Annotated in this window: 48 protein-coding genes and 1 pseudogene; 32 read left to right on the forward strand and 17 right to left on the reverse strand. The window is 67.9% G+C overall.

Translation table 11 applies throughout. The annotated features are described in order from the left end of the window. Window positions 1–208: 208 nt before the first annotated feature. From alr to tsaD, 6 genes are all read left to right on the forward strand, one after another. Window positions 209–1,345: an alanine racemase gene (gene alr, locus ACFWPK_RS31280; protein ID WP_378921989.1), complete on the forward strand. Its 1,137-nt coding sequence runs from the start codon at window positions 209–211 to the stop codon at window positions 1,343–1,345. After that, window positions 1,342–2,415 carry an alpha/beta fold hydrolase gene (locus ACFWPK_RS31285; RefSeq protein WP_378921909.1) on the forward strand — a complete coding sequence of 358 codons (1,074 nt, stop codon included), beginning with the start codon at window positions 1,342–1,344 and terminating at the stop codon, window positions 2,413–2,415. The genes alr and ACFWPK_RS31285 overlap by 4 nt, the downstream gene beginning before the upstream one ends. Next, the gene (tsaE, locus tag ACFWPK_RS31290) at window positions 2,408–2,863 is read left to right on the forward strand and encodes a tRNA (adenosine(37)-N6)-threonylcarbamoyltransferase complex ATPase subunit type 1 TsaE (protein ID WP_378921911.1); all 456 of its coding nucleotides are present in this window, start codon (window positions 2,408–2,410) and stop codon (window positions 2,861–2,863) included. The genes ACFWPK_RS31285 and tsaE overlap by 8 nt, the downstream gene beginning before the upstream one ends. Before the next feature lie 65 nt (window positions 2,864–2,928). Next, the gene (gene tsaB, locus ACFWPK_RS31295) at window positions 2,929–3,621 is read left to right on the forward strand and encodes a tRNA (adenosine(37)-N6)-threonylcarbamoyltransferase complex dimerization subunit type 1 TsaB (protein WP_378921912.1); all 693 of its coding nucleotides are present in this window, start codon (window positions 2,929–2,931) and stop codon (window positions 3,619–3,621) included. 29 nt (window positions 3,622–3,650) lie between these two features. Further along, window positions 3,651–4,145 (forward strand): ribosomal protein S18-alanine N-acetyltransferase, encoded by a 495-nt coding sequence (rimI, locus tag ACFWPK_RS31300; RefSeq protein ID WP_056819219.1) that lies wholly within the window; start codon window positions 3,651–3,653, stop codon window positions 4,143–4,145. Window positions 4,146–4,197: 52 nt separating this feature from the next. Next, the gene (gene tsaD, locus ACFWPK_RS31305) at window positions 4,198–5,244 is read left to right on the forward strand and encodes a tRNA (adenosine(37)-N6)-threonylcarbamoyltransferase complex transferase subunit TsaD (RefSeq protein ID WP_378921914.1); all 1,047 of its coding nucleotides are present in this window, start codon (window positions 4,198–4,200) and stop codon (window positions 5,242–5,244) included. Between the two features lie 25 nt (window positions 5,245–5,269). Here tsaD and ACFWPK_RS31310 read toward each other — a convergent pair whose 3' ends face one another. Beyond that, window positions 5,270–6,697, reverse strand: a complete 1,428-nt coding sequence (locus ACFWPK_RS31310) for an Hsp70 family protein (RefSeq protein ID WP_378921916.1) — start codon at window positions 6,695–6,697, stop codon at window positions 5,270–5,272. A gap of 366 nt (window positions 6,698–7,063) precedes the next feature. Between ACFWPK_RS31310 and groES the strand changes: the two genes are divergently transcribed. After that, the gene (groES, locus tag ACFWPK_RS31315; protein WP_056818214.1) at window positions 7,064–7,363 is read left to right on the forward strand and encodes a co-chaperone GroES; all 300 of its coding nucleotides are present in this window, start codon (window positions 7,064–7,066) and stop codon (window positions 7,361–7,363) included. A gap of 83 nt (window positions 7,364–7,446) precedes the next feature. Then, complete coding sequence (gene groL, locus ACFWPK_RS31320) at window positions 7,447–9,057, forward strand: chaperonin GroEL (RefSeq protein ID WP_378921918.1); 1,611 nt, start codon at window positions 7,447–7,449, stop codon at window positions 9,055–9,057. Window positions 9,058–9,116: 59 nt separating this feature from the next. Here the strand turns inward: groL and ACFWPK_RS31325 are convergent, their stop codons facing one another. From ACFWPK_RS31325 to ACFWPK_RS31335, 3 genes are all read right to left on the reverse strand, one after another. After that, a complete protein-coding gene (locus tag ACFWPK_RS31325) occupies window positions 9,117–9,368 on the reverse strand; it encodes a hypothetical protein (RefSeq protein WP_378921919.1) in 252 nt (83 codons plus the stop codon). A gap of 1 nt (window position 9,369) precedes the next feature. Beyond that, on the reverse strand, window positions 9,370–9,987 hold the full coding sequence (locus tag ACFWPK_RS31330) for a sigma-70 family RNA polymerase sigma factor (RefSeq protein WP_378921921.1): 618 nt from the start codon (window positions 9,985–9,987) through the stop codon (window positions 9,370–9,372). Window positions 9,988–10,134: 147 nt separating this feature from the next. Beyond that, the gene (locus ACFWPK_RS31335; protein WP_022567299.1) at window positions 10,135–10,428 is read right to left on the reverse strand and encodes a WhiB family transcriptional regulator; all 294 of its coding nucleotides are present in this window, start codon (window positions 10,426–10,428) and stop codon (window positions 10,135–10,137) included. Window positions 10,429–11,049: 621 nt separating this feature from the next. Between ACFWPK_RS31335 and ACFWPK_RS31340 the strand changes: the two genes are divergently transcribed. The 3 genes from ACFWPK_RS31340 (at window position 11,050) to ACFWPK_RS31350 (ending at window position 13,729) form a co-directional block, all read left to right on the forward strand. Further along, entirely contained in the window at window positions 11,050–11,883 is an 834-nt protein-coding gene (locus ACFWPK_RS31340; protein WP_378921922.1) for a hypothetical protein, read from the forward strand. A 156-nt stretch (window positions 11,884–12,039) separates the two neighbouring features. Then, window positions 12,040–12,618 carry a sigma-70 family RNA polymerase sigma factor gene (locus tag ACFWPK_RS31345; RefSeq protein ID WP_378921924.1) on the forward strand — a complete coding sequence of 193 codons (579 nt, stop codon included), beginning with the start codon at window positions 12,040–12,042 and terminating at the stop codon, window positions 12,616–12,618. Further along, on the forward strand, window positions 12,611–13,729 hold the full coding sequence (locus tag ACFWPK_RS31350; protein ID WP_378921925.1) for an anti-sigma-D factor RsdA: 1,119 nt from the start codon (window positions 12,611–12,613) through the stop codon (window positions 13,727–13,729). The genes ACFWPK_RS31345 and ACFWPK_RS31350 overlap by 8 nt, the downstream gene beginning before the upstream one ends. Window positions 13,730–13,911: 182 nt before the next feature. Here the strand turns inward: ACFWPK_RS31350 and ACFWPK_RS31355 are convergent, their stop codons facing one another. After that, on the reverse strand, window positions 13,912–14,325 hold the full coding sequence (locus ACFWPK_RS31355) for a DUF5319 domain-containing protein (RefSeq protein WP_022567296.1): 414 nt from the start codon (window positions 14,323–14,325) through the stop codon (window positions 13,912–13,914). Window positions 14,326–14,548: 223 nt separating this feature from the next. Here ACFWPK_RS31355 and guaB point away from each other — a divergent pair, with 223 nt between their 5' ends. Then, window positions 14,549–16,093, forward strand: coding sequence for an IMP dehydrogenase (guaB, locus tag ACFWPK_RS31360; protein WP_378921926.1), 1,545 nt, complete (start codon window positions 14,549–14,551; stop codon window positions 16,091–16,093). Window positions 16,094–16,204: 111 nt separating this feature from the next. Then, window positions 16,205–17,359: a GuaB3 family IMP dehydrogenase-related protein gene (locus ACFWPK_RS31365; protein WP_378921927.1), complete on the forward strand. Its 1,155-nt coding sequence runs from the start codon at window positions 16,205–16,207 to the stop codon at window positions 17,357–17,359. Between the two features lie 11 nt (window positions 17,360–17,370). On the opposite strand, the gene ACFWPK_RS31370 is transcribed toward ACFWPK_RS31365, so the two are convergent. Continuing rightward, on the reverse strand, window positions 17,371–18,171 hold the full coding sequence (locus ACFWPK_RS31370) for an alpha/beta fold hydrolase (RefSeq protein ID WP_378921929.1): 801 nt from the start codon (window positions 18,169–18,171) through the stop codon (window positions 17,371–17,373). A gap of 131 nt (window positions 18,172–18,302) precedes the next feature. Here ACFWPK_RS31370 and guaA point away from each other — a divergent pair, with 131 nt between their 5' ends. Further along, a complete protein-coding gene (guaA, locus tag ACFWPK_RS31375; RefSeq protein ID WP_378921931.1) occupies window positions 18,303–19,877 on the forward strand; it encodes a glutamine-hydrolyzing GMP synthase in 1,575 nt (524 codons plus the stop codon). Window position 19,878: 1 nt separating this feature from the next. On the opposite strand, the gene ACFWPK_RS31380 is transcribed toward guaA, so the two are convergent. From ACFWPK_RS31380 to ACFWPK_RS31400, 5 genes are all read right to left on the reverse strand, one after another. After that, window positions 19,879–20,019: a hypothetical protein gene (locus ACFWPK_RS31380; protein WP_378921933.1), complete on the reverse strand. Its 141-nt coding sequence runs from the start codon at window positions 20,017–20,019 to the stop codon at window positions 19,879–19,881. Between the two features lie 86 nt (window positions 20,020–20,105). After that, complete coding sequence (locus ACFWPK_RS31385) at window positions 20,106–20,318, reverse strand: hypothetical protein (protein WP_378921935.1); 213 nt, start codon at window positions 20,316–20,318, stop codon at window positions 20,106–20,108. Further along, entirely contained in the window at window positions 20,311–22,011 is a 1,701-nt protein-coding gene (locus tag ACFWPK_RS31390; protein ID WP_378921937.1) for a PspC domain-containing protein, read from the reverse strand. The genes ACFWPK_RS31385 and ACFWPK_RS31390 overlap by 8 nt, the downstream gene beginning before the upstream one ends. A gap of 65 nt (window positions 22,012–22,076) precedes the next feature. After that, the gene (locus tag ACFWPK_RS31395) at window positions 22,077–25,958 is read right to left on the reverse strand and encodes a hypothetical protein (protein ID WP_378921939.1); all 3,882 of its coding nucleotides are present in this window, start codon (window positions 25,956–25,958) and stop codon (window positions 22,077–22,079) included. A gap of 85 nt (window positions 25,959–26,043) precedes the next feature. After that, a complete protein-coding gene (locus ACFWPK_RS31400) occupies window positions 26,044–26,673 on the reverse strand; it encodes an MspA family porin (protein ID WP_378921941.1) in 630 nt (209 codons plus the stop codon). Between the two features lie 730 nt (window positions 26,674–27,403). On the opposite strand from ACFWPK_RS31400, the gene ACFWPK_RS31405 reads away from it, so the two are divergent. Continuing rightward, entirely contained in the window at window positions 27,404–28,744 is a 1,341-nt protein-coding gene (locus tag ACFWPK_RS31405) for a PspC domain-containing protein (protein WP_378921991.1), read from the forward strand. 89 nt (window positions 28,745–28,833) lie between these two features. Next, window positions 28,834–29,490, forward strand: coding sequence for a response regulator (locus ACFWPK_RS31410; protein ID WP_378921943.1), 657 nt, complete (start codon window positions 28,834–28,836; stop codon window positions 29,488–29,490). Here the strand turns inward: ACFWPK_RS31410 and ACFWPK_RS31415 are convergent, their stop codons facing one another. Further along, entirely contained in the window at window positions 29,491–30,621 is a 1,131-nt protein-coding gene (locus ACFWPK_RS31415; RefSeq protein WP_378921945.1) for a serine/threonine-protein kinase, read from the reverse strand. A 175-nt stretch (window positions 30,622–30,796) separates the two neighbouring features. Here ACFWPK_RS31415 and ACFWPK_RS31420 point away from each other — a divergent pair, with 175 nt between their 5' ends. After that, complete coding sequence (locus ACFWPK_RS31420; protein ID WP_378921947.1) at window positions 30,797–32,194, forward strand: lipase family protein; 1,398 nt, start codon at window positions 30,797–30,799, stop codon at window positions 32,192–32,194. A 37-nt stretch (window positions 32,195–32,231) separates the two neighbouring features. Here ACFWPK_RS31420 and ACFWPK_RS31425 read toward each other — a convergent pair whose 3' ends face one another. After that, complete coding sequence (locus tag ACFWPK_RS31425; protein ID WP_378921949.1) at window positions 32,232–32,852, reverse strand: TetR/AcrR family transcriptional regulator; 621 nt, start codon at window positions 32,850–32,852, stop codon at window positions 32,232–32,234. Between the two features lie 203 nt (window positions 32,853–33,055). Here ACFWPK_RS31425 and ACFWPK_RS31430 point away from each other — a divergent pair. The 5 genes and pseudogenes from ACFWPK_RS31430 to ACFWPK_RS31450 form a co-directional block, all read left to right on the forward strand. After that, window positions 33,056–33,433: pseudogene (locus ACFWPK_RS31430) on the forward strand (hypothetical protein); the annotation flags it as partial. A gap of 221 nt (window positions 33,434–33,654) precedes the next feature. Beyond that, a complete protein-coding gene (locus ACFWPK_RS31435) occupies window positions 33,655–34,713 on the forward strand; it encodes a tyrosine-type recombinase/integrase (protein WP_378921950.1) in 1,059 nt (352 codons plus the stop codon). Next, window positions 34,710–37,211 (forward strand): tyrosine-type recombinase/integrase, encoded by a 2,502-nt coding sequence (locus tag ACFWPK_RS31440; RefSeq protein ID WP_378921952.1) that lies wholly within the window; start codon window positions 34,710–34,712, stop codon window positions 37,209–37,211. Before ACFWPK_RS31435 ends, ACFWPK_RS31440 begins: the two co-directional genes overlap by 4 nt. 4 nt (window positions 37,212–37,215) lie before the next feature. Further along, window positions 37,216–37,737 carry a DUF6262 family protein gene (locus ACFWPK_RS31445; protein WP_378921954.1) on the forward strand — a complete coding sequence of 174 codons (522 nt, stop codon included), beginning with the start codon at window positions 37,216–37,218 and terminating at the stop codon, window positions 37,735–37,737. Window positions 37,738–37,945: 208 nt separating this feature from the next. Further along, the gene (locus ACFWPK_RS31450; protein WP_378921956.1) at window positions 37,946–38,560 is read left to right on the forward strand and encodes a TetR/AcrR family transcriptional regulator; all 615 of its coding nucleotides are present in this window, start codon (window positions 37,946–37,948) and stop codon (window positions 38,558–38,560) included. A gap of 57 nt (window positions 38,561–38,617) precedes the next feature. Here the strand turns inward: ACFWPK_RS31450 and ACFWPK_RS31455 are convergent, their stop codons facing one another. Further along, the gene (locus ACFWPK_RS31455) at window positions 38,618–39,076 is read right to left on the reverse strand and encodes a hypothetical protein (protein ID WP_378921958.1); all 459 of its coding nucleotides are present in this window, start codon (window positions 39,074–39,076) and stop codon (window positions 38,618–38,620) included. A 241-nt stretch (window positions 39,077–39,317) separates the two neighbouring features. Between ACFWPK_RS31455 and aac(6') the strand changes: the two genes are divergently transcribed. Next, entirely contained in the window at window positions 39,318–39,761 is a 444-nt protein-coding gene (gene aac(6') / locus ACFWPK_RS31460; protein WP_378921960.1) for an aminoglycoside 6'-N-acetyltransferase, read from the forward strand. A gap of 88 nt (window positions 39,762–39,849) precedes the next feature. Here the strand turns inward: aac(6') and ACFWPK_RS31465 are convergent, their stop codons facing one another. Then, on the reverse strand, window positions 39,850–40,620 hold the full coding sequence (locus tag ACFWPK_RS31465; protein WP_378921962.1) for a hypothetical protein: 771 nt from the start codon (window positions 40,618–40,620) through the stop codon (window positions 39,850–39,852). 476 nt (window positions 40,621–41,096) lie between these two features. Here ACFWPK_RS31465 and ACFWPK_RS31470 point away from each other — a divergent pair, with 476 nt between their 5' ends. The 4 genes from ACFWPK_RS31470 (at window position 41,097) to ACFWPK_RS31485 (ending at window position 44,696) form a co-directional block, all read left to right on the forward strand. Beyond that, on the forward strand, window positions 41,097–41,465 hold the full coding sequence (locus tag ACFWPK_RS31470) for a hypothetical protein (protein ID WP_378921963.1): 369 nt from the start codon (window positions 41,097–41,099) through the stop codon (window positions 41,463–41,465). Further along, complete coding sequence (locus ACFWPK_RS31475) at window positions 41,462–43,075, forward strand: DNA polymerase Y family protein (protein WP_378921965.1); 1,614 nt, start codon at window positions 41,462–41,464, stop codon at window positions 43,073–43,075. The genes ACFWPK_RS31470 and ACFWPK_RS31475 overlap by 4 nt, the downstream gene beginning before the upstream one ends. A gap of 117 nt (window positions 43,076–43,192) precedes the next feature. Further along, window positions 43,193–44,119, forward strand: a complete 927-nt coding sequence (locus tag ACFWPK_RS31480; protein ID WP_378921992.1) for a sucrase ferredoxin — start codon at window positions 43,193–43,195, stop codon at window positions 44,117–44,119. A gap of 127 nt (window positions 44,120–44,246) precedes the next feature. Beyond that, window positions 44,247–44,696 (forward strand): GNAT family N-acetyltransferase, encoded by a 450-nt coding sequence (locus ACFWPK_RS31485; RefSeq protein ID WP_378921967.1) that lies wholly within the window; start codon window positions 44,247–44,249, stop codon window positions 44,694–44,696. Window positions 44,697–44,765: 69 nt separating this feature from the next. Here the strand turns inward: ACFWPK_RS31485 and ACFWPK_RS31490 are convergent, their stop codons facing one another. Continuing rightward, window positions 44,766–45,716, reverse strand: coding sequence for an SDR family NAD(P)-dependent oxidoreductase (locus ACFWPK_RS31490; RefSeq protein ID WP_378921969.1), 951 nt, complete (start codon window positions 45,714–45,716; stop codon window positions 44,766–44,768). Between the two features lie 133 nt (window positions 45,717–45,849). Here ACFWPK_RS31490 and ACFWPK_RS31495 point away from each other — a divergent pair, with 133 nt between their 5' ends. The 4 genes from ACFWPK_RS31495 (at window position 45,850) to ACFWPK_RS31510 (ending at window position 52,097) form a co-directional block, all read left to right on the forward strand. After that, window positions 45,850–46,305: a hypothetical protein gene (locus ACFWPK_RS31495; protein ID WP_378921971.1), complete on the forward strand. Its 456-nt coding sequence runs from the start codon at window positions 45,850–45,852 to the stop codon at window positions 46,303–46,305. Between the two features lie 58 nt (window positions 46,306–46,363). After that, entirely contained in the window at window positions 46,364–49,945 is a 3,582-nt protein-coding gene (locus tag ACFWPK_RS31500; protein WP_378921973.1) for an error-prone DNA polymerase, read from the forward strand. Window positions 49,946–50,037: 92 nt separating this feature from the next. Then, a complete protein-coding gene (locus tag ACFWPK_RS31505; RefSeq protein ID WP_378921974.1) occupies window positions 50,038–51,036 on the forward strand; it encodes a M48 family metallopeptidase in 999 nt (332 codons plus the stop codon). Between the two features lie 53 nt (window positions 51,037–51,089). Further along, entirely contained in the window at window positions 51,090–52,097 is a 1,008-nt protein-coding gene (locus ACFWPK_RS31510) for a DUF4349 domain-containing protein (RefSeq protein ID WP_378921976.1), read from the forward strand. A gap of 32 nt (window positions 52,098–52,129) precedes the next feature. Here ACFWPK_RS31510 and ACFWPK_RS31515 read toward each other — a convergent pair whose 3' ends face one another. After that, on the reverse strand, window positions 52,130–52,612 hold the full coding sequence (locus tag ACFWPK_RS31515) for a tRNA (cytidine(34)-2'-O)-methyltransferase (RefSeq protein ID WP_378921978.1): 483 nt from the start codon (window positions 52,610–52,612) through the stop codon (window positions 52,130–52,132). 46 nt (window positions 52,613–52,658) lie between these two features. On the opposite strand from ACFWPK_RS31515, the gene ACFWPK_RS31520 reads away from it, so the two are divergent. Continuing rightward, a complete protein-coding gene (locus ACFWPK_RS31520) occupies window positions 52,659–52,985 on the forward strand; it encodes a DUF3017 domain-containing protein (protein ID WP_235569656.1) in 327 nt (108 codons plus the stop codon). Window positions 52,986–53,109 lie beyond the last annotated feature (124 nt).

Consider the following 53,109-nt stretch of genomic DNA (forward strand, 5'->3'; position numbering starts at 1 on the left):
TCTTCTTGGCCGTCCCTCCCTTGGGGTGGGTTGTGGGGGGGTTGGGTGTGCGGTCATGGCGGATTTGGGGCGGGCGTTGTGGTTGGGGGTGCGGGGGTTGGGAGTGCGGTCATGGCGGATTTGGGGCGGGCGTTGTGGTTGGGGGTGCGGGTGGTGGCGGGGTTCGGGGGATAGCCCGCGTGATTTCTTTGGAGGTGGTCCTGCCAGGATTGGGGGTGTGAATGCGCAAGTGGAGACTGTTGTCGACTTGGATGCTATTGCTCACAATGTGCGGGTGTTGCGGGAGTACGCGCAGGGGGCCGCTGTGATGGTGGTGGTCAAGGCTGACGGGTACAACCATGGTGCGGTGGAGGTGGCTCGGGCGGCGTTGGGGGCGGGGGCTCGGGAGTTGGGGGTGACCACGGTTGCCGAGGGGCTGGCGTTGCGGGCGGCTGGGATTACCGCGCCTGTTCTTTGTTGGCTCAATACTGTTGATGCTGATTACGCGGCGGCTGTCGCGGGGGATATCGAGATCGGGGTGTCTTCGCTGGCGCAGTTGCGGGCCGTGGAGCGGGCCGCGCTGGTGGTGGGGCAGACGGCGACGGTGACGTTGAAGGTTGATACGGGGCTCAATCGCAACGGGGTGTCGGGGACGGAGTATCCGCAGGTCTTGCGGGCTTTGCGGGGGCTCGTCGACGGGCAGGTGGTGCGGTTTCGGGCGATCTTCTCCCACCTCGCGCATGCCGATGAGCCGGGGCACCCGATGCTGGACCGGCAGCGGGAACGGTTTGTCGAGGCGATCGCGCTGGCCAAGGAGCACGGGCTCGAACCCGAGCTGGTGCATCTGTCGAATTCGGCGGCCACGTTGACCAGGCCTGATCTGCATTTCGACATGGTTCGGCCCGGTATCTCGGTGTACGGGCTCTCGCCCATCCCCGAGCTCGGACAATTCGGGTTGAAGCCCGCGATGACGTTCCAAGCGGAGGTCGCGCTGGTGAAACAAGTGTCGGCGGGGGAGGGCGTGTCGTACGGGCATCGGTGGGTCGCACCGCGCGATACGACGATCGCCCTGGTGCCCGCGGGGTATGCCGACGGTGTATTCCGGTCGCTGAGTGGCCGTTTCGAGGTGTGGTTGGGCGGGGCACGACACCGTAATGTCGGGCGGGTGTGCATGGACCAGTTCATGGTTGACCTCGGCGACAACGCGGGCGGCGTACGGGAGGGCGACCGTGCGGTGCTGTTCGGCGGCGGCGCGGGACAGCCACACGCGCTCGACTGGGCGCGGGCGCTGGACACCATCGACTACGAGGTCGTCTGCGCACCGCGGGGTCGTACGGTCCGCCGCTACGTGGGGACCGGCCGATGACCCGGCGCTCGGTGATCCGCGGCGGCCTAGCGACCGCGGGGCTGCTCGCGGGGCTCGCCATCGCCCATACCTTGCGCCAGATCGGCGCGCGGGTGATCTGGCCTGCCGAACGCGACGAATATCGCGAGGAGAACTTCGCCCTGATCGACGAGGACGAACCGGGGGTGGTGCTCGCCGACGACGGTGTGTCGCTGGCCACCCGCACCTTCGGTGACGATTCCGCCGAGGTCACGATCGTTTTCGTGCACGGATTCTGCAACAGCATGGAGTCCTTCCACTTCCAGCGCCGCGATCTCGCGCAGCAGTGGGGGTCGCGGCTGCGGATGGTCTTCTTCGATCTGCGCGGACACGGACGCTCCGGCTCGCCGAGCACCGAGAGCTGCACGGTCGCCCAGCTCGGCCGCGACCTCGCAGGTGTCATCCGCGAGTGCGCGCCGACCGGGCCGGTGGTGCTGGTCGGGCATTCGCTCGGTGGGATGGCGGTGCTCGCGGCCGCCGCGCAGTTCCCCGAGCTGTTCGCGTCGCGGGTGCGCGCGGTCGGGCTGCTGAGCACCGCGGCCGCGGAGGTGACCTCGACCGGGATCTCGCAACTGATCCGGCATCCCGCGGTCGACGGGTTCCGGCTGGCGGCGCGAACGGCGCCGACGCTGGTGCAGTTCAGCCGCAGCGCGAGCAAGCAGGTGGTGACGCCGATCCTGCACGTCAGCTCGTTCCACGGCCCGGTGAGCCCGACCCTGTCGCGATTCACCACGATGATGATCGACCGCACACCGGTCGGCACCATCGAAAAGTTCCTGAAAGCGATTGAGCTGCACGATGAATCGGCCGCATTGCCGGTCTTGAGCGAACTGCCGGTACTGATTCTCGGCGGCGCGCACGATGTGGTGATCCCCTTCCGCAACTCCCGCGCACTGGCGGCGGAACTGCCGGGCAGCGAGCTGGTCCGGGTGCGTGAGGCGGCGCACATGCCGCACCTGCAGTTCCCGGAGGTGAGCCTGGCCGCACTCGACCGGCTGCTGGCGCGCGCGGGGATCATCGGCACACGCGGCGAGGAGGCCGTCGGTGGCTGACCCGCACCAGCGCGTCCTCGACACGGTCGAGGACACCGAAGCGTTCGGCCGCGAACTGGCGGCCACCCTGCGACCGGGTGATCTGGTCGTTCTCGACGGCCCGCTCGGCGCCGGGAAAACCGCGCTCACCAGGGGAATCGCCGCCGGACTCGGTGTCGCGGGGCGGGTCAGCTCGCCGACGTTCATCATCGCGCGAGCGCACAAGGCCGGGGTGCGCCCGGACGGCACGCCCGGGGTGGCGATGGTTCATGTCGACGCCTATCGCCTCGCGGGCGACCTCGACGAACTGGACTCGCTCGACCTCGACACCGACCTGCATCACGCGGTCGTCGTCGTGGAATGGGGCAGGGGGGTCGTCGAACACCTCGCCGACCGGCATCTGCGAGTGCAACTCGCCCGGGAGCCGGAATCCGATGTGCGCACGGCGATCTGGGAATGGATCGAATAACGCGCGATCACCCGCGCACCGGTGCGCGCCGAGCGCCGATACCACCCGGTATTGTTGAGACAATCATGCTCGTACTAGCAGTCGACACCGCGACACCCGCCGTTACAGCGGGATTGGTGCACCTGTCACCTGCCGGTGAACCCGGCACCCGGCCCGCCGTGGCGACGCTCGCTGCCCGCGTGAAGGTCGATGCCCGCGCGCACGCCGAGGTTCTCACCCCGCAGATCCTGGAGTGTCTGGCCGAGGCGGGGGTGCGCCGCGACGAGCTCGACGCGGTCGTCGTCGGGCTCGGACCGGGACCGTTCACCGGGCTACGCGTGGGAATGGCCACCGCGGCCGCTTTCGGTGACGCGCTCGGGTTACCCGTGCACGGGGTGTGCAGTCTCGACGCGATCGCCGCCGACACCCTCGGTGAGAAGCGCGATCCCGGCGAACTGCTGGTGGTCACCGACGCGCGCAGGCGTGAGGTGTACTGGGCCAAGTATCTGAACGGGGTGCGAGTCGCCGGTCCCGAGGTGAACAAGGCTGCCGACGTGCCGGTCGGTGAGGCCGCGGTGATCGCCGGGTCGGCCGCGCATGTCGACTATTTCGATCTACCGGTGCTGCCGAGCGAGACGCCGTCGCCTGCCGGGCTGGTCATCGTCGCCGCGCCCGCGCTACTGGCCGGAGACGTGCCGGCGGCGCTGGTGCCGTTGTATCTGCGTAGGCCCGATGCGGTGGAGAACAGCTTCCGCACCCTCGACCGGACCGGGGCGTGAGTGCCGTGACCGAGTACCTGATCGCTCCCATGACGCTGCCCGATATCGACCGCTGCGTCGAACTGGAGCACCTGCTGTTTCCCGAGGACGACCCGTGGCAGGCGGTGTCGTTCCGGTCCGAGCTGGCCGGTGGGCACAATCGCTACATCACCGCGCGCGATGCCGACGGGATGATGGTCGGCTACGCGGGCATCGCGCTGCTCGGTGACGACGCCCATCCCGAGGCCGAGGTGCACACGATCGGCGTCGACCCGCAATGTCATCGGGGCGGTATCGGCACGCTGCTGCTCGAAGCGTTGCTGGCCACCGCGGCCGAACGTGGTGGGCCGGTGTTTCTCGAGGTGCGCACCGACAACGCACCCGCCATCGCGATGTACGCCAAGCACGGTTTTCACATCATCGGGTTGCGCAAGAACTACTACCACCCCAGCGGTGCCGACGCTTATACGATGCGGCGCCCGGAACTGACCGCCGCGGCCGATGAATGGGCCGCTCGGGGTCGGCAGGACGAGGTGTTGTCGTGATCGTCGCCGGATTCGACCGGGCGGCGGGCGACCAGCGGAACGAGGCATTGTCGTGATCGTCATGGGGATCGAAAGCTCGTGCGACGAAACGGGAGTCGGCATCGTGCGCCGGCATTCCGATGGCTCCGTCGAGCTACTCGCCGATGAGGTCGCCTCGAGCGTCGACCAGCACGCGCGCTTCGGGGGCGTGGTGCCCGAGATCGCCTCGCGCGCCCATCTCGAGGCGATCGTGCCCGCGATGCGCCGGGCGCTGGCGACCGCGGGAATCAGCAAGCCCGACGCGCTCGCCGTCACCATCGGGCCGGGGCTGGCCGGTGCGCTGCTGGTGGGAGTGGCCGCGGCCAAGGCCTATGCGGCGGCGTGGGATGTGCCGTTCTACGCGCTCAACCACCTCGGCGGGCATGTGGCGGTCGATACGCTCGAGCACGGGCCGATGCCGCCCGCGGTGGCGCTGCTCGTTTCCGGTGGGCACACGCATCTGCTGCAGGTCACGGATCTGGGTGAGCCGATCACCGAACTCGGCAGCACCGTCGACGATGCCGCGGGGGAGGCGTTCGACAAGGTCGCGCGGCTGCTCGGTCTCGGCTATCCCGGCGGGCCCGCCCTCGACGCTGCCGCCACCTCGGGTGACGCGCGGGCGATCGCCTTTCCTCGTGGCATGACCGGGCCACGCGACGCGCGCTATGACTTCTCGTTCTCCGGCCTCAAGACCGCAGTAGCCCGCTATGTCGAGGCCGCGCAGCGTCAGGGCATCACGCCCGACCAGCTGCCGATTCCCGATATCGCCGCGTCCTTTCAGGAGGCGGTCGCCGATGTGCTCACGATGAAGGCCGTGCGCGCGGCCACCGATATCGGTGTCGACACGATTGTGCTCGGCGGCGGTGCCACCGCCAACTCGCGCATTCGATCGCTCGCCGAAGAGCGTTGCGCTGCCGCGGGTTTGACGCTTCGCGTGCCGAAGCCGCGGCTGTGCACGGACAACGGTGTGATGATCGCGGCGCTGGGTGCGCATGTGATCGCGGCGGGTGCGCAACCCGCCGCTCTGACTGTCGCGACGGATCCGGGGCTGCCGGTTTCTGTGAGCGCTCTGCGGGGATAGCGCCGCAACCCAGGCCGACAGCGAGCTACTCGCTGAATACCCGGAGCGCCGGAACGGAGTTGGGGGTGGAGGGGCGTTGTGGCCTGCCGCCGCCGGAGGAGCCGCTGTCCACGGTGCCGAGGGGGGACTCGGGGTAGGGGATCTGCGGGAGATTCGGGTCGGGACGCAGGGTGGGAGCCGTTGTCGCGTTCGGCGCCGACGGGTTGGGGGCGTTCGTGGTCGGCGCCCCGTTGGTGACCGCGGGGGTTGCTTCGATGGCGGGTGGGGCGTTGGTGGTGCCCGTGCGCTCGGTGCTCTGACGATTGGCGGGGGTGGGTGCCGGGGAGGGCACCAACGGTAAGGGGGATTGACGCACGGTGCTGCTAGTACCGGCCGGAGTGACATCGGGGGTATCGGGCGTGACGGCTTGCACGCCGTAGCCGATCACCAGACCGACCACCACCACCGCGCCCACGAGGGTGCCGACGACCTTGACGAAGGTGCCACTCGGTGCGTCGGTGGCCGCGCCGCCGGACAGTCCGGACGGTGCCGCGGCATCGGCGACCAGCGCGGCACCCTTGGCGATCACCGCCTCCGGGTCGGGCACGGTGAGCACGGGCACGTCGAGGCGCGAGTCGAGAATGTCGATGACGCAAGGGATATTGGCGCACCCGCCGATCACGGCGACCGCGTCGGGGTACTTCGGCGCACGGGTGAACACCGACGCCGAGAACAGCGCGATATTGCGCAGCAGGCCGCCGATGAGCTCCTCGAAATCGGGGCGGGTGAGCTCGAGCCCTTGCCCCGCGACGTGATCGACGGTGACCACGGGTGCCAGCGACAGGTGTTCCTTGGCGGCGCGGCCGCGATTGGTCAGCGTGGTGCGGTTGGGCCTGGTGCCGCGACGGGCGTAGTGCAGGTCCACCAGGTGGTGGTAGATCAGCTCGTCGATCGCGTTGCCGCTCAGCGTCGGCGTCCGTTCGCTGTGCAGGACCACGTTCTCGGTGTAATCGGCGACGGTGACGGTGAGTCCGGTTGCGCCCAGGTCGATCACGGCGACGGTGGCGTAGCGGTCGAGCAGTCCGGTGTGGCGCAGGTAGGCCAGGGCGGCCGCGCCCTCGGTGACCAACCGCAGATCACGGTGGCGGGCGCAGGCGGCCCGAATGGCCTGTGCCTGTTCCTTGTTGCGGTAGGCGACGGCGACGCTGGTCGGTGGCCGCGAACGGGCCGACTCGGCGCGACGGCCGCCGCCGGAATAGCGCCCGAGCGGTTCGCCTACCATCACGGCCTGGGAAACCGGTAACTGGATGGTCATCAATTCGATCGAGGACGCCACGAGATCGCCGAGGTCGGAATGTGCCTCATCGGCGGAAACTACGCGGTAGTCGAAAGTCTGCTCGCCCGCGGGCCCCGTAGCGACCAGTGCCGAGCACACCACCTCGTTCCCGGCCGAGATGCCGAGGGATGTTCGCATGTTCACCTCCCTTCAAGCTGATGGTGCTCTCCGAGCGGATGGCGCCTTCCTGTGCTATGTCACAGCCTGTTATGCGAACGTTACAGATTGTGGCAGGCGATGTGAAGATCACTGGCCAGTGTGGGCGTGTCGAGAATGCGACATCGGCAGAACCCGACCTTGAGTGCTGGCACTCTCGCGTATAGAGTGCTAGTCGGCACGTACTAGTTGGGCACTGTGTAGCTGTACTTGTGCCAAGTCGACTTCTGGGCTTCGGCTCCGGCACCCGCGACGACGGGGCTGTGCGCAGGGTCGCGAGCTGACCGAAACCGGTCCGGGACACCAGTTCCGGACAACCGAATTTCCCCTGAAAGTGGAGGGCTCAACGTGGCGAGCGTGAACATCAAGCCGCTCGAGGACAAGATCCTCGTCCAGGCCAACGAGGCCGAGACGACGACGGCCTCCGGCCTGGTCATCCCGGACACGGCCAAGGAGAAGCCGCAGGAGGGCACCGTCATTGCCGTCGGAGCGGGCCGCGTCACCGATAAGGGTGACCGCATCCCGGTCGACGTCAAGGAAGGCGACGTCGTCATCTACAGCAAGTACGGCGGCACCGAGATCAAGTACCAGGGTGGGGAATACCTCATCCTCTCGGCGCGCGACATCCTGGCCGTCGTCACCAAGTAAGGCCAACGCCGCATCAGCGTTCCGCCCCGGCGTCTTCACAGGCCCGGGGCGGATTGCGTTCACGAACAGGAGTTGAATCCTCTATGCCCAAGCAGATCGAGTTCGACGAAAAGGCTCGCCGGGCTCTGGAACGCGGTGTCGACAAGCTGGCCGACGCCGTCAAGGTGACCCTCGGCCCCCGCGGCCGGCATGTGGTGCTGGCCAAGGCTTTCGGTGGCCCGACCGTCACCAACGACGGTGTCACCATCGCGCGTGAGATCGACCTCGAGGACCCCTTCGAGAACCTCGGCGCACAGCTCGTCAAGAGCGTCGCCACCAAGACCAACGACGTCGCGGGCGACGGTACGACCACCGCCACCGTGCTGGCTCAGGCCTTCGTGCGCGGCGGCCTGAAGAACGTCGCCGCGGGCGCCAACCCGATCACCCTCGGCCAGGGCATCGCCGCTGCCGCCGAGAAGGTGTCGGAGGTGCTGCTCGCGCTGGCCACCCCCGTCTCCGGCGAGAAGGCCATCGCCCAGGTCGCCACCGTTTCCTCGCGTGACGAGGAAATCGGCGAGATGGTCGGCAAGGCCCTCACCACGGTCGGCAAGGACGGCGTCGTGACCGTCGAGGAGTCCTCGACCACGAACACCGAACTCGTCATCACCGAGGGTGTGCAGTTCGACAAGGGCTACCTCTCGCCCTACTTCCAGACCGATCCCGAGACCCAGCAGGCCGTGCTCGAGGATGCCTACATCCTGCTGCACCGCGACAAGATCAGCTCGCTGCCCGATCTGCTGCCGCTGCTCGAGAAGATCGCCGAGTCCGGCAAGGCCGTGCTGATCGTGGCCGAGGACGTCGACGGCGAAGCGCTGTCCACCCTGGTGGTCAACTCGATCCGCAAGACCATCAAGGCCGTCGCGGTCAAGGCACCGTTCTTCGGTGACCGTCGCAAGGCGTTCCTCGACGACCTGGCCGTCGTCACCGGTGGCACCGTGATCAACCCCGATCTCGGCGTCACCCTGCGCGAGGCCACCATCGAGCAGCTGGGTCAGGCGCGTCGCGTCGTCGTCACCAAGGACGAGACCGTGCTGATCGACGGCGGGGGCTCCGACGAGGACATCAAGGGCCGCAGCGCGCAGCTGCGTCGCGAGATCGAGGCCTCGGACTCCGACTGGGATCGCGAGAAGCTCGAAGAGCGTCTGGCGAAGCTGGCCGGTGGCGTCGCGGTGATCAAGGTCGGCGCTGCCACCGAGACCGCGCTCAAGGAGCGCAAGTACCGTGTCGACGACGCGGTCGCCGCCGCCAAGGCCGCGGTAGAGGAGGGCATCGTCCCCGGTGGTGGTTCGGCACTCGTTATCGCCGCTGCCGCGCTGGTCGAGCTGCGTGACTCGTTCTCCGGCGACAAGGCTGTGGGTGTCGAGGTGGTTCGCAAGGGCCTCGAGGCGCCGCTGTACTGGATCGCCAGCAACGCCGGTCTCGACGGTGCAGTTGTCGTCGCCAAGGTCTCCGAGGGCAAGGAAGGCTTCAACGCCGCCACCCTGACCTACGGCGACCTGCTCGCCGACGGTGTCGTCGACCCGGTCAAGGTGACCCGCTCCGCCGTGGTGAACGCCGCCTCGGTCGCGCGGATGATCCTGACCACCGAGAGCGCCATCGTGGAGAAGCCGGCCGAGGCCGACGACGACCACGGGCATCACGGTCACTCGCACTGAGCGATGAACAACGAAGGCCCCCGGATCGCGAGCGCGATCTGGGGGCCTTTCGTTGTCCGCTAGCTGGCTACCGGCGGATCTTCGGCATCGAGCGCGGCCAGTAAACGGTCACGCAGCGACGGAGGCGGTGGGGTGGGGGTTGCGGACGCGAGTTCGGCGAGCACTGCGCGGGTACAGCGAAGCTCTCGCAGGAACTCGGTACACAGGGTTGGGTCTTCGGTATCGATGATGGTCTGGATCGCGTGATGGTCTTCGTCGTCGATCAATCCGAGCGCGACGGTGTGCGCGAGATCGATCTGGGCTTCGTTCATCTCACGTCACCCCCAAACTTTTCTTCAGTCGTGTCAATCCGTCCCGAATTCGGGACTTAACGGTCGGTAACCCGATGCCGAGGTATTGAGCTACCTCCGCGTAGGTCCGCCCGCCGTAGTAGGCGAGCGAGATCGCCTCGCGCTGGGTCTCGGTGAGGGTCGAGAGTCCGCGCTGGACGGCCTGTTGTTCTAGTCTGCGTTCCACCTCCTCGGTGACCTCGTCGAATTCGTGGCCGAGCACCCGGATCCCGTACGCGACCTCGCGCTGGGTGTGGGCTTGCTCGGCGCGAACCCGGTCGACCGCGCGCCGGTGTGCCAGCGTCATCAGCCAGGTCACCGCCGACCCCTTGGCGGGGTCGAAACTCGTGGCGGTACGCCAGATCTGGAGATAGACCTCCTGAGTGGTCTCCTCCGCGTACCCGGGGTCGTGGAGCACCCGCAGGACCAGGCCGAAAACGCGCGCAGACGTTCGGTCGTACAGCTCGGCAAAGGCCTGCTGGTCGGACAGACCGCATCGTTCCAGCAGTGCAGCTAGCTCGACTCCTTCGGCCGCGCGTGCGGTAACCGCAGAATCCACGCTCGGTGGAAAGGCTTCGCTTCGGAACCCATTCTGTGTCATCGGTCACGAATCTAGCCCGCGGCTATGACCTCCCCGCGACCGGGGGTGTCTTTATTCGGGTGCCAGCTGTTTGCTAGGGATTCGGCGCGCCACGGTCAGCGGATTGGAACAGATTTGCCAACCCCGGCAGACGGGCTCGGTGGGGTCTCAGACGGCCATCCGGCGCCGGTTGCGACGGGCGTGCATCTCGCGTTCGGTCTCGGACATGCCACCCCAGATGCCGTAGGGCTCGCTGACTTTGAGGGCATGGGTCCGGCACTGCATGAGGACGGGGCAGGCCCGGCAGATCTCCTTGGCGCGCATCTCGCGTGCCGTGCGGGCACGGCCGCGTTCGCCGTCGGGGTGGAAGAAGACCGCGGAGTCCTGACCGCGGCACGAGCCACGCATCTGCCAGTCCCAGACATCGGCGTTCGGTCCGGGGAGGTGGGTGGGCATGGGCATGGGAACTCCTTGAGGCGCGAGCTCGTCGGCGTTGTCGAGCGAGTGGTGCGGCAGGTCTTCGCGCCACCCGATGATGGGTGGCCGGCTCGACGGTGCCTGACGGTGCCGCTCGGAGGTCGCTGCGATTTCGCGCGGCGCCAACCGTGGCGATGAGCTACGTTAGGTGCAGGCGGGAATTTCCGTCAATAGTTCGGCGCATGAGTTCAGTAAATCTGCAACGCTGAAATTTAACCTACTCACTATTTACATTTCACACCCGATCCCTCCATACTGTTTGGTTGGCTATGGATCGGGTGTCTTCCTGTCTCTCCTGCGCCCTCGATTTTCCCAGGTCGCGCCGGTCGGGGCCGGGTTCGCGCCGGCGGCGCTCCTCGTGCGCGAGTGTGTTGGATCACAGCGGTCCCCGCGGGTGGACTGCGTATAGATGGCGTAAACGGGGCGCGAAGGTTAATTGCGCGGAACGCATGTGAATTCGAGACTTTGCGGTAGCGGCATCGGGGAGCGGAGATTTACCTGATGGCAACATCGGCACTCGAGGGAAATGCTGTTTGTTTGCTGGATAGGCGTTCGGGCGTCATAACACGCGAACCTCCCCGGACCGGTGGCGGCTAGAGTCTCGTCGTGCAGACAAAGGCCTCACCCGCGGATATCGGTTCCGAAATACTCGTTTCGACTGCCTTCGGCCCCACTCCAGGCCTGGCCGCTGCGGAGTTGCCGGAGCCCGCGGACCCCTTGTCGCGGTGGTACCGCGCGGTCGCGCTCGGCGGGCAGGGCCGCTACGCCGCCGCCCGTGCTGACCTGCTGGTATTGGCTCGAACCGTGACGGATCCCGGCCTGAAATCCCTCGTCGAGAGCACCCGGGGATCGCTGCTGCGCCAGCTCGGCGACCACGCGGCGGCGGCAGCGTTCGACGGCCGCGCCGCGACGATCGCACTCGGCGCCACCGGGGCGGCCCGCGCCGAGGCACTCGCCGACGCGTATACGGGCCTGGCCGCCGACGCGCTGGGCACCGGCCGACTCCGCCTTGCCCACAAACTGCTCGGCCGCGTGCGGTCACTGCTCGCCGACGCGCCCCCGCGAGCGGAGGTGCGCTGGCATTGGGTGCGCGCCGAGACCGCGCTCGCCGGCGGCGAAGCGAGCGCAGCGCTGCGCGAGGCGGTCGCGGCCGCCGACCTCGCCGCGGCGCTGCACTCGGTACGCCACCAGGTGAAATCGGCACTGCTCGTCGCGGCCGCGACCGCAGCGACCGGTGCCATCGCCGAGTCCGCGGAACTGGCAGACCGGGTCGACGCGCGCTGCCGCGAAAACGGCCTTCTGCCACTGCGCTGGGCCACCGCGATGCTGCGCTCGGGAGTCGCCGCACCGCCACACGCGCGCGCCGCGGCGAACGAAGCCGCAGATCATGGCGCCCGTCTACGGGCCTTGGGTGGCGACATCGCCCCGCTGGGTGCGTGATTCGCTGCGGATGATCTTCCTGAGAGGTCCGTTAGAAGCGACCACGCCCGCTGGCGGCCGATCCGGGGGTCGCTATTGTTAGTCCGTTCCGCCTTTTCGGTGGAAGCTCGGTCACATTCGACCGCGCCACTCGTAACGCCAGGAAAATCTCTGACGATGACGCATATGGGCGAAGAGTTGGACCTCGCCGTCGCTGCGGCTGCGCAGGGCGACAGGACCGCTTTAGCTCGGGTATTGGAACTGGTCCGTCCCTTGGTGGTTCGCTACTGCAGGGCACGGATCGGAGCCGCGGAGCGCGGACAGCTCTCCGCGGACGATGTTGCGCAAGAGGTCTGTATGGCTGTGATGACCGCCCTGCCCCGCTATCAGGACCAGGGTCGGCCCTTCATGGCCTTCGTGTATGGAATCGCTTCGCACAAGGTCGCCGACGCCCATCGCAACGCCGCCCGTAACAAGGCGGAGGCGATGGCCGAAGTACCAGATGTCATATCCACCGACCAGGGACCGGAACAGCGGGCTCTCGACTCGGAGACGAGCAGGCAGATGAACACTCTGCTGGCAACGCTCCCCGAGAAGCATCGAGAAATCCTGATCCTGCGCTTGGTCATGGGTCTGTCAGCAGAGGAAACCGCAGTCGCCGTGGGCAGCACGGCGGGGGCGATACGGGTTGCCCAGCACAGGGCACTCGCGAAACTGAAGTCACAAGTGGCGAGGGCAGGTGAAATGTATGGCTAGGGATGGCGAGCGCGGTCTAGGCGACCGGAGAAGTTGGCAGCGCGGATCGCACGACAGCGGTCCCTACGCCGCCGAGGATGCCGGTGACTCCGGACCGGTCGACATTGCGGCGGTGCGCAGCGATGACGCGCTGATCGACGCGATCTCGAGCGATGGTCCGGTGCGTACCGACAGTCCCGAGGAGTTCCAGCTGGCGTCGCTACTCGCGGATTGGCGGGCCGACCTTCTGGCCGAGCCGATGCCCGCGGGCCCTGATCTGGACACCGTGTTCGCGGCAGTCAATCAGGAGATCGGCGCGCGGCAGGTTCGAGTCGGAGCTTCCTCGCGCGGACGTCTACGGCTGGTCCGCCCGATTTTCGGGGCAGCAGCGGCATTGTCGCTGGTGTTCGGCGGTATCACGGCCTTCGCTTACAGCGCGGCCCCCGGCGATCCGCTGTGGCGGGTCAAGGAGGTCGTGTTCAGCGAGCAGGCGCAGTCCACCGTCGTGCAGTACGCCGACGAGGATCTGCTGGCCGCACAGAACCTGCTCACCTCGGGCAATCCCGAACAGGCGAAGGCCAGGCTGGAACAGGCTTCGGCCAACGCGGGCCAGGTCGACGACAAGGGCAAGCGCGAGGATCTGATCGCGCGCTGGAACCTGCTTCGTGATCAGCTGCTGAAGGTCGCGCCGGAGATCGGCGCGCAGTTGCCGCCGGTCACGTCCGAAGCGGGCAAGCCGACTTCTGCCGTGCAGGTCCCCCCGACGACCAACCCGGGCACCACCGCGCCGGTGGCACCGACAGCTCCCGGCCAGAGCACCACCGATCCGGCCACCCAGCCGCCGGTCATCATGCAGACGCCGGGCCCGGAGACCAAGCCGTTGGTTCCGCCGGTCGAGCAGACGCAGCCGCCGGTGACCACCCAGCCGCCGGTGACCCAACCGCCGGTGACAGTCGATCCGACGACGCCGCCGACGACCATCGTCGAACCACCGCCGGTCGTGACCGTGCCGACGGTGGCCCCGACGGTTGTCCCGACGTCGGCAACGCTGCCCCCGACGGTGCCCCCCACCTTGCAGGTGCCGTCCGCGGCGACGATCGTGCCCGCGCCGCCGATTGTGCCGTCGTCCTGAGCGACGATCTCCGAGCAACGATGAATTGAACCAACGACGAAGGCCCCGAACAGGTTCGGGGCCTTCGTCGTTTTCGGGGTGCGTTTTCGGTACGGGCCCGCGTCATCCCCCACGCACGCGTGACCGGAGCGGGGGAGCGGGGCCTTACGACAGGCTCAGCTGTGCTGAGCCGCCGCCGGAGCTCAGTTGTCGAACCCGTCGAACCCGTCGCCGTGGAACGCCTCGTTCATCGACGCGTCCGCGTAACCGCGGCAGTAGTCCCACGTGACGTAAGCCTCGGGAGTGGGATCGTAGGCGGGCTCGTGCGGACGGACGGTGCCGTCGACGAGTAGCTGCAGCAGGTTTGCCCGCAGCATGTCCCAGTCGTGGTAGTGATCTTGCCGACAATCCTCACAGCTGACGACCAGGCCGCGGATGCCGCGGTGGGCCAGCAGGGCTTCGTATACGGCGAGGTCTGCGAGATCTTCCTCGACCGCTAGGCGCTCATGAGGATCCAACGGCTCACCGGGCTCGATCGCATCGAGCGCGGCAGACGGGTCGGAGGGGTCTCCGGCGAAGGGATCCGGCGGCAGGCCAGGTGGTAGATGGTCACGCACATCCCCACGGTACGCAGTACTTGGTGCATCGCGCCAGCGATGCACCGGGCAAGTTTTGCGGAAGGGCTCACTTCACAGGCGTGTCCGGGCGCCGGATACCATGGAATGCAGGCGTCGGCGACTTTGTTCTTGCCGACCATCCGAAAGCTTTTTTCCGCTCGAGCACCGACGCACTGTGTTCAGTCGCGTCGGTTGCTATGACGACCAGGAGGGGTCGATCCGAATGAGTAATCCCGTGTCGGGCGAACGAATCGCGGTGCGCCCTCCTACGGGGGGCGACGATCCGACCAAGATCGCCATGCTCGGCCTCACGTTCGACGACGTGCTGTTGCTGCCTGCCGCCTCGGATCTCATCCCCAGCTCGGTCGAGACGTCCAGCCGGCTGACCAGGGACATCACCCTGCGTACGCCACTGGTGAGCTCGGCCATGGACACCGTCACCGAGGCGCGCATGGCCATCGCCATGGCGCGTGCGGGCGGTATGGGCGTGCTGCACCGCAACCTATCGGCCGCCGATCAGGCCGCCCAGGTGGAGACGGTGAAGCGGTCGGAGGCGGGCATGGTGACCGATCCGGTCACCTGTCGTCCCACCGATACCCTCGCCGAGGTCGACGCCATGTGCGCCCGCTTCCGCATCTCGGGTCTGCCGGTGGTGGACGAGACCGGTGCGCTGGTCGGCATCATCACCAACCGCGACATGCGTTTCGAGGTCGATCAGGATCGCCGCGTGGACGAGGTGATGACCAAGGCGCCGCTGATCACCGCGCGTGAGGGTGTCACCGCCGAGGCCGCGCTGGGTCTGCTGCGCCGCCACAAGATCGAGAAGCTGCCGATCGTCGACGGCAACGGCCGCCTGCGCGGGCTGATCACGGTCAAGGACTTCGTCAAGACCGATCAGTACCCCAACGCCACCAAGGACCGCGACGGCCGCCTGCTGGTCGGTGCCGCGATCGGTGTCGGTGAGGACTCCTGGTCGCGTGCCATGACGCTGGCCGACGCCGGTGTCGACGTGCTGATCGTCGATACCGCGCACGGCCACCAGTCGCAGGTGCTGCAGATGGTCGCCAAGGTCAAGGCCGAGGTCGGTGACCGGATCCAGATCGTCGGCGGCAATGTCGCCACCCGTGCGGGTGCCGCAGCGCTCGTCGAGGCGGGCGTCGACGCGGTGAAGGTGGGTGTGGGCCCCGGCTCCATCTGCACCACCCGTGTGGTCGCCGGTGTCGGCGCGCCGCAGATCACCGCGATCCTCGAAGCCGTCGCCGCCTGCAAGGCCGCCGGTGTGCCGGTGATCGCCGACGGTGGCGTGCAGTACTCCGGCGACGTCGCCAAGGCCATCGCCGCCGGCGCGTCCACCGTGATGCTCGGCTCGCTGCTCGCGGGCACGGCCGAGTCGCCCGGTGAGCTGATCCTGGTGAACGGCAAGCAGTTCAAGAGCTACCGCGGCATGGGCTCCCTCGGCGCCATGCAGGGCCGCGGCCAGGCCAAGTCGTACTCCAAGGACCGCTACTTCCAGGACGACGTGCTCGCCGAGGACAAGCTCGTCCCCGAGGGCATCGAAGGCCGCGTCCCGTTCCGTGGCCCGGTCAACCAGGTGATCCACCAGCTCGTCGGCGGCCTGCGCGCCGCGATGGGCTACACCGGTTCGCAGAACATCGAGCACCTCCAGGGCGCGCAGTTCGTGCAGATCACCGCGGCGGGTCTCAAGGAGAGCCACCCGCACGACATCACGATGACCGTCGAGGCCCCGAACTACTCCGGGCGCGGCTGAGTACAATAGATGCGTTTGTGCGCCGGGAGGTACGCTCCCGGCGCACAGCCATGCAGTCCGTCAGGTCTGCGAAAACGCGCGCACACGCGCGCCCGAACACAGGGAGCAACTGTGCGTGACATGGTCGAAATCGGTATGGGCAGGGTCGCCCGTCGGACCTATGAGCTCGACGACGTCGATATCGTGCCCTCGCGGCGGACGCGGTCGTCGAAGCTGGTCTCGTTGGCCTGGCAGCTCGACGCCTACCGTTTCGAGATCCCGGTGCTCGCGCACCCCACCGACGCGCTGGTCTCGCCCGAGTTCGCGATCGAGCTGGGCCGCCAGGGTGGCCTCGGTGTGATCAACGGCGAGGGCCTCTGGGCGCGCCACGCCGACGTGCAGGCGAAGATCGACCAGCTGCTGGATCTGGTCGACAAGGGGGGTTACGAAAAGGCCATCTCGCTGCTGCAGGAACTGCACGCCGCGCCGATGCAGCCCGATCTGCTGGCCGCCGCCGTCGCGCAGGTCCGTGCGGCCGGGGTGACCACCTCGGTGCGCGTGAGCCCGCAGAACGCCCGCGCGCTGACCCCCGCGCTGCTCCAGGCAGGCGTCGACCTGCTGGTCGTGCAGGGCACCATCATCTCCGCCGAGCACGTCGGTGGCGATGAGCCGCTCAACCTCAAGACCTTCATCGCCGAGCTGGATGTGCCGGTCGTGGCCGGTGGCGTGAGCGATCACCGCACCGCCCTGCACCTGATGCGCACCGGTGCGGCGGGCGTGATCGTCGGCTACGGCTCGTTCCCCGGCGCCACCACCACCGGCGAGGTGCTCGGCATCGGTGTCCCGATGGCGACCGCGATCGCCGATGCGGCCGCGGCCCGTCGCGATTACCTCGACGAGACCGGCGGCCGCTACGTGCACGTCATCGCCGATGGTGACGTGGCCACCTCGGGTCAGCTGGCCAAGGCCATCGCCTGCGGTGCCGACGCCGTGATGCTCGGTGTGCCGCTGTCGGCTTCGGCCGAGGCGCCCGGTCGCGGCTGGTACTGGCCCTCGGCCACCGCGCACCCCTCGGTGCCGCGCGGTTCGTTCCTGCCGGTCGACGAGGCCTGGATCGACGGTCCCGACGGCGCGGTGACCCGCCCGAGCCTCGAGCGCGTGCTCTACGGCCCCTCCGACGACCCGTTCGGCTCGCTGAACCTGGTCGGTGGCCTGCGCCGGTCGATGGCCAAGGCAGGCTACTCCGACCTCAAGGAATTCCAGAAGGTCGGGCTCAGCGTCCGCTGAAGCGCCTGGCGCTAGCGAACGTGGGTCAGTGAGACCCGATCCTTCAGGAACCGGGAGATCGCGGTATTGACCGGTTCCGGGTGGGTCATCGTGACGGCAAGGCGGGCGCCATCGATCTCCACGAAGGTGGAGGCGGTGAGCCCGTCGGCCAGCGTGCGGGCCCGATCGCCCGCGATGCCGCTCTGTGTGGCGTGGATGATCAGTGCCGGGCAGGTGATCTCGCGCAGCCGGTCGAGTACCGAATCGCGCCCGAGCAGGCAGCCGACGGCGGCGTCGAGCCCGCTGTGGGCGTCGCCGACCCAGCGGCGGGTCCAGATGTCGCGGTACCAGGTGTCGTCGCCGATGAGCCAGTCGGCCAGGCGGCCCGCGGCTTCCTCGCGGGAGCTGCGGTCGTGCCACTCGTCGAGGAACCGCTGGGTGGCGGTGGACTGTTCCAGCGTCGGCCCGTGCGCCTCGGTGCTGATCAAGATCAGCGCGGCGACCCGTTCCGGTGCGACCAGCGCGGTCCGCAATGCTGTGAAGCCCCCTTGCGCTGTTCCGCCGACGATCGCGCGTTCGGCGCCGATCGAGTCGAGCACGGTCAGCGCGTCACGCGCCGCGGTCCAGTAGGTGAAGGGCAATCGCTGGTCTTTGGTGCGGCCGTGACCGCGCGCGTCCCAGGCGACGATCCGGAATTCGGGAGCGAGTGCGGCCTGCTGCGAGGCGAACATCGTGCGATCCATGAAGAATTCGTGGGCGAGCAACACCACCGGACCCGTGCCACCGCTGTCCTCGTAGTAGATGTCGGCATCGATCGCGCGGGCGAATGGCACGAGCACGAGGATAGCCAGAGCCACCGCGCCACGCCCAATATTGGGGGTGCGTCGTGCCCAGTCACTACCGCGCGTCCGGCTCCGGCGATGCCCGATGCTTGCTCGTCGTACCCCGTCACTAAACTGTGGCGGTGGCAGATACTCAGAGACCGGTCCTCGTCGTCGACTTCGGCGCGCAGTACGCCCAGCTGATCGCCCGACGGGTGCGTGAGGCGCGGGTGTTCTCCGAGGTGATTCCCCACACGATGACAGTGGAAGAGATCGCCGACAAGCAGCCGCTTGCCGTGATCCTGTCCGGTGGTCCGTCGAGCGTGTATGCCGAGGGCGCACCGCAACTCGACGCGCGGCTGTTCGATCTCGGCGTGCCCGTGTTCGGCATCTGCTACGGCTTCCAGGCGATGGCGCAGGCGCTCGGCGGCACGGTGTCGCACACCGGCACCCGCGAATACGGCCGCACCGAACTGAACATCGACGGCGGTGTGCTGCACGGCGGCCTGCCGACCATCCAGCCGGTGTGGATGTCGCACGGTGACGCGGTGACCGATGCCCCCGAGGGCTTCGAGGTCACCGGCACCACCGCGGGCGCCCCCGTCGCCGCGTTCGAGGATCGCGCGCGTCGGCTGGCAGGCGTCCAGTACCACCCCGAGGTGCTGCACTCCCCGCACGGCCAGCAGGTGCTCAGCCGCTTCCTGCACGACCTGGCGGGCATCCCCGCGCAGTGGACCCCGGCCAATATCGCCGAGTCGCTGATCGAGAGCGTGCGCGAGCAGATCGGTGACGGCCACGCCATCTGTGGTCTGTCCGGTGGTGTCGACTCCGCCGTCGCCGCCGCGCTGGTGCAGCGCGCGATCGGTGACCGGCTCACCTGTGTGTTCGTCGACCACGGTCTGCTGCGGGCCGGTGAACGCGAGCAGGTCCAGCAGGACTTCGTCGCCGCGACCGGCGCCAAGCTGGTGACCGTCGACGCGGTGGACAAGTTCCTCGGTGAGCTGAAGGGCGTCTCCGATCCCGAGGAGAAGCGCAAGATCATCGGGCGCGAGTTCATCCGCTCCTTCGAGGACGCGGTCGCCGGCATCGTCACCGAAGAGGGTGCGGCCGCGGGCAGCGCCCCGAAGGTCGAATACCTGGTCCAGGGCACCCTGTACCCGGACGTCGTCGAATCCGGCGGCGGCACGGGGACCGCGAACATCAAGAGTCACCACAATGTCGGTGGCCTGCCCGACGACCTCGAGTTCGACCTGGTCGAGCCGCTGCGCCTGCTGTTCAAGGACGAGGTCCGCGCGGTCGGCCGCGAGCTGGGCCTGCCCGAGGAAATCGTTGCGCGCCAGCCGTTCCCCGGTCCGGGTCTCGCGATCCGCATCGTCGGTGAGGTGACCGCCGACCGGCTCGAGCTGCTCCGCCAGGCCGACGCCATCGCCCGCGAGGAGCTCACCGCCGCCGGTCTGGACAAGCAGATCTGGCAGTGCCCGGTCGTGTTGCTCGCCGACGTGCGCTCGGTCGGTGTGCAGGGCGACGGCCGCACCTACGGTCACCCGATCGTGCTGCGTCCGGTGTCGAGCGAGGACGCGATGACCGCGGACTGGACCCGGCTGCCCTACGACGTGCTGGAGCGGATCTCCACGCGCATCACCAACGAGGTGGCCGAGGTCAACCGCGTGGTCCTCGACGTGACGAGCAAGCCGCCGGGCACCATCGAGTGGGAGTGATTCACTGAGCCGGCCGTGGCGGTAGCGCCGCCTGGGTGAACAGCAGTCTGCCCAGGAGGAAGCCGCCGCTGTGCGGCCGGTGGGTGGCAGGCGGCAGGACCTTCGCCAGTGGGGTTTCCGGTTGCCTATCGGATTTGTCCATTGCCCTTGTCTTTCAACTGGTCCCGTACACAGCAATGGCCCGTCACGATGACGGGCCATTGCTGGTTTCCGGGGGTTGTCCTTCGGTCAGTGGTGTTTGCGGCTCGGGGTCAGCGTGAGCAGCAGGCCGATGACGATGGCCGCGATCACCACGCCCCAGCCGATGGGCAGGATCCCGCCGCCGTCGGGGGTCGGCCCGCCGAGCAGTGCCCAGACGCTCACCGCGAGTGCGATCAGGCCGATGGTCAGCAGGGGGAACGCCGGTCGGCGCCGGGTCTCGACGCTGTTGCGCTCAGCCACGGGTCACCTCCACATCGCCGAGGTGCATCTTGATCTTCAGGTCGAGAACGGGCGCACCGGGGGTGTCCGGTCCGCTGCGCCCTTCCGTGCAGGTCGAATCGGCTACTCGGATGGCACATGTCGTGTTCACTGTCATCCCTTCGGGCAGGTGCACTTTCGCGTCACCGATGTTCACCGCGACTTCGACGCTGCGGGACTCGGTGAGGGTCAGGCCACGCAGATCCAGCGTGCCCGAACCGATGTCGAGGGCGTAGCGCGGCTGCAGTTCGGTCACCGAGGTCGGTGCCCAGACGCGGTCGCCGACGGCGCCGTTGTTCTCGAAGTCGATCGGCCCGATCAGCGAGGCGAGCACCACGAATCCGGCCAGCGGGGCGGTGAGTACCAGCAGTCCGTACCCGCGCCGCAGGAACGCGCCCGCGACGAGGCCGAGTCCGACCACGGCGAGTGCGAAGGCGGCGATTCGCGCGGGGGTCATCCATTCGACGCCCGATGCCGCTGCGGCGCCCGCCAGCGCCGCGGCGAGGATCGCCAGGCCGATGGTGACCGGGGTCAGCCGGGAACGTGGACGTTTCGGTGCGGGCAGTGGTGCTACGGGCGCGTAGCGGGGCGCCGCTTCCGGGAGCTCCCAGGCCAGCGGTGCGACGGCGAGCGGGTCCCAGCCGTTGGGCACCTGCGCGTTGATGCGAGGGGGTTCCGGTGCGGGAGAGATGGTTCCGGGGAGATTCTTGTACAGAACCGCGGTGGTGCCGGTCTCCTCGGCTTCAGGGGATTTCGGGCTGTCCGCACGCTTGCCGAGATCGATGGGCGCGGCCGAATCATCCACCGGACGAATCGGATCCGCGGTCGACTCGCTCGGGCTCGCCTCGGCTTTCGGTGCGTCCGAAGCCGGCGTGTCCGCCCCGTCGGAGACTTCGCGTGCCGAGTCGGGCTCGCTGGATTCGGCCGGTGTCACCGTGATCCGAGCGGTGTCGACCGAATCCGAAGTGGTGTCGGCTGTTTCGGCGATGTCCTTGTGCAGCACGACTGTCTCGGCGGCGTCGACCCGCAACAGCGGGGTGGATTCGGCGGTGGCCGTACGGGTTTCCGCATGGGCGGGCGCCGGATCGGGGACGTAGGCGTCGGGGAGTTTGGTGTAGGGCGTGTACATCCCCGTCGCCGGCATCTCCGGGTTGAACGGATAGCCGCGCACCGGGGCACCGGTCGGGTAGCCCGCACCCGGATAGCCCGTCGTGCCGAGCGGCGCGCGGTAGGCGTCGAAACCCGCAGGCAGCTCGGGATGACGCAGGTACAGCATCCACCAGCCGGCGAGCATCAGCCCAAGACTGACGACCCCGCCCCCGCCCATCCCCAGCCCGATCGGCCCCATGGCCGACACGGCGATAGCCAGCGCGACGATCAGCACGATGGTCTTGGTCTGCGAATGCGACCCCCGATTGTGCGACGACAAGGCCTGCGCCGCCGACACCTCGTTCCCCGCCGACCCCAGCACCAGCCAGGCCAGCAGGTACAGCATGATGCCGGCCCCACCGAAGATCGTCGACACCACGAAGGCCACCCGCACGAGCACGGGATCCACCCCGTACCGCAACCCGAACCCCGCCGCGACACCGGCGATCGGCCCCTGCCGAGGCAGCCGGACGGGCCGCGTCTGCCACATCTGGTGAACCTGGTCGGCGAAGCTCGTTCTGCTCATGCCATCCATGGTGTGCCGAGCCACCCCTTTCGCACATCGGGGGTAACCCTGAGAATTTCCCGGGTTCAGGGGCAGGGGGAGCGGTAGGGGACGTTCGCGACGTAGCTGCGCCAGACCGCTTCGGTGAGTTCGCCGGTGGCCGCGCAGATTCGTGCGGCCACAGCCTCCGCGTCGAGGTCCCACACCTCGAGCAGACCGGTTTCGGCGATGATCACGAGTTGTTCGCCGCGTGGGTGCATGGTCGCCCACCGATACTGTCCATCGATGAGACCGATCGGGCCGCTGTGTTTGCGTGGTGCGTGTGGATCGTCGAGGTTCCACAGGTCGGTCGTGCCGTCGTCGCTCGATATCGCCAGCTTCGAGCTGTCGGCTGCGGCGGACACCTGGCTGAATTGACTCCCCTCGGTGGGAGTGTCGGTGGTCAGCGGCGTGAACGTGTCGGGGGCGTCGACATCCGAGAGCCCGAACTTGCCGGACTCGAGGACAGCGATGGTCCGATTGTCAGGCAGGAACTGCGACGGCTGATAGAACTGGCGCAGGTCGGTTTCGTTCTCGGTGACCAAGCGGGGGTGCATCGGATCGTCCAGATTCCAGATTTGGCGAATGGCGTCCTGTCGTGGGCTGCTTTCGTTGCCGGCGAAGACAACCGGGTCGACGAGTATTACTTCGACGCGGGTTCCGTCGGGGCTGGAGTCGCTGAAGAAGACCGTTCCGGCCGTTGCGGTGATCGGTGGGCCGAGGGGCGCCGGTGCGGCCCGGTCGCTGACGTCCCACATCTGTACCGAGTTCTCGAAGGTCAGCAGCATCCGATCGCCCTTCACCGTTGATCGGTCGGCGCCCTCGGTCGGCCAGTCGGGCAGTGGTCGCGGGTGGCGCGGGTCGTCGAGGTCGAAGACGATTCGCCGACCGCCGTCCGAGTCGTGCATGGATAGGGTGCGCCCGTCCGGACTCAGCGTGACATTCGACTGCTCTGGCGACCCAGGGATGGTGGACAACCGGACAGGGCGACGCGCGTCGGTGGTGTCCCAGACCGTCACGTCGTCGGCCCAGGACCGCATTGCCATCCGATCGCCGGTTCGGTCGAACACCGGAGTAGGGGGTGTTCCGGGAATCTTGTCGATCGCCGAGGGCGGCAGCGTCCACGTTTTCAGCATCCCGTCGTTTCCGGCTCCGAGGAGTATCGGTTCGCCCGGGAGGAAAACCATCGACCTCGGTCCGCCGCTACAGGCGGAGGCTGGTGCCAGCGGACAGGCGACGGGACGCACCGAGAGGTCGGGCCCGACCTGAACGGGCTGCGTCGGGTCCGCGATGTTCCACAGCCGCCCGTGCTTGTCGGAGCCGGCGGCGAGCAGGTTCCCGTCCTCGTGGAACACGATCGAGCCCAGCACATCGTTGTCGACTCGGATCGGTGCGCCGTAGGTGCGTGGGTGATGTGGGTCGGTGATTTCCCATAACTCGACTCGGCTCGACGATGCGGTGTTGCGGCTCTTCGATCCGTAGGTCCCCACGGCCAGGCGGGTGCCGTCCGGACTGAGGGCAAAGTCTTGGAGATGGTCGCCGCTCACCGTGGAGATCGGTGGCGCGGCGGGGCGCGCGGTCGCGGGCCCGCGGATATCCCACAGCTGCACGGTGTCAGCAATCGCGGCGTCGACCGTGATGGCGCCGACGGCGAGGACAGTGCTGTCCGGGCTGAATACGGCCCTGACGATGAGCACAGGGGCATCGGGGGCGTGAATGTCGCCACCGTGCAGCGATCGCGTGACCGTGCGCGATGGGCGTGACCGATCACGGATGTCCCAGAGGGCAAGCGTCGACGGAGCGACCACGGCGAGCCGCGTTCCACTCGGATCGACAGCGATCGCGTCGACCCGGTCGATGGTCTCGAGCGTGTGGATCAGTCGGGGGGACTCGGGGCGAGCGAGATCCCACAGCTGGATACCGGCGGGTCCTATGGTGACCGCATCGGTGCTGCCCGGGATGAAGACGAGTTCGTCGAGCTTCGTCCCGAACTCGGTGACGAGGCGTTGCGGCCGGGTGGGATCGTGAATGTTCCAGAAGGCTGTGTCGCGGTCGTAGTCGATCGAGACGAGTAGTTTGTCGGCCGGCCGGACGGCCAACTTTTTCACGCCACGCTCGTGAGCGGGTACAGCGGCGACAAGCGGCGAGTCTTGGCTGTTCAACAGCTGGGTACGGGTCGATACGTCGGGACGAATTCGATAGGCGGCCAGCAGAAACTGTGTCGATAACGACGGGTCGCTGACTCTGGTTCGTTGGGAGGCGGCCACCAGTTCGGCGTAGTCGCGGTCCAGCGCGCGCTGATCGGCGAGCCTGCTGCGGTCAATGGCGATCACACCGGTGGCAAGCAGCGCGAGCACCACCACGATCGCCCCGATCCGACGGCGCCCACCGATCCGGACGGCCCGCCGTGAGGCCGCTAGAAAGGCACGCACCCGCGGACTGATCGGGGCACCTCCGGTGTGCTCGCTCGCGCTGTCGAGCCGGGTGCCGCGATACAGCAGCGCCGAATCATGGCCCGCTGCTTCCCATTCGGCCGCATCGTGCTCGAGCCGCTGCCGGACCAGGTGCCCGACCCGGTCGGTGTCGATCCAGCCGCGCAGCCGGGGCCATGCGGTCAGCACGATTTCGTGGGAGAACTGCACCGAGCCCGCGTCGAGGGCGATCAGCCTGCTGGCCGCGAGCACTTCCAGTGCTTCCGCCGTGGCGTCGGGATCACCGCTGCGGCCCAGCAATTCGGCGCGGTCGACGGTTCGTCTGGTGTCGCGCGCGTCCTGCCCGACCGTGACAAGCGAGCCGAGCAACTCCTGCGCGGCGTTCTGCTGCGCCGTAGTGAGCTCGCTCCAGGCCAGTTCGGCGGTCTCGGCGACCGACCCGGCCACCCCGCCGGTCTTGCGGTAACCGGCGACGGTGAGTTTGCGGCCTTCGCGTTGCTGCCAGGTCGCGGCCATCACGTGTGACAGCAGCGGCAGCGCGCCGGGGTCGTAGCCATCGGTGCTGAGGTGCCCGCCGAGCCCGCGCAGTTCGGTGAGTACCAGCTCTTCCAGACCTGGTTCGAGGGTGAGTCCGGCGGCGGCCGCTGGTCCGGTGATCGCGTGCGACACCTCGTCCATGGACATCGCGCCGAGGAGATAGTTGTTGCGCTGCAAGCCGTTCCGCAATACCGGATAGTGCAGGCATTGTTCGTAGAAATCGGCACGCAGCGCCAGCACGACCGTCAGTGAATCGGGTAGGGCGGCCAGCGCCGCCAGGAATGCCACCCGTTCGGCCTCGTCCTGGCACAGGGTGAACAGTTCCTCGAACTGGTCGACGATCAGGACCCGCAGGTCGTCGGTCAGCGTCGCGGCGAGTCCGGCGGTCGGCGTCGCGCCCGGTGTCATGGTGGCGGCGGGCAGGTCGATCGCCGGTCGCAGGCCCGCCGCCAGCAGCGAGGACTTGCCCGCGCCCGACGCGCCGATCAGTACGACGATGCCGGTGGTGGCGCGGACCAGTTCGACGAATTCGGCGGTGGCCTGCTCGCGTCCGAAGAACATGGTGTGCTCCTCGGGTAGATAGGCGCGCAGGCCGGGGTAGGGGCAGGTCTCGCCGTCGCCCGCGGCCGCGGTCCAGGTGACCGACTCCTGCCACAGCCGTCGCCATTCGTGCGGGTCGGCCAGTGTGCGCGGAAGATCGCGCTGGGACTTCTCGGTCATCTCGACGAGCGTGAGAACCACCGGCAGCAGCGATTCGAAGCGAGCGGGCACATTGCGCCCGGCCTTCCAATCACTGATCCGCTGCGGTGACGGTGTGCCCGCCTGGGCGCCGCGCATCCGCCGTTCGGTGGCCGTGGCGACCCGGCGCAAGGTCGGGTTGCCCGCTGCGGCATAGAGTTCGGCGAACCGCTGGGCGAAATGCGCTCGCGGCGAAGAACTCTGCGTATCACTGGTGGTCAATGAACCCCCCGTTCGATGAAAACGACCGAGGGTCATGGTATTCGGCTCGACCGGGACCCGGCGAGTTGCCGGGTCCCGGGTCGGCTCACAGGAACATGGTGTCGCCGAAGATCGAGTTGGTGGCGCTCACCTGTCCGGTGCTCGCGGTGACCGTCGCCCACGAATAGACATTGAGCGGCCCACCGCAGTTGCCCACCATCAGATGGAAGTCACGGTTCACCAGATAGGTGGTGCCCGCACCGAGGGCCATCGATCCCACATCGATCTTCTTGATCTCGCCCGGCGCGAGCGACAGGCTCAGATCGATACCGGCCGAGATCGACGGACCGATGTCGGCGGACGCGTCGGGACCGGACGAGCCGAATCCGACGGTTGCCCCCGCGTCCACCGAGATGCCGCCGTCGAGCCCGACCGACAGGGTCAGGTCCACCGCGCAGGCGACGAGATAGCCGGAGGTGATCTCACCGGTCGCGCCGAGCGGTGCGGTGACGTAGGCGGTGTTGTCGAGAAACACCTCGCGATTGCTCGGCATCGCGTTGAGCGGGGGGACCAGCCGGTAGGACTCCTCGGTATGGCCGAGGGTGAGTTCGAAGCCGGCGGGTCCGTGATAGGTCTTCTCGTGCGGTGCCATCGGCGTCGCCGAAGCGATCGGTGTCATCCCGATGGTGCTCAGTCCGATAGTGGCGGCACCCAGCACGGTGGTGATGATGTTCACTCAGTTCCTCCCCTGAAGCGGCGGCCGCAATTCCGGCCTGCCATCAACGTAGGAAAGCCTCTGCGGCCGGGCTTTCGGAGCGACCTTGCATCGGCTTAAAGGGCCTGTTGAGGACCCTTTCGCCAGGTTTCCGGTCCGGCGTCCGGCATCGCCGTTCCCGTCTGTCACCGGATCCGACATACACCCAGGTAGAGCATTGTTTTTGTCCGGACCGGACAGGTCCCTGCCCAGGTCAGCGTCGGATCGCCGACATCGGGGACGAGATCAGGGACTTTCCTGATGTCGGCACCCCGTCCCGCGTGCCACTATCGAGAGCATGGATCCGTCTGTTCCCGCTCGCGACGCCACCCAGGGGTACCCCCACGGGTACGGCAGTGTCCCAGGGAACAACGCCAATCGAGATCCGGTCGGCCCGAGCGCCGCCCCCGCCTACCGGCCTGTGGCCGGCGCGGGCGGCAACGGAGCGGCGGCAGGTCGTGCGCCGATGGGTGCGCAAGGGTTTCGACCGGGTGATCCCGCAGGGCCCGCCGAGGGGCCGGGGGCCGCGGCGAATCCGCGGTTCGGTGGGCATCGGCTGCGCGGTCCGCATCGTTTCGTAGAGCGCGCGTTCGGGGGTGAGCCGGTGGTTTATGGGCCGCCGCAGCAATACGTCCCGCCGCCGCAGTACCGGACCGCGCCGGGTTACACCCAGTATCCGCAGGGCTATGGCGTGCCTCGCGGCTATCGGCCCATGCTGCCCGTTCCCTGTCCTGAGCCGATGGGCGCGCCGGTGCCAGAGACCCCGCGTCTGGTCCGCCGCAGCGGTGGACGGGTGGTCGGGGGTGTCGCGGGTGGTCTGGCCGACCATCTCGGTGTCGATGTGATCAAGGTGCGGCTGGCGTTCGTGCTGCTGTCCGCGCTGGTCGGTGCGGGGCTGGTGGCGTACGGGCTGCTGTGGATCTTCACTCCTAGTGGCGCGGACGCCGTGAAACCGACCGGTGACGAGCGCAGGCAGGCGATCGGACTCGCCCTGCTCGGGCTCGGGCTCGCGGTGACGGTGGGGTGGCTGTTCCAGGGGACCGCGGCGAAGGTGATCGCGCCGATCGTGGTGGTGGCGGTCGGCGCCGCGCTGGTGTGGCGCGAATACGATGTCGCCGCGCCGGGGCCGCGGGCCCTGTTCGGGCTGCCCGCGAGACCCTCGGTGGTCACCTGGTCGCGCATCGTGGCCGGGGCGACGCTGATCGTGGTCGGCCTCGGTGTGGTGGTGCTGGCCAGGATCGATCTCAGTTCGCTCGGGTCGGCGCTGATCGCGGTGGCGGTCACCCTGGTCGGCGCGGGTCTGCTCACGGTGCCGCTGTGGTTGCGCATGGTCCGCGCGCTCAATGCCGAGCGCGGCGCCCGCATCCGCAATGAGGAACGCGAGGAAATCGCCTCCCACCTGCACGATTCGGTGCTGCAAACGCTCGCGCTGATCCAGCGTCAGGCCGAAGACCCCCAGGAGGTGCTTCGCCTGGCCCGCAGCCAGGAGCGCGAACTGCGTAAGTGGCTCTTCGACGACACCGCACCCGCCCAGTCCAGCCTGGCCACCGCGCTGCGCACCATCGCGGGCGAGGTGGAGGACCAGCACGGCGTGAAGGTCACCCCGGTCACCGTCGGCGATGTCGCGATGGACCCCGGCGACACCGGCGCCGGCCTGCCCAAGGAACATTTCACCGCCCTGCTCGGCGCCACCCGTGAGGCACTTGTCAACGCCGCCAAACACGCCGACGTCCCCGAGATCGACCTGTTCGCCGAGACCGAACCCCACCAGGTGAGCATCTTCGTGCGCGACCGCGGCGCCGGTTTCGACGTGTCGGCGGTGCCCGCCGACCGGCGCGGGGTGGCCAAGTCCATCTGCGCCAGGATCGAACGACGCGGCGGCACCGCCGAGATCGACTCGACCCTCGGGCGCGGCACCGAGGTGCGGATCGTCATGCCGCGCACCGACTCCGGGACCTCCGAGCCGGACGAGGTCGCGGGCGACGACGCGCCTGCCACCGCACCGCGCCCCGATGACCACGAGTCGGCGCGGGACCTTCCCACCGATCGCTGAGCGCGCGATCGCACCGAACCGGAGTCGATTTCGGCGCTCGGACACCGCGGTGTGGTACCGATGACAGCAGGTCGATCGAGACGGTTCGAATGAGGAGTCTTGTAGTGAGTGTGCGGGTGTTCTTGGTCGACGATCACGCGGTCTTCCGCTCGGGGGTGCGCGCCGAGCTGAGCCGGGAGACCGATATGGAGGTCGTCGGCGAGGCCGGGGCCGTGGCCGAGGCGGTCGCGGGGATCGATGCCGCGAAGCCGGACGTGGTGCTGCTGGATGTGCACATGCCAGACGGCGGTGGGGTGGCGGTGCTGAGCGGGATCGCCGCGGGGCCGGTGTGTTTGGCGCTGAGCGTGTCCGACGCGGCCGAGGATGTGATCGCGGTGATCCGGGCGGGGGCGCGCGGATACGTCACCAAGACGATTTCCGGTGCCGAGCTGGCCGACGGTATCCGCCGGGTCGCGGGTGGGGACGCGGTGTTCAGCCCGCGGCTGGCCGGGTTCGTGCTCGACTCGTTCACCGGGCGCTCACCGGTTCCCGAGCCGCCACTCGATCCCGAATTGGACTCGCTCACCCCGCGTGAGCTGGAGGTGCTGCGCTTGCTGGCGCGTGGCTACACCTATCGGGAGATCGCCGAATCCTTGTTCATCTCGGTGAAGACCGTCGAGACGCACGCGTCGAATGTGCTCCGGAAAACCCAGCAGTCCAATCGCAATGCGCTGACCCGCTGGGCACACCGTCGACGGATCGAATGATCACATCGCGGCGATGATGATCGCGATCAGGATGATCAGGCCGATCAGGACGCCGGCGCCGATGGCGAGGGGGGCGCCGTTGGGGAGGTTGTCGATGAACCCGCCGCTGCGCTGCTGGGGTGCGGCGGTAGCGGCGAGCGGTGCGCGATGCGGGCGCGGGAGGGGCGAGGAGTTGGGGCTACGCAGGCCGCTGGCGGAGTTGCGGGTGGACCAGGCGGGAATGGTGCCGTCCTCGGTGCGCAGCGGCACACCGAGGATGTAGGCGCCGGTGCCGGGGCCGAAGGCGGCGGTGAGGATTTCGTCGCGGGCCTCGGCCATGGTCGGGCGACGCTGGGGCGCGGGCTCGAGCATGTGCAGGATCGGCTGGGTGAGGATGCCACTGCGGGTGGGCGGGATGATCCGGCCCATCGCGGCCGCGGCGACGACGTCGTGCTCGTCGGAGTCGAAACCGAACGGCGGCTGGCCTTCCAGCGCGGTGTAGAGGGTGGCGCCGAGGGAGAACACGTCGCTGGCCTCGGTGGGCCGGGCGCCGCGCGCGACCTCGGGCGGGAGGTAGGCGGGGGTGCCGGTGATCACACCGTCGGGTTCGTCACCCTGGGTGTCGCCCGCGCCGCGCGAGATGCCGAAGTCGCTGAGTTTGGCCAGGCCCACACTGTTGCCGCGGTCGGCGACGAGGATGTTGCCCGGCTTGATATCGCGGTGCACGATGCCCGCGGCGTGGGCGGCTGCGAGCGCGTCGGCCACCTGCGCGCCGATCTGGGCGACCTCGACCGCGGGCAGCGTGTCGACCAGCGCGAGCGCCTTGGCCACGCTGCGCGAGGGTAAGTACTCCATGACGAGCCACGGCTCGCCCGCCTCGATCACCACGTCGTGCACGGCGACGGCGTGGATGTGCGACAGCTTGGCGGCCACCCGGCCCTCGTGCACGATGCTGCTGCGGATTCGCTCGGCCTCGGCCGCGCTCAGTCCCGCGGTGGACAGCACCTGCTTGATCGCGACTTCCCGGTTCAGCAACCGATCGGTCGCGAGCCAGACCGCACCCATGCCACCCCCGCCCAGCTTGGACTGCAGGCGGTAGCGGCCCGCGACCAGGTAGTCGGGGCCGATATGGGGACGAGCACGTTCGGTCACGGGTGCGAGGGTAGCCGAATATGGCGCTGACTGGCCGGGATCCCGAGTCTGGCGGTTCAGCGGCATTAATATTTCGATCGGTCGAAATCTTGATTCCGTGAGCCCGGTCACGTAGCGTCCGAACAGCGGTGCGCGCCCGCCTGATGACAACGCTGTCGGATCGAGAGTTGAATTGATGAGATTTCCCAGACGGACAAGCCGCGTCGGACGGCGAACTCGCTGGTCGGCACTACTGGTCAGCGCGCTGATCGCGGTCGGATCGATCACGGCGGCGGGGCACGGCGCCGCCGAGGTGGTCGACGACTTCTACACGCCACCAGCGGGTTTCGAGTCGAGCGCGCCGGGTGCGATCCTGGCGAGCCGACCTGTCGCCACGAAGATGCTGCTGCAATTCCCCGTCAACGCGCAGGCCTGGCAGTTGCTGTACCGCACCACCGATGGGGAAGGGCGTCCCTATGCCGCGGTCACCACGGTGCTGATTCCGCGGGGGCCCGCCGTGCCGCGACCGTTGCTGTCGTTGCAGATGGCCTATGACGCGGTCCAGCGCGAGTGCATGCCGTCGCACACCCTGACGCACGGTGATCTCGCCGGCATGCTCAACGGGCAGAAATCGGGCTGGTCGACCGTTCCCGCTGAGATGGCCCGGGTCGCGGCCGGTTTGGCGAAGGGCTGGGCGGTGGCGGTCCCCGATCCGGGCGGGGTCGACGACCGCTTCCTGACCCCGAACTTGATGGGCTACACCACTCTCGACGGCATCCGCGCCGCGCGGAACTTCGCACCGCTCGGCCTGACCGCGGACACCAGGGTCGCGGCGTGGGGCTACTCCGGTGGTGGGGTCGCCACCAGCTGGGCCGCGCAGGTGCAGCCGCGATACGCGCCGGAGCTGAACATGGTCGGCTTCGCGATCGGCGCGCCCGTACAGGATCTCGGTGCGGCCATACGTACCGCCGACGGTCGCTACACCGTCGGTCTCACACCGCTCGGTCTCGCCTCGATCAGCAAGGATTCGCCGGAGTTCGCCGCGCGACTCGACTCCTACCTGACCCCGGCGGGCCGGACCGCGGTGGCCGGGGCGGGGGTGGAATGCACCGCGACCATCGTGTCGGCGCACCGTTTCAAACGGGTGAGCGAGTGGGTGAACGCGCCGATCGAGGAGATCCTGGCCGACCCCGTTCTCGCCGGCGAGGTCGACGCGCGCAAGCGGGGCGCGGAAACCCCGAGGGCGCCACTGTATGTGGTCAACGGAGTCAACGACGAGGTGAGCTGGATCGGCGGCACCGACGACCTGGTCGCTCGCTACTGCGCCGACGGCGCGTCGATCACGTACCTGCGCGACGCGACACCCGACAGCGTCATCGGCGCGCACGGCATGGTCGCGCTCACCGCGGCGAGCGGTGCGATGGCTTGGGTAGCAAGGGCATTGGAAGGCGAGGGCCCGGTCCAAGGCCCCGGCTGCACGACGACCACCGTTGCCACGACCGCGAACGACCCGGCCAACGCCACCGCAATGCCGGAGTTCGCCAACGCCGTGCTGGCGGCGCTGGTCGGGCAGGCGCTGGGCGCCCAGCGCTGAGTGCACTCGTGGGCGGGACGTGCTGGGGGCGTCCCGCCTACGGGCGTGGTTCGCGCTGCGCGGCGAGATAGCCGTTGACCATGGTGGTCAACGCGTCGAGCCGCAATTGTTCGAACTGTGGCTCGGGGAACGGGCCCGCGTTGATCGCGTCGCCGTCGAGACAGAACAGCACCATCGAGCCCAGTGCGAACGCCTGTTCCTGCGAAAGCCCTTCCAGAACAGGATTCTTCACACCATCGGCCAGCATGGCGGCGCCGTAGTCGTAGCGGACGACCGCGAGTTTCTCCCGCAGCGCCACGTCGGTGCGTGCGGCGACGATCAGTTCGCGCCACACCGCGTTGATCGGATCGCGAGCCACGTCACGCCACACGGTGAGCAACGCCCGGACGTCGGAGCGATCGGGCAACTCGACCATCTTCGCGACGAACTGTTCGCGTTGGCGCACACCGACTTCCGCCGCCGCCGCGGCAACCAGGTCGAACAACGTGCTGAACCGGCCGAACAGCCCCCCGTGCGAAACCCCGGCGCGGCGGCAGATCTCCTTGACGCTGACCTGTGCGTACCCCTTCTCGACGATGGTGTCGATGGTCGCGTCGATCAGCGCACGACTGGTCTCGGCGCGCCGCTGCGCCTGTGTTCGCCGGATTTCGGCCACCACGCCCCCTTTGATATCGACCAGTCGGTCGAAAAATACCGTATCAGCCAGGTCCGAAATCCCCGGTGGACACGGGGAGGGGGTGGGTGTCACGCTGGTCGCTATCGAACGTATATTCGAATACGATCGATAGCTGAAACGGTGCTGCTGTTTCGGCGCGGGGCGGTTTTCCGCTCGCGGGTCCATCGTGGAGGTAGGTGGTGTTGATGGGTTCGGAAGCGTTGTCGCCCGATCGGGGCATGCTCGACGAGCTGCGCAGGCGGATGGCCGCAGTGCCGGGGCGTGGTGAGTCCGCGACCGGGCATATACCGCGTGAGCAGCCATTGCGCCGTGATCTGTTGCCGGTGCCACCGCCGCTGGCCGACCTGTTGCCCGAGGGTGGGCTGCCCAAAGGCGCGGTGGTCGCCTACACCGGCGCGCACTCCCTGCTGACCGGGCTGCTCGCCGCGGTCACCGGAAACGGCGGTCACGCGGCGGTGGTCGGCCTGCCCCGGCTCGGTTTGCTGGCCGCCGCGGAGATGGGCGCCCAGTTGTCCCACCTGGCGGTGATCGCCGACCCCGGCCCCGACCCCGCCGAGGTGGCCTTCTTTCGGGGTTCTGAGTGTGTTGTGTGATGTCGTACTGACGACACACCGATGGGGTTTTGCGACAGTTCTTTAGGGGTGTTGCTCTGTGGCTCCGTGTGGATCAACTACGGAGAGCGGAGGATTGGTTGCGAGCCTTTCGGGTTCGGATGCCGTCGGGCGTCCAGTACTGGACGGTGATCGACGCTGGTTACGAAGTTGAGGTGGTCGCGGACCGATATTTGAGGGAGTTGAGGTTCGGGCGGGACCGGGCCGAGTCGACCACGAAGTCCTACGCCGAGTGTGTGGCGCTGTTCCTGCGCTGGTGCGAAAGTACCGGGCGGCATTGGCCAACGGCTGCAAGGGATCTCGGGCTCTTCATCGTCTGGTTGAAGTACACGCGGGCGGCTGGTGACCGAGTGGTGGTCGGCCCCGGTGCCGAACAGGTACGGAGCGCATCGAGGATCAACAAGATCCTGGTTGCTACACGGGGGTTCTTGTCCTTCGCGGTCGTCTCGAAGGAAGCACCGGATTGGGTGTTGGAGCAACTGTGGGAGCTCGGCGACACCATGGATCTGCCGACGGTGGCCCGCGGTGAGAACTCGGCGCTGCGGTATCGGTTGAAGGCCCGGCACAGCATGCGTGAGCCGGAGACGGCGGTGGATCGCGCCAGCGACGCCGAGATCGTCGCGCTGTTCCGCGTCTGCCGCTCGGCGCGAGACCGGCTGATCGTGTTGCTGCTCTCGCGCGCGGGGCTGCGCCGCGGCGAGGCCGCAGGGCTACGGCGAGCCGATCTGCATCTGCTGCCGGACAATTCGGCACACTTGTGCCCGGTCAAGGGCGCGCATCTGCACGTCGTTCGACGTGACAACGCCAACGGCGCCGTCGCGAAGTCGCGGCATTCGCGTGCGGTTCCGCTGGACTTTCTGGTGGTTCGCGCGTTGGATCTCTACCTGCTCGAGCGGGCCGACCAGCCCGCGGCCGCGAACTGTGACTTCTTGCTGGTCAACCTATTTCGCGCGCCGCTGGGCGCACCAATGAGCGTGGATGCGATCAACGAGTTGTTCGACAGGTTGTGCCGTCGGGCCGGTCTGCCTCGCTCGGTCACACCGCACCAGGGCCGACACGCGTTCGCCAGCAACTTGGCCGACTCCGGGGCACTGCTGGACGAGATCCAGGCATTGCTCGGACACCTCTGCCCCTCGTCCTCGGAGCCTTATCTACATCCTTCGGTAGAACGGCTACGCGAGGCGATCGAGCGGGTGCCCTCGCCACGCGAGCTGGCCGAGGGCACCCGATGACGGGCATGCTGGCGCGGAGGCCGGCAGAGCCCGAGGATGACCAGGCAATAGCCGAACAGCTGTGGTCGATGATCAGCCTCGATTTCCTGGAACTGCTGAGCTGGTCCAGCGGGCAAAAAATCCTGTACTTCCCGCAGGATCACCCAACCCTGGGCGAGAAAAGTTGCGGAGTCCTCGACTGCAGTGTGAAGGCCACATGCAAGCCCGGATTCTGTGTCAGATGCGCGAGACGATGGCACATGGCGGGGGAGCCGCCGTTGGCCGAGTTCGTGAGCCAACCGTGCGGACTGGTTCCGGGCGGCTATGGCATTTGCGTTGTTCCCCGATGCGAGCGGCCTTGGCGCTCGTCAGGCCTCGCGCTCTGCTCCACCCACCATCAGCAACGCAGTCGTTACCTGAAGGTGCCCCTGGACGAGTTCGTGGTACATCCGAAGGTGAAAGCCCTGCCCGCGTTCGGGCCTTGCGAGGTTCTCGCCTGCACCCGCGATCGTGACGGCAACGGCCCCTACTGCATGAACCACCAGACCTACTGGAACCAGGCCCGTCGACAGGCTGACGCTGGCACCGGCGAGCCGGTCGATCCCGAATTGTTCCGCCGAACCTCGCGGGCGGTCATGAACGGCACCGAGTGCAGTATGCGGGGGCTGCCGGACCGGGTCGTCGCAGAGCTGCTGTTCGGGCTCGAGCAACGCACCGCGTCCGGAACCAAGACCCGCACTGAGCAGTTCCGGCCGCTGGTGTCCTATCTCCTCGCCCACCAACTCGGTTCGATCGAGGAGGTGGTGCTCGACGACCTCCCGCAGGCCGTGAAGATCACGTGCTCACATTTCATCCGAGACGTTCGGCGCACCCGAATGAGCCCGGAAACCGAACGCCACAAAGATGTTTGGGATGTCACCGTCTTCGGGTTCAAGGGTAATTTGCGGTTCGGAACGATTTCGCAGCCGTGGTTGCGGGAGGCTGCGAAGGTCTTCGCCTACAACGAATTGCCCCACCGGCGTGGCGGGTCGGTCAAGGACCTGATCCAGCAGGAGATCAAGTTCGTCGCGCTGCTCTCGGACAGCCTGCGGTTGCAACGGCCCGGCGACCTCGGTAACGACCCACGGCTGCTCTCGCGCAGCGACATCGCCGGGTTTTTGAATCGGCTGTGGTTCCTGGTGGAGGGCGGCTTCATGACCTCCTACATGCGCAACACGGCGGTTCAGACCCTGCGGCGGGTTCTCATCCGGATGCGCGGTCTGGGTCTGACCAGGCACGGGCAGCCCATGCACGGGCTGGCCGACGATTTCGCCTTTGAGATCAACGACATCCCCGTGAGGGCTGAGTCCAACCCGCAGGTTCGTGATCTGCCCGTCGAAGTGATGCGTCACATCTGCTCACACTTGGATGATCTCGAAGAACTCGCGACTCGTGAAGTCCGCGTCGCTGTCGAGCTGCTCATCGATACCGGTCGTCGCCCGGACGAGATCTGTTGTCTGGACTGGGATTGTCTGGATCGCGACGAGCGCGACAAACCCGTGCTCATCTACACCAATTTCAAAGCCAACCGGCTCGGCCGCCGTTTGCCGATCGCCGAGGCGACGGCGGCGGTGGTCTTGGCTCAGCAGCAGCGGGTCAGGGCTCGGTTCCCGAACGAGCGCGTCGAGAAGCTGAAGCTGCTGCCGTCTACTACTCGAAATCCGCACGGAACGCGGCCAGTGTCCGACGAGTGGGTGACCACACGTCATCACCAGTGGATTCTCGGCCTGCCTGCGATCAGCGTCCCGGTGAGCGTGGAGATCGCCGGGAAGCTGAGCACGCAGATGCTGGCTTTCGACGTGTCGCGGATCTTCCTCTATGCCTATCGGCACACCTACGCCCAACGTCATGCAGATGCCGGGATAGCACCAGATATCTTGCGGCAGTTGATGGATCACCGCTTGATGCAGACCACGCAGGCCTACTACCGGGTCGGTGAGAAGCGTCGTCGCGAGGCGGTTGACCGGGTCACCACGATGCAGTTCGACCGGCACGGTAACAAGGTCTGGCGCGAAGCCAAGATGCTGCTCGACGCCGAGCATCTGCGCCGTGCCGTCGGCGAGGTCGCTGTTCCCTACGGCACCTGCAGCGAACCCAGCAACGTCGCCGCCGGCGGCGACGATTGCCCCGTTCGGTTTCGCTGCGTCGGCTGTTCACATTTCTCGACCGACGTGTCCTACCTGCCGGACCTCGAGGCCTATCTCGCCGATCTGTTGCGCAGCCGCGAACGGCTGCGCGGCGCCCTTGACGCCGACGAATGGGCCAAGACCGAAGCCATGCCCTCCGATGAAGAGATCATTCGCATCCGCCGCTTGATCGCTCGGATCAAGACTGATGTCGATGAGTTGTCGGCATCAGAGCAAGCGCAGATCACGGAGTCGGTCGCGGTCGTCCGTCGCGCACGCAACCAAGTCGTCGGCCTCGGAACCCCTCGGATTCGTCAGCCGCTCCCTGACATCAGACCCGATCGAGAGGCGTGACCCGATGGCCAATCCCATGATCGAGGGTCGCCGCGCGGACTCCGCCCGGCGCCGACAGCGAGTCATCAAGGCACTCAACACCGCTCACACCGACGGAGCCGAAATCAATGTCTCGGCGATCGCGCGAGCCGCAGGCGTCGACCGCACATTCCTCTATCGACACCAGGACCTGCTCGCTCAAATCCACACCGCCCAGGCCGCACCGTCCGCGGGAACCGCGAACACAACCTCGGTGACACGGGAATCGTTGAAGGCCGACCTGGCCAACGCACAAGCTCGCATTGCCCGCCTGGCCGGCCACAACCAACAGCTCGAACGGAAGCTATCGGCCCTGATGGGTGAGCATGCATGGCGAGAATCCGGGCTCGGCGCGCCCACCGACATCGATCAGCTCCAGCGGCGCATCACCATGCTCGAACAGCAGGTGGTCGAGCTCACCGGCCAACTAGAGGAACGCGACCAAGAACTCGACGCGGCCCGGGCGGCGAACAGGGATCTGTTCACCAACATGAATCGACAACGCTGACGAGAGGCTTGGGCGCTGCACAGCGCCCAAGCCTTCTCGCTCGCCGTGTGCTTGGCGGCTGGTTGTGCCAGCGAATTCTGATGTCACGAAGCGTGCTTTCCTGGTAAGCCTGAGGACCGGCCAACGGTGTCGACGGCCGATTCATCTTTCCTGCACCTGGCTCGACGCCGGTAGCGTGGCTGGCGTGGGGACGACACAGGGGAGATCGATGAGCGATGTCATACGCAAGCGCCCAAGGCAGCGGCGGTCCAAGGACACAGTGGACGTGATGTTGGAAGCGGCCGCGCAGATGTTCAGTCGTGAGGGATTGGCAACAACAACCAACCGGATCGCCGAGCGTGCCGGAGTCTCGATCGGAACGCTCTACCAGTACTTCCCGAATAAGCACGCGATACTCCAGGAGTTGGCCGTGCGGCATCTCCTCGGGGGCGGTGAGCAACTCGGTCAGGTGTTCATCAGACTCCGGGAGACCGAGCCGGCGTTCGAGGAGACCATGCGCGCGATTGTCGACGTCATTGTCGACCTGCACAGCGACCGGCCCGCGCTACACGCCCTCATGCATCGTGTCGCCCCACGGGTGCCCAGAGAGCTCGCGGCATTGCGTGCCTTCGAGAACTATCTCGTCGATGAAATCGGATATCACCTGCAACGATGTGGCCGTGGTGGCGACGATGCGGCCCTGACGGCGCGGACACTGGTCCATGTCGTCGATGCGCAGGTCCATCGGGTGCCTACTCGAGACCCGATCACTGCCGAACAGGTTATGGAGCTGGTGCAGAGACTCACCCCCGAGATCACTCTGGCGGATGGACGATCCGGGTAGCGATAGGCATCGCCAGGTCTCCTTGTGTCGTGGGTAGGCGGACCGGTTGTCGTGCAGTCATTTTGCCATGGGTGGCTGGATTCGATCGGACCGTTGGTTCTCGATCAGGCGGAGCAGCCTCGGCCCGGCGGCTGCGAAGACGGCGGTGCCACCTGCCATCAGGACACCGATGCGCGCGGCACGGCGGGGCATACCTTGCCTGGCGGCGAAGATCACGGCTCCGGCATCGAAGAGGTCCATCGCGATTCCCGCTTTCAGCGTCGCGCGCCGGACGGTTTCGTCGGAATGCAGCGCGCCAGCCCCAAGAATGACATCGCGGACGCCGAAGGCTTTGATCCAGACGCCTCCGTCAGGCCCCGGGTACTCGACGCCACCGACGCGGTGGACGTGTGCCGAGCCGAGTGCGGTGGTTACGCCCCATACGATCCGCGCGATGCCGATCGCGGCGAGCACACGACGTTCAGCCGAGTCCTGTTCAGCCTTTGTCACTTTTTCCTCGTTTCCGATGTAATCCACACCCCAAGCATCGATGCAGCAGGTAACCGACACAACTCGCGTTCTGCCCCGCGCACCAGGCTAGGAAGAACTGCCTGAGCTGCGATCCTTCGCCGAAGTTGGCGTTTGGATGCGGCCTACTCGCTTTTGGCGGGTTCGACCTGACCTGATCCGCTACCCGCTCCCAGCAGGGGCGGATGGATCAGCCGTCAGCGTCGAAAATCCGTTGAGACATCCACCAACCCAGGAATACCGTGCGGGCATGCGGATACATTGCTGTGGCGCCGACGATCTGGACGAGTTGGCCATACTGCGCGCGCAACTGTGGCCGACTGGCTCCGTCGCCGAGCATCGCGCCGACCTCGGCGAACAATATGACGGGTCCCGTGCGACGGCCGCGTTTCTCGCACGTGACCAGCACGGCGTCGCAGTCGGTTTCGGTGAAGTCGCACTGCGCCACGACTACGTCAACGGATGCGACACGTCACCGGTTGCGTTCCTCGAAGGCCTCTTTGTGGTCCCCACCCACCGCAGACGCGGCGTAGCCCGGGCGCTGTGCGACGCGCTAGAGGCATGGGGCTGCGGCAATGGCTGCACCGAGCTCGGCTCCGACGCCCTGCTGGGCAACGTCACGGGACAGGATATGCACGCTGCTCTGGGCTTCGTAGAACGCGAACGTGTCGTTTACTACCGGAAGATGCTGTGACGTGACGTTGCTCGCCCAGCCGGGAAACGGTCAAGGAGTCCAACCCGGTGCTGGCGATTTCTGGGTTCTGACCTGGGGAACTATCGAATCATCCTGTCCTGATTCGGCTTCCGGCTTTCGGTGCTTCCAAGGTCCAGGCCGTCTGATTGGGTCCGCTGCCTGCAAGGGTCAATCGCCCAGTTCGGGGTTGCAGTCCCTTGCCTGACACTCGAACATCGAGATGAACGGACTGAAGCCGCCCGTGACCGCGGCCAAGGCCGCCATAGGCGGTGGGCTTGGATTCCAACCGCAGATCACAACCAGCCCAGTCGCCTCTGGTGACAACCAGCACCGATCGATGACTTCGCACTCGTGCATCGAGAGCACGGGCGCGGCTCGGTGCCACCGTCTCGCCCGCGAGGTCGAGCACCACCAACTCGAGGCCGTCCAACAAAACCGCCAGCACAGCGAGTCTGTCCTGGCCAGGCTGGGGAATGTGAGCCAGTCGCGAGAGGTCAGCACCCATCTCCGCGGCAGAAAGCAAGCCGAGTTGGTGGCACCCGATGACCGCTGCGAACTTCCCAGCTCCGGTGACCGCTGCCAATAACCCGTTCACGAGCGAACTGCCCGAGCAGACGACCACGCTCCCTTTCACGAGACCACCGCCAGGCAATAACTGGCCGAGACCACCTGGCACCGCGAGCACATCCTGCCCGTGAACCTCGGCGCGGCTCGAAGCACCCACACGCGACGGAATGGCGGCCATCCGAGCCCGCAGCACTTCGAGCCGATCGCCCTGGGGCATCGCTGCCAGTGGTTTGCCAGGAGCAGCGCCCACGGCGGGAGGAACCTCCCCGCCTATCGAATCTATCGAACGCATGTTCTAATGATTACATGTCATCGGCCTGCTGGGATAGCTGCCCACTTAAACAGAGGGGAGCTGTGTTCGGAGGCCACCTCGTGTCCATCGAACATGACCAGATTCGGCTGGTCATGGCTAGTTCTGCCCGGGAATTTTCGTGCCGTCATTACCGCCGAGAACAAGCCCGAACCGACCTACATCCACGCGCAGATCCTCGATCGAACAGTCCTGCCCGGCGAAGCGAATCGGGGACAGCCGAACGGCAGAATCGAGGTTTGCTAGTTAGTCATCGAGGAACTGGAATAGCTCGACAAGTTCGACGGCGTCCTTGGCGGCGAATCCGATCTGGGGCACCCGATAGCAACGCGCTTCGACGCGCCAACGTGCTGCCAATGCACCACATGTGTTGCAATCTGCTAGCTTTGCCCCGAGAGTTGCTGAGCTGCACAAACTTTCCTCAAGGACCGTCCTCGCGGACTCGGACCCCAAGAGAAGTGGCCGCGGTCCTGCTCGATGGCCTCGACCTGGTGGTCCTCGGACTCGGCGGCCTCGTCGTCCCACCCGCCCGCTGTCGCGTCCTCGCCGCCCGTGCCCGCAACCGTGGCGCCACCCTGGTCGTCGCGGGCGAATGGGCCAACCCGACCCTGCGCCTGGACTCCCGGGTCACCGGCTACCGCGGCCTCGGCTCCGGTCGCGGCCGCCTGCGCTCGGTCTGCCTCGACGTGCGCGTCAGCGCCAAGGCGGGCCAGACCCGCCACGGCCACATGGACCTGTGCGCCCAGGCCGGGCGCACGGAATGGTTGCCTCGCGAGACCGTCGGCCGCGCAACCGAAGTCACCGCATTACGCGAGGCGGTCTCATGACCGCCGGTTCGTTGTCCGGTGATGGGCGCGGTGTCGTTGTGTCGCGCGCTGATCGGGTGCTGGCGGTGTGGTGTCCGGACTGGCCCGCGGTCGCGGCAGCCGCTGTGGCCGGGGTCGGGGCGGATCGGCCTATCGCGGTGTTGCGGGGCAGTTCGGTGGTCGCGTGCTCGGCGATCGCGCGGGCCGACGGGGTGCGGCGGGGGATGCGGCGGCGGGATGCGCAGGGGTGCTGTCCGGAACTCGTTGTCGTGCAGGATGACCCGGATCGGGATGCGCGATTGTTCGAGCCGGTGGTCGGTGCTGTCGATGCGACGGTGCCGGGCGTGGAGGTGTTGCGGCCGGGGCTCATCGTGCTCGGGGCACGCGGGGCCGCACGGTATTTCGGTTCGGAGGAGGCCGCGGTGGTGCGGTTGATCGACGCGGTCGCCGCGGCGGGAGCCGAGGCACAGGTCGGGATCGCCGATGCCATGTCGACGGCCGTGATCGCGGCCAGGCGCGGGGCGATCGTGGTGCCGGGGGAGGGTGCGCGGTACCTCGCTGGGCTCCCGGTCTCGGAGCTCGCGGTGGAACCGAGCCTGGCCGCGCCCGAGCGCAAAGACCTGGTAGACCTGTTGCGCCGCCTGGGTTTACGCCGCATCGGCGATTTCGCGCGCTTGTCTCCCGCCGAGGTGGCCTCCCGGTTCGGCGCCGACGCCGTGCTCGCCCATCGCACCGCCCGCGCCCTGCCCGAACGCCCACCGTCGGCGCGCCGACCCGCCCCGGAACTGACCGTCGAGCTGGCCTGCGATCCACCCATCGACCGGGTCGACGCGGCCGCGTTCGCGGGCAGGCAACTGTCCACCCGGCTGCACGCGGTGCTGTCGGCGGCGGGCGTGGCTTGTACCCGGCTCGCCGTGACCGCGCGCACCGAGACGGGCGAGGAGCTGACCAGGATCTGGCGCTGCGCCCGCCCGCTCACTCCCGCCGACACCGCCGACCGCGTCCGCTGGCAACTCGACGGCTGGCTCACCCACCGCGCCCGCCCCACCGGCCCGATCGTGGCGCTCACGCTGGAACCGGTGGAGGTGGTCGCCGCCGGCGCCCTGCAATTGGGTCTGTGGGGCGGCGAGGGTGAGGAAACCGAGCGCGCCCGCCGCGCCCTGGTCCGCGTGCAGGGACTGCTCGGCGGCGAAGCGGTCCGCATCGGCGTGCTCAGCGGCGGCCGCGGCCCCGCCGAACGCATCACCATGATCGCCCTCGGCGACGAACTGACCCCCGCCGCCGACCCCGCCCAGCCATGGCCGGGCCGACTCCCCGAACCCGCCCCCACCCTGCTCCTGCTGCACCGCCCGATCGTGCACCTGAGCACCGCTGACGGTGCCCCCGTCCTGGTCACCGACCGCGGCCTGTTCACCGCCACCCCCACCAGCCTGCGCTGGGGCAGCAAGCAGTGGGCGCTGCTGGGCTGGGCGGGCCCATGGCCGATTACCGAACGATGGTGGTCCACCGCCGAACCCACCTCCCTGGCCGTGCGCGTCCAAGTCCAGCTCGACGCCGACCCCACCGAGATCCGCGCCGTCCTCCTCGTCTACGACGCGGCGCAATGGCACGCCGAGGGCGTCTACGAGTAGTCCACCGAACCGCTGTCCCCTCCGCTCGTAGCTCGGTTCTAGAGTGAAACGACGCCTGTCCGGGATAGTCCCGGCAGGCTCGGTCGCGGGAGGAGCGCTGTGAACCCATTCGAGGGCATGTTGTGTACGGCGGCCGCTGCCGACATTCCGCTTCTCGGTACCGCGGGGCACTTCACCGGATGGCTGTGTATCGAGCATCCCGGCGCGTGGGGCGGTGATGTGATCGGTGACGAGGTGCTCGGCCCGGAGATCACCGCCGAACTGGCGGCGCGTACGTCAGCGGCGCAGGTTCGGCCGACGCTGATCCGCCGCCCCGGCCGCAACGAGTTCACCGGTACCCGCACTGTGCTGCTGGTCAGTTCGCGGCCGGCGGGTTCCTGGTGTGAGCGGCTCGAGATCACCGACTTGCGCCAGCTCTTCGACATAGACCTGCATCTCGTCGACGGACCGCCCCCGGGAATCGGTGTGCGTGTGGATGATCCGGTGGTCCTGGTCTGCGCCCACGGCAAACGCGACCAGTGCTGTGCCCTGCTCGGTCGCCCGATCGCCGCCGCTTTGGCCGCCGACTACCCCGGCCGGGTCTGGGAGGCCTCGCACACCGGCGGTCACCGCTTCGCCCCCGCGGTCGTCCTGCTTCCCTCCGGCCTCACCTACGGCCGCGTCGACGCCCCCGCCGCCAAGGCGATGCTCGAAGCGGCCGATGTCGGCGAGGTCTCCCTGACCGGTCTCCGCGGCCGCGGCTGCTACCCCCCGATCTCCCAGCTCGCCGAAGTAGCCGTGCGCGAACAGTTCCCGGCCAACGCCACCGATCTCACCGTCCACCCCGATCCGGCTCCCACCAATGACCCGACCATGGCGGGCGCCGCCATCGTCACCCACCGCGACGGCCGCCGCTGGCGCGTCACCGCCCGCACCGTCGCCGCCGCCCCCCGCCAGGCCAGCTGTGGCGCCGCCCCCAAACCGGCCACCTACCTGGAACCCGCTGCCGTAGAACAACTCTCCGGGTCATCCGCCACCCAGCCCGAACCGTCCGCCGACCGCTGACGGTCGCGGGGACGATCAGGTCGGGGTCACCAGGGCGCGCCGGATGGCCGGCAACGTCGGTGGACTATCGGAACTACGGCGGATTGGCTCTCCCGCGCGATCACCCGGCGGCCCTAACGTCGACTCCATGATCGACATCCGGGAAATCGGCAAGGACGACACCGAGCTGGCGGGCCCGGCCCTACTGGAGCTTCGCCCACAGTGGGAGACGGCAACCCGGCTGGCCGAGTTCATCGACACCGAGCTGCGCCCCGCGGGCTATCGGTTGGTCGGTAGCTTCGAACCAGGTTCTCCGGCAGCGCTTTCGGTGGCAGGCTTCCGCGAATCCCACTCCACCGCCTGGGGCCACCATCTCTACATCGACGATGTGTCCACCCTCCCCGCGGTGCGCGGTCGAGGCCACGCCGACCACCTGCTGGACTGGCTCACCGCCGAGGCCCGGCGCCTGGACTGCGCGGCGATCCACCTGGACTCCGGCGTCGGCCCAACCCGAGCCGCCGCCCACCGCCTCTATATGCGCCACCACCTGACCATCACCGCCCACCACTTCACCCTCGATCTCGATCCCGCGAACTAGCGCCGCCGAGCACAACGTCCTTGTCGCCGGTCGTGGGGATCTTCTGGTGGCGGCCGACGCTACGCCGGGCTACCAGTGCGTGCCGGGTACCCATCGGGCCGCGCGGCGCAGGGCGGTGCCGGTGACTTTCCGGGCGGCGGAACGGGGTTTCGGATCCGATCGGGGAGTCGGGGCGGCGGTGTCTTCGGTCGACTCGCCCCTGGCCGCAGGGGAATCCGGGAGCGCACGGTAGTAGCGGTGCAGGATGCGGTCGCGGAGTTTGGGGGTGAGAATGCCGCCGTATTCGGCGAAGGTGCCGATGGGGACGTCGATGCGTTTGGGGCGTTCGGCGAGGGCGCGCACGATCGTGCCGGCGGCCCACTCGGGGGATTCGGAGGGGCCCTGTTCGCCGCTGGGGGCGATCATCGGCGTGCGCACCAGCGGCATGTGGATGGTGGTGAAAGTGACGCCGTCGGCGAGGGTTTCGACCGCGGCCACCTCGGTGAACTTGTCCAGGGCCGCCTTGCTGGCGAGGTAGGCGGCGAAGCGGGGGGTGGCCACCTGCACGCCGGCGCTGGAGATGTTGACGATGTGGCCGAAGCCGCGTTCGCGCATCTGTGGCAGCAGCGCGAGGGTCATTCGCAGGGCGCCGAAGTAGTTGACCGCCATGGTGCGTTCGAAGTCGTGCAGGCGGTCGGTGGAGCGGTGGATGGCGCGGCGGATGGAACGGCCCGCGTTGTTGACCAGCATGTCGACGTGGCCGTGCTGGTCGAGAATGGCCTTGACGGCCGAATCCACGGATTCGGAATCGGTGACATCGCACGGGTAGCCGTAGGCCTGCCCGCCCGCGTCGACGATCTCGGAGACCACCGCGGCCAGTTCGTCGGCGCGGCGCGCGAGGAGGAACACGACACCGCCCTTGTCGGCGACCGAGAGTGCGGCGGCCCGCCCGATCCCGGAGGACGCCCCGGTGATCACTACATGCCTGCCGGTGAGATCGCGCCGCTTGCGGCCCTGTTCACCTGGAGAAACCTGTGACATCACTGCTCCTTTGCAGCTCGTTACCTCCGAACTTACTCCGAAGTAAGTTCGGAGGCCAGGCCCTTCGAGAAACTCGAAAATATGTTCGAATGCCTCTCGCTAATATTCGAACGTATGTGCGATACTGATGCGCATGGCGGACGATCGGATGGCGGACATCTATGCCGCGGTGCGGCTCGGCGGTGGCGACCCTGATGCGGCGCGCGCGGCGCTGACCAGGCTGTGGAGCGAAATAGGGGAAGGCGGCGACCCGTTGCATCGCTGCGTGGTGGCACATCACCTGGCGGATGTGCAGGAGTTGCCGGAGGGCGCGTTGCTGTGGGATCAGCGGGCGCTGGCCGCGGTGTTCGGGCCGGGCATCCCGCTCGACGAGGGGCTGCGCGGGTTCCTGCCCTCGCTGTATCTGAACCTGGCCGACAGTCATCGCCGCGTCGGTGACTTCGAGATGGCGCGGATGCAATTGGCCATCGCGCGCGGGCACCTGGACGTGCTCGCCAACGATGCCTACGGCGCGGTGATCCGCACGGGTCTGGGCCATGTGGAGGCCGCGCTGGAATCACGGTCGATGCAGCGCTTGCCCGCGAATTGAGTTGTCCGGCACCAGGAAAGGGATTCGGTGATGAGGGGGTCGTGAGAGGAGCGGGTGCATGGGCTGGAGCAACGGTCCGCCGACCTGGTCGGAGCTGGAACGGGTACTCTCGGGCAAACCGAGCGGCAGGCCCGCGGAGGACATGCACCCGGGCGACGGCGGCGACAGTCCGGCCTGGTCGCGCAAGCGGGGCGAGTACCACGCCGCCGAGCTCGACCGGCCGACCGGCCCGACGGTGCCCTACGCGGAGCTGCACGCGCACTCCGCCTACAGCTTCCTCGACGGCGCGAGTCAGCCGGAGGAGCTGGTGGAGGAGGCGGTGCGGCTCGGTCTGGAAGCGCTCGCGCTCACCGACCACAACGGGTTCTACGGGACCGTCAGGTTCGCCGAGGCGGCCAGGGAATGGGGAATGCCAACGGTTTTCGGTGCCGAACTGTCACTGGGAACCGATGCGGAGGCGGCGCCGGGCCGAGGGGATGCGGTCCGGCGCCGTTCTGTACCGCGGGGCGGGTTGCGGGCTTCCGCCGACGCGGTGGTCGAGCGAGGGCACGCGCACGCACCGGACTCGCTGCCGCGCACCGGATCTCCCGATCCGCTCGGTCCACATCTCCTGGTTCTCGCCAGGGGGCAGGAGGGTTACCGGCGGCTGTCCCGGGAGATGACGACGGCGCACATGGCCGCGGGGGAGAAGGGTGTGCTGCGCTACGACCTCGACACGCTCGCGGCGGCGGCGGGCGGGCACTGGCACATTCTCACCGGCTGCCGAAAAGGTCACCTGCGCAACGCACTCGAACAGGATCTGCGCGGTGGCGATATCCGGCTGCCGAAAGCTGAAGCGGCACTGCGGGATCTGATCGAACGATTCGGCGCCGACCGGGTGAGTGTGGAGCTCACCCACCACGGCATCGCCACCGATGACGAGCGCAACGCGCTGCTGATCGCGCTGGCCGACCGGCTCGATGTTCCCGTACTCGCCACCACCGGTGCGCATTTCGCGTCCCCGGCGCAGCGTCGCCGGGCGATGGCGCTGGCCGCGATCCGGGCCAGGAGCAGTCTCGACGAGATGGCGGGCTGGCTGGCCCCCACCGGCGGTGCGCACCTGCGTTCGGGCGTGGAGATGGCGCACCTGTTCGCCGACTATCCGCACGCGGTGTCGAACGCGGCGGTGCTGGCTCGCGAATGCGCGTTCGACCTGGGGTTGATCGCCCCGGAGCTGCCCCCGTTCGAGGTGCCCGCCGGCCACGACGAGAACTCCTGGCTGCGCCACCTCGCCTATGCGGGCGCGGCGGGGCGCTACGGGCCGGCGGAACGAAACTCCAAGGCCTATAAGCAGATCGACCACGAGCTGGCGGTGATCGCGGACCTGAACTTTCCCGGCTATTTCCTGGTGGTGCACGACATCGTCCAGTTCTGCAAGGACAGCGACATCCTGTGCCAGGGCCGGGGTTCGGCCGCCAACTCCGCGGTCTGCTACGCCATCGGCATCACCAATGTCGACCCCGTCGGCAACCAGCTGCTCTTCGAGCGATTCCTCTCGCCCGAGCGCGACGGGCCGCCCGACATCGATGTCGATATCGAATCCGACCGCCGAGAGGAGGCCATCCAGCACGTGTACGCCAAGTACGGTCGCGACTACGCCGCGCAGGTGGCGAACGTGATCACCTACCGAGGTAAGTCCTCGGTGCGCGATGCCGCACGCGCACTCGGCTTTTCGCCGGGACAGCAGGACGCGTGGAGTAAGCAGGTGAGCCGCTGGTCCGGGGTGGCCGCCGAGACGGGCACCGATATCCCGGACGCGGTGCTCGAGCTCGCGGGCGAACTGGACGGCCTGCCACGGCATTTGGGCATTCACTCCGGCGGCATGGTGATCTGCGATCGGCCGATCGCAGACGTGTGCCCGGTGGAGTGGGCGCGGATGGCCGGGCGCAGTGTGCTGCAGTGGGACAAAGACGATTGCGCCGCGGTCGGTTTGGTGAAGTTCGATCTGCTCGGCCTCGGCATGCTCTCGGCGCTGCACTACATGATCGACCTGGTGCGCGAGCACAAGGGCGAGACAGTGGAACTACACGCGCTCGACCTCACCGAAGCGGGCGTCTACGAGATGCTGCAGCGCGCGGACTCGATCGGGGTGTTCCAGGTGGAGTCACGCGCGCAGATGGCGACGCTGCCCCGGCTCAAGCCGCGTAATTTCTACGACCTGGTCGTCGAGGTGGCGCTGATCCGGCCTGGACCGATTCAGGGTGGCTCGGTGCACCCCTATATCCGCAGGCGTAACGGCAAGGAACCGGTGGTGTTCGACCATCCCTCGCTGGAGCGCTCGCTCGCTCGCACGCTCGGGATCCCGCTGTTCCAGGAACAGCTGATGCAGATGGCGGTCGATGTCGCCGGTTTCAGTGCGGCCGAGGCGGACCAGTTGCGGCGTGCGATGGGGTCGAAGCGGTCGCCCGAGAAGATGGCGATGTTGAAGGCCAGGCTCTACCAGGGGATGCGTGAGCTGCACGGCATCACCGACGAGGTCGCCGACCGCATCTACGAGAAGCTCTACGCCTTCGCCAATTTCGGTTTCCCCGAAAGCCATTCGCAGAGCTTCGCCTCGATCGTGTTCTATTCGTCGTGGTTCAAGCTGCACCATCCGGCCGCGTTCTGCGCCGGGTTGTTGCGCGCGCAGCCGATGGGCTTCTACTCGCCGCAGTCGCTGGTCGCCGACGCCCGCCGCCACGGGGTGCGCGTGCACGGCCCCGATATCAACGCCAGCCGCGCCGAACCCACCCTCGAGAACACAGGCACCGAGATCCGGCTCGGCCTGTCGGGCGTGCGCCACATCGGCACCGACCTCGCCGACCGCATCGTCGCCACCCGCGCCGAACACGGCCCCTTCACCTCGATGCTCGATCTCACCGGCCGTGTGGAACTCACTGTCGCTCAATCGGAATCGCTCGCGACCGCAGGGGCGCTGGACGTTCTGGTCGACACCGAACCGCGCCATGACGACACCGCGAATGGTCGCGTCGCACCGCCGAACGGGCTCATCACGGGCGACGGTCGCGGTGTGGTCGCGGCTGTTCAGGACCGAGATGCTGTGCCGGATTATCAGCTTGTGCAACGGGATTCGCGCGGTAGCAGCGTGCGCAGGGCGGCGTTGTGGGCAGCGGGTGCGGCGGCCGTGGAGCGTCCCGATCGCCTACCCGGCACAGGTCCCGCCACCGTCGCCCCCTCCCTGCCCGGCATGAGCGCACTCGAACTCGCCGCCGCCGACGTCTGGGCCACCGGGATCTCGCCCGATACCTACCCCACCGAATTCCTGCGTGCCCACCTGAATTCGCTCGGCGTCGTCCCCGCCTGCGACCTACTGCTCGTCGAAGACGGCGCCCGCATCCTGGTGGCAGGTGCCGTCACCCACCGCCAGCGCCCCGCCACCGCCGCGGGCGTCACCTTCCTCAACCTCGAAGACGAGACCGGCATGGTCAACGTCGTCTGCTCGGTCGGCCTGTGGACCCGCTACCGCCGCCTCGCCCAGAGCGCCACCGCCCTGCTCATCCGCGGCCGCATCCAGAACGCCGAGGGCGCGGCCAGTCTTGTCGCCGACCACCTCGAACATCTCGACCTGCGTATCGTCGCCCGATCCCGCGACTTCCGCTGATCTCGCGTAACCCGGTACCCGTTGGGTATCTTGGGAATTGGGGGTACATCACGAACGCGCACGTACGGCAGGAGTCGGAATCCGCGGGGCCGGTGCTGGTCGCACGACGGACCACATTCTTCGCGCTGATCGGGGATCTGGTTGTCTCGCTGCCGTCGATCGTGCTCAGCGGATGGCTCATCTGGGGATTGTCGGCGCTGGTCGGGGACTGGCTCGTGGTCGTCGCCGCGCTGGTGTGGCCGGTATCGGGCGCGTGCGTTCTGCTCGTCGGTGTCCTGGTCGCCGGTGCGACAGCACAGGCCAACCGGTCCGCGTCGCCCGAGCACGCGGAAGTGGACGACGCGTGGGCGGCGGTCGCCGTCGATGCCCGGATCGACGGTTCTCGCTATACGCCATGGGTTTACGACCTCGTAACGGTGAACGGAGAGGCGTACGGATACGCGGCTCTGGGCCGACACGTCGTCGTGACCCGGCATGCCGTCGACGTGCTCACGCGAGGGGAATTGCAGGCGGTACTCGCGCACGAGTTGGGCCATCACTTGCTGGGACAAATGTGGTTACGGTGGCTGATCAAGTGGTATCGGGGTCCTGCCGACCTGCTCTTCGAGCTCGCTGTGGGAGTTGTGTCCAAGGTCGCGTTGTTGCTGCAAATCGGGCCTCGGTGGATCGCCCACCGACTGTATCGGGGGCCTCGGCCGGTCATCCTCCTCGGCGTGCTGGTGGTCGCCATCGTGCCGACCGCAGCCGTCCTCGGCTCGGGTTGGGCGCTTCTCGCCGTGTCGGCCCGGTTTCTCGGGCTGCCGACCGCACTGGTCGTGGTGGTGGTCCTCGTCGCGCAGCCCTTCGCGCGAGCCAGGCTGTCCCAGTGGCGGGAGTACGGTGCCGACCGAGTAGCAGTGGAACTCGGCTACGGCCAGGATCTTCGCGCTGTACTACGACGGCAGCAGGCGGACTGGGACGCTACCCCTGTCGAGAATCGCCTGCTGGCTCCCTTGCTTCATACCCACCCGTCGCCCGACAGCCGCCGCCGCGCGGTCGAAGCGCTCGAACTTCAACGGCACAGGGCAACGGCCGACGATCGGCCGTCATGACCAGGTCGCGCGAGCGCGCCCGCTCCGGCTCTCCCACGCATTACGCTGCGAACATGCGCAAGCTTGCCGTGGTGATGATCGCGTTGCTCGGACTCCTGTTCCTGGCCGGGTGCGGCGATGACGACAGCGAGGACCATGCCGGTCGGGCGTCGGCGCCCACCGTCCTGGAAGGGCCCGCACCCGCTGTGACGCCCGGGTTCCGGGAGGGGGCCCCGCAGAAGGACAGTCCGGCGCCGACGGATCAGTCGAACCGGAAAGAGGTGATCACCGGGTCGGTGGATGTCACCTCGGCCGATCCGATCGCCGCCGCCGCGACCGTCACCGAGCAGGTCCGTGCCGTCGACGGCCGGATCGACAGCCGCACCGAGCAGCCCGGCACCGACAAGCGCGCCGCTCGCGCCGTGCTCAGTGTGCGGGTGCCCGCCGACAAGACCGACGCCTTCATCACCGGCCTCGGCGGGGTCGGCACGGTTACCAGGGTCAGCACCAATCGCGACGATGTCACCATGCAGTGGCAGGATCTCGACGCCCGCATCCGCGCCCTGCAAGCCTCCGTCGACCGGCTCAAAGCGCTGATCACGGGTGCCACCAACACCGCCGACCTGATCGCCGCGGAGGAGGCGCTGTCGAGCAGGCAGGGCGAGCTCGACAGCCTCACCGCGCAGAAACGCAGCCTCGACGATCAGGTCGCGTTGTCGACGCTGACCATCACCCTCACCGCCGATGACAAGAACGCGCCAGGCGACCCGGACAACTTCTGGGACGGCGTCGTCTCGGGCTGGCATTCGCTGATCGACTGGTTGCAGGACGCGATCGTCTTCGTCGGCAAAGCCGTGCCGTGGCTGGGCTTCCTCGCCGTGATCGGCGGATTGCTGTATGCCGCACTGCGATTGCTGCGCAGGCGTCGCACCGGAGCCCCCGCCACCACACCGGCAACCACGGTCCGAGCGGCCACCGCACCCGAGACCACCACTCCCACAGCCGCCACCGAACCGACGGTGCCCGGGAAGGAGACCCCCGGTGCCCACCGTGCGGGCGACGATCAAACCGAACAGCCGTAAAGGCCCGCTGGTCGAATTCGATATCGACTGAGTCAGACCGCGCCAGGAAAGCCCAGCTGCCGCCACGCCTCGTACACCGACACCGCCGCCGCGTTCGACAGATTCATCGACCGACGTCCCGGCAGCATCGGAATGCGCACCTGATCGGTGACCTGCGGATCGGCCAGCACTTCCTCGGGCAGCCCGGTCGGCTCGGTGCCGAACAGCAGCGCGTCGTTGTCTCGATAGGCGATATCGGTGAAACGGGTGGTGGCCTTGGTGGTGAAGGCGAAGACCCGGCCGGGCCGGATCGCCGCGAACGCGGTCGCCAGGTCGGGATGCACGGTCACCACCGCGAGGTCGTGATAGTCCAGGCCTGCCCGGCGCAGCTTGGATTCCGAGAGGTCGAAACCGAGCGGCTCGATGAGGTGTAGCGCGCAGCCGGTCCCCGCGGCCAACCGGATCGCATTGCCGGTATTGGGCGGAATCACGGGCTCGTGAAAGATCAGGTGCAGCACAGCCGACCACTCTGTCATGCGGCGCCCTGCCCGCGCGCAGGTGGTATCTGGAACAATCGCCGGTGTGAACGAGGCGGAGACGACCGGCAAGCACCGGGTCGCGCGATTGAGCGCGGGGGAGCAGTACCTGCGCAGTCATCTGCCGATGACCGTGGTGACCGCGCTGATCGTGATCGCGGTCGGCTTCGTGGCGTGGGATCGGTGGCGCCGTGGCGCGCTGATCTTCGGCAGCGCCGCGCTGGTGGCCGCCGCGTTCCGGCTGTGCCTGCCGACCGTGCAGGTGGGGTTGCTCGCCGTGCGCAGCCGCCCGTTCGACGTGGCCGCGCTGACCGCGCTCGGCAGCGCCATCGTTTTCCTCGCGGCCACCATCAATACTCTCGGCGTCAGCTGAAACAGAACCGGGCGCGGGGGGGGGGGCGGGGGGGGGGGTTTTTTGGGTTTTTGGGGGGGGGGTTTGGCCCACGGGGGGGGGGGGGGTGGTGGGCGCGGGGGGGCGGGGCGGGCGGCGGGGGTTA

The organism is Nocardia sp. NPDC058519 (assembly GCF_042719755.1).
Lineage (GTDB): Bacteria > Actinomycetota > Actinomycetes > Mycobacteriales > Mycobacteriaceae > Nocardia.

What these genes read in the sequence shown, in the direction of transcription:
- ACFWPK_RS31285 (WP_378921909.1), top strand. Translation starts at nt 1,342, where the DNA reads ATGACCCGGCGCTCGGTGATCCGCGGCGGCCTAGCGACCGCGGGGCTG.
- tsaB (WP_378921912.1), top strand. Translation starts at nt 2,929, where the DNA reads ATGCTCGTACTAGCAGTCGACACCGCGACACCCGCCGTTACAGCGGGA.
- rimI (WP_056819219.1), top strand. Translation starts at nt 3,651, where the DNA reads ATGACGCTGCCCGATATCGACCGCTGCGTCGAACTGGAGCACCTGCTG.
- ACFWPK_RS31310 (WP_378921916.1), bottom strand. Translation starts at nt 6,697, where the DNA reads ATGCGAACATCCCTCGGCATCTCGGCCGGGAACGAGGTGGTGTGCTCG.
- groL (WP_378921918.1), top strand. Translation starts at nt 7,447, where the DNA reads ATGCCCAAGCAGATCGAGTTCGACGAAAAGGCTCGCCGGGCTCTGGAA.
- ACFWPK_RS31325 (WP_378921919.1), bottom strand. Translation starts at nt 9,368, where the DNA reads ATGAACGAAGCCCAGATCGATCTCGCGCACACCGTCGCGCTCGGATTG.
- ACFWPK_RS31330 (WP_378921921.1), bottom strand. Translation starts at nt 9,987, where the DNA reads ATGACACAGAATGGGTTCCGAAGCGAAGCCTTTCCACCGAGCGTGGAT.
- ACFWPK_RS31335 (WP_022567299.1), bottom strand. Translation starts at nt 10,428, where the DNA reads ATGCCCATGCCCACCCACCTCCCCGGACCGAACGCCGATGTCTGGGAC.
- ACFWPK_RS31345 (WP_378921924.1), top strand. Translation starts at nt 12,040, where the DNA reads ATGACGCATATGGGCGAAGAGTTGGACCTCGCCGTCGCTGCGGCTGCG.
- ACFWPK_RS31350 (WP_378921925.1), top strand. Translation starts at nt 12,611, where the DNA reads ATGGCTAGGGATGGCGAGCGCGGTCTAGGCGACCGGAGAAGTTGGCAG.
- guaB (WP_378921926.1), top strand. Translation starts at nt 14,549, where the DNA reads ATGAGTAATCCCGTGTCGGGCGAACGAATCGCGGTGCGCCCTCCTACG.
- ACFWPK_RS31380 (WP_378921933.1), bottom strand. Translation starts at nt 20,019, where the DNA reads ATGGACAAATCCGATAGGCAACCGGAAACCCCACTGGCGAAGGTCCTG.
- ACFWPK_RS31390 (WP_378921937.1), bottom strand. Translation starts at nt 22,011, where the DNA reads ATGAGCAGAACGAGCTTCGCCGACCAGGTTCACCAGATGTGGCAGACG.
- ACFWPK_RS31405 (WP_378921991.1), top strand. Translation starts at nt 27,404, where the DNA reads ATGCTGCCCGTTCCCTGTCCTGAGCCGATGGGCGCGCCGGTGCCAGAG.
- ACFWPK_RS31410 (WP_378921943.1), top strand. Translation starts at nt 28,834, where the DNA reads ATGAGGAGTCTTGTAGTGAGTGTGCGGGTGTTCTTGGTCGACGATCAC.
- ACFWPK_RS31420 (WP_378921947.1), top strand. Translation starts at nt 30,797, where the DNA reads ATGAGATTTCCCAGACGGACAAGCCGCGTCGGACGGCGAACTCGCTGG.
- ACFWPK_RS31440 (WP_378921952.1), top strand. Translation starts at nt 34,710, where the DNA reads ATGACGGGCATGCTGGCGCGGAGGCCGGCAGAGCCCGAGGATGACCAG.
- ACFWPK_RS31445 (WP_378921954.1), top strand. Translation starts at nt 37,216, where the DNA reads ATGGCCAATCCCATGATCGAGGGTCGCCGCGCGGACTCCGCCCGGCGC.
- ACFWPK_RS31450 (WP_378921956.1), top strand. Translation starts at nt 37,946, where the DNA reads ATGAGCGATGTCATACGCAAGCGCCCAAGGCAGCGGCGGTCCAAGGAC.
- ACFWPK_RS31465 (WP_378921962.1), bottom strand. Translation starts at nt 40,620, where the DNA reads ATGCGTTCGATAGATTCGATAGGCGGGGAGGTTCCTCCCGCCGTGGGC.
- ACFWPK_RS31475 (WP_378921965.1), top strand. Translation starts at nt 41,462, where the DNA reads ATGACCGCCGGTTCGTTGTCCGGTGATGGGCGCGGTGTCGTTGTGTCG.
- ACFWPK_RS31480 (WP_378921992.1), top strand. Translation starts at nt 43,193, where the DNA reads ATGTTGTGTACGGCGGCCGCTGCCGACATTCCGCTTCTCGGTACCGCG.
- ACFWPK_RS31485 (WP_378921967.1), top strand. Translation starts at nt 44,247, where the DNA reads ATGATCGACATCCGGGAAATCGGCAAGGACGACACCGAGCTGGCGGGC.
- ACFWPK_RS31490 (WP_378921969.1), bottom strand. Translation starts at nt 45,716, where the DNA reads ATGTCACAGGTTTCTCCAGGTGAACAGGGCCGCAAGCGGCGCGATCTC.
- ACFWPK_RS31495 (WP_378921971.1), top strand. Translation starts at nt 45,850, where the DNA reads ATGGCGGACGATCGGATGGCGGACATCTATGCCGCGGTGCGGCTCGGC.
- ACFWPK_RS31500 (WP_378921973.1), top strand. Translation starts at nt 46,364, where the DNA reads ATGGGCTGGAGCAACGGTCCGCCGACCTGGTCGGAGCTGGAACGGGTA.
- ACFWPK_RS31510 (WP_378921976.1), top strand. Translation starts at nt 51,090, where the DNA reads ATGCGCAAGCTTGCCGTGGTGATGATCGCGTTGCTCGGACTCCTGTTC.
- ACFWPK_RS31515 (WP_378921978.1), bottom strand. Translation starts at nt 52,612, where the DNA reads ATGACAGAGTGGTCGGCTGTGCTGCACCTGATCTTTCACGAGCCCGTG.